The following is a 57,671-nucleotide window of genomic DNA, read 5'->3' on the forward strand; positions in this document are numbered from 1 at the left end:
ATTCCTTATCAACCCTTATCAATGGATCCGGCTGCAATGGTCTATCACTACGGCCAAACCGTGTTTGAAGGGTTAAAGGCTTACGTGTCAGAGGATGACCATGTTCTGCTTTTCAGACCGGAAAAAAATATGGAACGCCTGAATCAATCAAACGACCGCCTCTGCATCCCGCAAATTGATGAAGAACAGGTTCTTGAAGGCTTAAAGCAGCTTGTCGCAATTGATAAAGACTGGATTCCAAATGCGGAGGGCACGTCCCTTTACATCCGTCCGTTCATCATCGCAACCGAGCCTTTCCTTGGTGTTGCGGCATCTCATACGTATAAGCTCTTGATCATTCTTTCTCCGGTCGGCTCTTATTACAAAGAAGGCATTAAGCCGGTCAAAATCGCTGTTGAAAGTGAATTTGTCCGTGCGGTAAAAGGCGGAACAGGAAATGCCAAAACCGCAGGGAACTATGCTTCAAGCTTAAAAGCGCAGCAGGTCGCCGAAGAGAAAGGATTTTCCCAAGTGCTTTGGCTGGACGGCATTGAGAAGAAATACATCGAAGAAGTCGGAAGCATGAACATCTTCTTCAAAATCAACGGTGAAATCGTAACGCCGATGCTGAACGGAAGCATCCTGGAAGGCATTACGCGCAATTCAGTCATCGCCTTGCTTAAGCATTGGGGCCTTCAAGTTTCAGAACGAAAAATTGCGATCGATGAGGTCATCCAAGCCCATAAAGACGGCATCCTGGAAGAAGCCTTCGGAACTGGTACAGCAGCTGTTATTTCCCCAGTCGGCGAGCTGATTTGGCAGGATGAAACACTTTCGATCAACAACGGTGAAACAGGGGAAATCGCAAAAAAACTATATGACACGATTACAGGCATTCAAAAAGGCGCTGTCGCAGACGAATTCGGATGGACGACCGAAGTCGCAGCGCTGACTGAAAGCAAATAAGAAAAAAGCCGGCCCATTACAGGCCGGCTTTTTTTACGCTTCAATTTTGTTGAAAAACTGCGGCAGATACGCTTTGTGCGCCTCCAGCATTTCGTCTAAAATCTGTTTGGCCACAGTATCGGACGGGACAAGCGGGTTAATCGTCATGGCAAGGAGTGCAGTTTGATAGTCACCTGTAACTGCCGCTTCTGCCGCGACACGTTCAAAGGATTTGATTTGCTGGACGAGGCCGCGGACAGACACCGGCAAGTCGCCGACAGCAATTGGCTTAGGGCCGGTTTTCGTCATCACACAGTTCACTTCAACTGCGGAATCGTCTGGAATGCTCGCTATTGCACCATTATTGATCGTGTTCACCGGCTGAATGTCATGTTTATCATTATAAATGGAGCTGATTAAGTTACATGCTGCATCACTGTAGTAAGCTCCGCCCCGTTTTTCCAGCTGCGGCGGTTTGATCGCAAGGTTTGGATCTTTATAAAGCTCGAACAGCTCTTTTTCGACCTTCTGTACGACTTCAGCGCGGGTGCCCTCCGTTTGTGATGCTTCAAGTTCGTGCTCCAGCATCTCTTTTGTTTTGAAATAGTAACGGTGATAGCCGCAAGGGATGACATTGAGCGCTTTTAAGAAATCCGGTTCCCATTCGGCGCCTGAGATATTTTTCATCGTCATCGCGTTTTTCGGGTCGCCCATCGCCTCGATGACTTGCTCCTTCACACTTACGCCGTCCAAGAAAACATCCAGCCCGAATACCATATGGTTCAGTCCGGCGAATTGGACTTCTACGCGGTCTACATCTACATCAAGCGCTTTGGCTACGCCCATTTTGATGCCGATTGGAACATTACAGAGACCGACGACTTTCTTCAGGTTGGAGTAGCGAAGCAAGGCTTCTGTTACCATGCCGGCAGGGTTTGTGAAGTTAACAAGCCAAGCGTTCGGGCAAAGCTCTTCTATGTCCTTTGCGATCTCAAGGATGACCGGAATTGTGCGCAATCCTTTAAACAGGCCTCCCGGGCCGTTTGTTTCCTGGCCTATTACACCGTATTTTAGCGGAATTCGCTCATCCTTTGCTCTTGCCTGCAAAAGTCCGACGCGGAATTGAGTCGTGACAAAGTCTGCGTCTTTCAGCGCTTTTCTCCGATCGAGCGTAAGATGAATGTCAATCGGGACGCCAGCTTTTTCAACCATCCGTTTGGCGAGTGTGCCGACAATATTCAGCTTTTCTTCGCCCTCGGGGATATCGACAAGCCATAATTCACGGACAGGCAGCTCATCATACCGTTTAATGAACCCCTCCACTAGCTCGGGCGTATAGCTTGAACCTCCGCCAATCGTTACAATCTTCAATCCTTTTGTCATATGCTTGCTCCCCTTTGCTCGGTGATTTTTTCATATAACTCAATGATCTCTGCAGCCATATCCTTCACTGTCATTGCATTCATTAAATGATCCTGTGCATGAACCATCAGAAGCGTCATTTCCGTCTTTTCTCCGCCCGCTTCATTTTGGATCAGCTCTGTCTGATAATGATGGGCTTTTGACAATTCTTCAGCAGCGTCTTGAAGCTTTTTCCGCGCTTCTTCTGCGTCGCCGCTTTTCGCAGCGGCAATGGCCTCCATTGCGGAGCTTCTACCGTTTCCTCCGTGAAGGATGATTTGAAAAATGATTTGTTCCATTTCCTCATTCACGCGATTCACTTCCTTTCTCTACAGAGCCGCTTCTTTGTCATCTGATGCTGCAGGCGTTTTGACCAGCTCCAGATCGTTTTCTTCTTTCAGCTTCTGCTTATCCCACATTCTGAAGAATGGATAGTAGACAACAAAGGATACGACAATATTAATGGCTTGCATGACCGCGCCTGAGACTTTTCCTCCTGTCGCCAAGTAGCCTGAAAAGATCGGCGGCATGGTCCACGGCACTGCGATACCCGCCGGTTTTGCGACAAGGCCGGTGCTCATTCCGATGTACGTAAGTGTCACTGTGACAAGCGGTGTGATGATAAACGGAAGTAAGAGCATTGGGTTCATGACGATCGGCATTCCGAATATAATCGGTTCGTTAATATTGAAGATGGCCGGGCCGACCGCAAGCTTCCCGAGCTGCTTCATTTGTTTGCTTCGGGCGCGCAGGAACATCGTGACAACCAGTGCCAATGTGGCGCCGCTTCCGCCGATATTGACCCAGATATCGAAAAATTGCTGGGTGAAAATCTTAGGAAGCTCCTCACCGGCTTGGAATGCGATCCGGTTGGCATCCATTGCGCCGTACCAAATCGGTGCCATGACGCCGCCGACAATGTTTGCACCGTGAAGGCCGCAGGCCCATAAAAGCATTTTGACGGCTTCGGCGACAAGGCTTCCTCCAAGGCTTCCTCCCAGAATGGAAAGCGGAGTCCCCAATAAAACGCTTACAATATTATGAAGGCTTTCAAACGGTGTCGCTTCAACAATCAGCCGGGCTGCCCAAATCAGGAAGATGACGGCAAAGCCGGGGATTAACGCGACAAATGACTTGCTTACCGCCGGCGGAACACCGTCCGGCATTTTGAAGACTAAATTGCGCTGGATAATGAGGCGGTAAATCTCTGTGGACACCATTGCGATAATCATGGCGACAAACAGGCCTTTGCTTCCCATGAGCGAAAGCGGAATCCCGCCGCCAACCATGATTTCTTTCGTCGCGCCATCCGGCATAAACGGCACTTGATAAGGTGTTGCTAATAAAAATGCCGCAAGGGAAATGGCTCCGGCCGACAAGGCATCAACGCCGTATTTCTCGGCGAGCCGGTAGGCGATGCCGAACGCGGCGACAAGACCCATAATTTCAAAGGTCGCGTCGACTGGGTAGGCCAGTTTTTCAGACCAGGAGCTGCCAAACGTTTTTGCCATAAACTCAGCGTATCCCGGGATCGGGAGGTTGCCAATGATGAGGAAAAAGGAACCGATGATAATCAGGGGCATCGTGAGGATGATACCATCACGCAGCGCCTGCAAATGACGCTGTCCCGCAATTCTTCCCGCTATAGGCATGACCTTTTCTTCTAAGATCTGATTGACTTTATTCACATAGCCCGCCCCTCTCTATGACACATGTCCAAGCTGTTCAGCTGATTTCAGCACTTCCGCCCCGTTGCACGTGCCATAATGGACGGTATTAATGACGTCTACCGGAACCCCCTTTGACTCTCCTAATTTTTTGAGCTGCGGAAGCATGTAACGGACTTGCGGACCGAGAAGCAATACATCCGCTTTATCGATATGATTTTGTACAGAATCGCCTGAAACTGCCCAAATGGTATAGTCTTTTCCCTGTTCCTGCGCACTTTTTTCCATCTTGCTCACCAGTAAGCTAGTAGACATGCCTGCTGCACAAACGAGTAATATATTCATGTAAAAGACCCCCTAGAGTTTGATCAATTTTGTAATGTCCTGCTGTTGCTATCATCATATTATGAAATCGCTTTCATAAACACTCAGGGTTTTTCCGCAGGCAACGGAAAAAAGGTATATACAGGCTGTCAGCTCAGCATTTTTTGGTCAAACACATCCGAAAGCTCTTGATACGAACGGCATTTGACCAGCTGGTTCACCGCCGCCGGGTCATCCAAAATGCTGCCAAGCAGTTTATACATGCTTTGCAAATCCGCTTTGTTCTCCTTTTCGACACAAAGCAGACAGACAAATTGAACTCGCTGACTCTCCCAATCGATCGGTTTTTTGAGCGTACAAACAGCCCAAAACGTTGTTTTCGTCTGCGGAACAAGCGGGTGCGGGATGGCAACTAGATTGCCAAAACACGTTGGCGACATGTCTTCTCTTTCAAAAATGGAATCTATGATTTCTTCATCGGCAAAGCCGCATTCGACCGCTTTCTGCCCTAAAAATTGAATCACTTCTTCTTTTGAGCGCAGATCCTCCTGAAAAAAAACGAGTTCTTTTTTTAGGTAGCGATTGGCTTTTTCCTTTTCATCACTCAGAATAGATTCTATTTTTGTAAAGTCTATTCCGCCTAAGATGGTGTTAACCTTCCGTACTGGTACAGGGAGCTCTTTTTTAATCGGAATGGTGCTGATGACAAAATCAATTGATTCGTAGGACATTTGATCAAGACTATAATACTCAGCCGTTCCAAGAATATCGAGCCGCTTGCCGAAATGGGAACGCAGTTTTTCGCGCAGAAGCTGGGCGCTTCCGGCACCCGATGCGCATACAATGATACAGCGTTTTGGCGGACTTTCTGTTTTTTTTCGTTCAATCGCGGCGCCAAAGTGGAGAGCCAAATATCCAATTTCGTTTTCATGAATCTCAATACCCGTTTGTTCCTTTATCACGATTCCGGCAATGATCCCGGCTTCAAAAGCGAGTGGATAATGTTCCTTGATCGCTGCCAGCATCGGATTTCGAAGATTCATGCCGTATCGGTTGCGGCTGATCGCCGGCTTCATATGCAGGGCCAAGCCGATTTTCAGCTCTTTGTCATGCAGGATGCCAAGCTTCAGTTCACGATCAACAGCTTTGATCATGGCAAGTGTCAGCTGATCGGTTTCTTCTTCTATTGAAAATGTGTCCTCTCCGCAATGTGTCATTCGTTTTGTGCCAAGGAGATGCATGGTGATGTAGGCCGTCTCGTCTTTCGGAAACGTAACGGCAAGCGCTGATTCCAGCTCTTTTACGATGGCTTCTGCAGCCTGGTACTCCTTTTGATGCAGGATATGATCCATATCTTTCGGGAAAAGAGATACATAGTTTTCCGTTCTGATCCGTTTACAGGCGATAGCGATATGGATAATGAGGTTATTCAGTCCCATGTTGGACAGAGGGATGCGGTCGTTTTTCATTTTTTTCAAGATGGCGGAACGGATGATCTCAATTTCTTCTTTTGGCAAAATATCAGCCTTTTCATTTAAAACATCTATCTCCGTTTCTCTTTCATCAACAATGTACTCCGCCATGCAGTACCTCATCTGCACCTCGTCCCCGCGCAGCTTGAAGCCGTAATTCGGACGTGTTTCCATGACGATGCGGTAAGGCAGCAGACGTTTCTTTACTTCCTTTAAATCCGTTTGGAGTGTAGATTTTGAGATAAATAGTTCTTCAGCAAGTTCATCGAGCTTGAGATAATGGTCCGCCAGCAGCAGACGTTTCATAAGATAGGCCATTCTCTCCTCCGGCAATACCGGCAGGCCCTTTTTTTGCTGAAATACATCTTGCAGCAGTGTTCTGAATACTTGCTCGTCATCAATGCGGAGCTTGTAGCCGGAGCCTCTTACAGATTGTACAAAGGCACCGTGACCGCTTAGCACACCTTGCAGTTCCTTTATATCATTGCGGACTGTCCGCGTCGTTACGTTTAATTGCGCGGCAAAAAACGAACTTGTCACCGGGGCTTCAGCCGCCATCAGCAAGCGCAGAATATCACGAAGTCGCCCATGAAGCATGAGAAAAACCTCCTATCTAGTAGATGCAGGGATTCAGTGAATAGGCAGAAAGGATGATGAAGGGATACGAAATGTATATAAATTCTATAATGGAGAGAATGGCAAGTCAATGAGCATCCGGAGGACTAGAGGGAAAACTGGCCTATAAAAAAACAGCCGGGGTCAGCCGGCTGTTCTAGATGCGGACATATTCTTTTGTTTAGACGCCTTGCGGTCCTTCATGATTTTTCGAACAATCGGGTAAATGACCGGCGCCCATTTGATAACGGTTTTGATCATCTTTTTCAAAGCTCCGATTCTCCCTTCTTTTTTCTCAACCATTCCCCTGATTGCCTCTTCCTTAAACATTTAACGCGACACGTACCTGTTTCCCGTCACCCAGAAACGCCATGGATAATCGCGTGCCTCCCCGCTGTTGTCAATGCCGATGCGCGGGCCGGTTGAAATTGCTTCCGGTGTGTACCCGCTTTCGATGTAAAGCGGCTGTTCCGTGATCCAGCGTCCGTAGTCATTCATCGTGACGCCAAGCGCTTTCGTCAGCTTTCCGGGTCCGTTTGTCCATTCCCTCGGACTCCTGCCCGGCCTTCTCTCCTCCATTAACAGCTGGCCTTCATGCGGCTCAATCGCCCTGATTAATACCGCTTGCGGAACATCCTCTTCCGCGGCAACGACATTCAGCAATGTATGGGTGTGCATCACATATGTATATACCCGCCCAGCTTCTGCAAACATGATCTCAGTCCGCTTCGTCCGGCGGTTGTTAAAGCTGTGGGCCGCTCTGTCTCCAGCACCCATATAGGCCTCTGTTTCCACAATAAAGCCTGACGCTGTGCCTTCGTCTGTTTCTTTTACAAGAAGGCAGCCCAGAAGCGATGGGGCAAGCTCAAGAGCGGTTTTTTGATAAAACGTGATGGGCAGCGGATTTTTTTCTCTCGTCACGAATCGACCTCTCCTTTTACCGATTTTTGTACATTGTACCATTCCCGAAGCAGATCAAAAAAAACGGCTGTTTTAAAATCTTTCCATTCAGGGAATATTGTTACCGTTCAAAAAAGGAGGGCCAACCATTGAAAGATGATCATCAAAACAAGCAGCACCAATCAAATGCCCAAGGGAGCGAGGAAGCGTTTTCTCATAAGACATCCGGGAAAAACGAGTCAGAGGATACCTTAACTAATAGGCAGGGGCATCCTGTTACTGACAACCAGAATGTGAGAACCGTCGGGAATAGAGGGCCTACAACACTTGAGAACTATGATTTTCTCGAAAAGATCAGCCACTTCGACCGGGAACGCATCCCAGAGCGGGTTGTTCATGCCAGGGGAGCAGGTGCACATGGATATTTTGAAGCGTACGGAAGCTTCGGAGACGAACCGATTTCAACATACACAAGGGCCAAGCTCTTTCAGGAAAAAGGCAAGAAAACACCGGCATTTGTCCGTTTTTCAACTGTGAATCATGGAAAACACTCGCCTGAAACATTGAGGGACCCGCGCGGTTTTGCTGTAAAGCTATATACAGAAGACGGAAACTGGGATTTGGTCGGAAACAACCTGAAAATCTTTTTTATCCGCGACCCGCTGAAATTTCCGGATCTTGTACACGCATTTCAGCCTGATCCAGTGACCAACATCCAGGATGGTGAACGTATTTTCGATTTCATTTCTCAATCTCCTGAAGCGACACACATGATCACCTTCTTGTTTTCGCCTTGGGGCATTCCGGCCAACTACCGGCAAATGCAGGGCTCAGGCGTACATGCCTATAAATGGGTGAATGAGGAGGGCAAGGCCGTTCTCGTGAAATACCATTTTGAACCGAAGCAGGGCATCCGCAACCTGACACAGAAGGAAGCAGAAGAGATTCAAGGGAAAAACTTTAACCATGCCACACAGGATTTATATGACGCGATTGAAAATGGCGATTATCCAGAGTGGGAAGTGTATGCTCAAATCATGAGTGATGATGAGCATCCTGAACTGGACTTTGATCCTCTTGATCCGACAAAACTGTGGTATAAAGACGATTTCCCATGGAAACCGATCGGCAAATTGGTTCTGAACAAAAATCCGGAAAACTACCATGCGGAAGTGGAGCAAGCTTCATTTGGAACGGGAGTGCTTGTCGACGGGCTTGATTTTTCAGACGACAAATTGCTCCAGGGGCGTACGTTTGCTTATTCTGATACGCAGCGCTACCGTGTAGGCGCAAATTACCTGCAGCTTCCGATCAACTCGCCGAAAAAGCATGTCGCCACCAACCAGGAAGGCGGGCAAATGCAATATCGGGTCGATAGAGCAGAAGGACAAAACCCGCACGTCAACTATGAGCCATCCATTATGGGCGGGCTGAAGGAAGCGAAGCAGGACGGAAAAGACCATACGCCGCATGTCGAAGGCGATGTAAAGCGTGAAGCGATTGACAGAACAAACAACTTCGGACAGGCTGGAGAAACGTACCGGAGATTTACTGAATTTGAGCGGAACGAACTGATTACGAATTTGGTGAATACGCTTTCTACGTGCCGAAAAGAAATTCAGGATCAAATGATTGAGAATTTCACAAAAGCTGATCCTGACTACGGAAAACGCGTAGCAGAAGGGCTAAAAAAGGTTTCCGAAAACAACAGCAACGGGCCGATCGGCACAACTGAAACGGAACAGGCTGCAAAGCAGGCTGAACAGGAGAGCCATCCGTCAGATCCGTATTAAAAACAGCGAACAGGGCTTTTTTTGAAGCCCTGTTTTTTTATTTTTCTATTGAAACGCTTTCAACAATTGTGTTGTACTGGAAGGAAAGGGGTGGAGAGATACGATGGAATTACAGCAGGACTTGATTCCTCATAAAAAAACAATCGGCGCCTTAGATCACGCCGTTTTTTTATGCATGGTATTTTGTTTCTGGTTTTCAGGCTATATTTACGTTCCTGTATTCAGCCTGTATTTGGAGGATCTGCACTTTTCATATGGCGCAATCGGCATCATTCTCGGCAGCTACGGGGTCACGCAAATCCTTCTGCGATTCCCGCTCGGCCTTTTGTCAGACATCCTGTTTTCCTTGCGCAAGCAATTGTTAATTGCCGGGTTCGGCTTTTCTGTCCTCAGCAGCCTGCTTTTTCTGATGTTTGATTCTTTCTTCTTCGTGCTGGCCGCCCGGCTGTTCGCGGGAATCACTGCTTCTATGTGGGTGATGGCGACCATTTTATACGCACATTATTTCAACAATGGCAATGCATCAAAAGCAATGGGCATCATGCAGTTTTTTACCGTCATGCCTCAGTTTGCCAGCATTGTGTTCTGCGGGCTCGCCGCAGCCCATTTAGGGAGGCAGGTTCCTTTTTGGATGGCGCTGGCAGCTTCTGCCGCAGGTCTGGTGATCTGCTGCTTTATTAAGGATCCGTCTGCTCCTCCCGCAAACCGTGACATTCGTGTCAATCAGTACATCAAAGATACATTGCGGCTGCCAAAGCTGAAGCTTTTCACCATCCTGTCTATGACGGCCCATGCCGTATTATTTATGACAGTGTTTGGTTTTACGCCGCTTTACATGAATCAGCTCGGAATGGGCGACGCGGAGCTGCTTTGGGTGATGAGCGCCTTTTTCCTCCCACACGCAGCCGCCACATTAAGCTTTGTGTTTCTGCGCTTTACAAGCCGTATCGCTTACTCCGTGATGCTCATTAGTTTCGCTGTCACCGGGGTCTGTTTGCTATATGTTCCTTTTTCAGCTGCATTGTTCACGGTTTGCATCACACACGCCTGTATCGGACTGGCGCTCGGCTTCGTTTTTCCTCTGCTGCTAAGCCATGTCGTCGAAATCAGTTCTGCCCGTTTAAAAATGTCAGTGATGGGGTTTTATCAATCATTTTATGCGCTAGGCATCTTCCTCGGGCCCCTTCTTGCCGGAAAAATCGCACAGCTTGTCGGGCTTGCGGGAGTTTTTTATGGAGCCGGGTCTCTGGCATTTGCCGCCTTTTTTGTGATGCTCGCGCAAAAACGTAACATGATCAATTAATAGCTTTCATACCGCCGGAAGCGCCACACAGAAAACACGGCCAGAAGCATGATGCACAGAATGGAGAAAGTGAGTGACCATCCGAAAAAACCTGCCCGCTCTCCATGAAGAAGGATATGCTCCGCCTGCTTGCAAATCTCAGCCGGAAGCCACTTCGCACCATCTGGAAATAGTGAAACAGCAAAGGAAACAGCTGCTGTGAGCCCGATCCCGCAAGCCGCAGCTGCTCCGACAGACCGGAATATCGTACTTCCGGCAAGGCCGGCGGTCACAATAAATATCACCCAAAGCGCGTAAAGGCCAAGGCTTGCGGCAAAGCGGCTGAATGATGCGTCCTCAAACAGCAGCCGGACGTAATAGTAAGCAAGCCCGTATCCAGCTGCAAACGACATAATGCCGATCACGCTTTGGATGAGCCATTTACTCACGATATAATGGGCTGCCGTCACAGGCCGTGACATAATCAGCGCTGTTACCCCTTGATTTCTTTCATTGGCTACACTGCCCATCACGCTAAAGATGACCAGAGCCATGCCAAGCGTGTTGAATTGAGAAAGCGTGCTGACCATCACTTCAGACCCGGAGGGCATCGTAAAACTGATTTTCATGCCGTCAGGAAGGTTCCCTCCATGTGCGATGATTTCCGGCATATAATAAATGGTCAGCGGCTGTGTCAGCCCGACGATCATCATCGCAATCGGCAGCCAAATCAGCTTGCCGCTTTTCCATCCTTCCAGCCACTCCTTCTGCAATAGCGCCGTCATCACCTTCATGCGTGCACCACCTTTAGATAGACGTCTTCTAGAGACTCCGTTTTCTGTTCAAAGCGGGTGACGGTCAATCCCTTTCGGATACAGTCACTTAATAATGACCGGCCAGCGTGTATATCAGGCAGCTCGAAAACCGCTTGGGACGGATTCTTATAGACAATAGCTGAGACGTAAGGCTTCTCTTCAAGCCAACCTTCCAGCTTCTCTTTCACTGAAAGGGTAAAAACGTTCGTTTGCTGCTGTTGTTTCAGCTCCTGTAACTCACCTTTCCATGAAATTTCACCGTTTTTCATAATCACCACTTGATCACACACCTGCTCTGCATCGTGCAAAACATGTGTAGAAAACAGAACGGCCATATGCTTTTTCAGCTCCCGCATCATGTCCAGCACCTCGAACCGCCCTGTCGGATCAAGAGCAGACACCGGTTCATCCAATATCAAAAACTTCGGTTTATGGAGCAGTGCCTGTGCCAGACCGAGTCTTTGTTTCATGCCTCCTGAATAGCCCCCGATCTTTTTGTGCGCCGCTTCGTGCAAACCCACAAATTCTAGCATCTCGCCGATTTCCTCTTGGCATTTTCTCTTCGAAAGGCCGGACAGTCTCCCCGCAAATGTCAAAAATTCATTTGCGGTCATCCAGGAATAAAAAGCTGGATACTGCGGGAGGTACCCAATCAAACGCCGATCCGGCTTTTTTTCTCCTAACAGCTTAATGTTTCCGGAGGTTGGCGAAAGCAGTCCGGCCAGCATTTGCAGAGTCGTGGTTTTGCCAGCTCCATTGGGACCTAATAGCGCGACACACTCGTTTTCATTCACGTGAAAACTGATATTCTTTACAGCTTCATGATGCCTGTACGATTTGCATAATGATTCAATAGACAGCATATCGGCTTACCTTTGCTTTCTGCCGACGGTGAAAAATAAAATCGGCCCGATAATATTGATACATACGATGATTGCAGCCCACATCCACTTTGGCCCGTTTGTCCGCTCTTCTTTTATACAGCTGATAAGGGCAAACACCGCCAAAGCCAGCTGTAATACAATCAGCGGCAAAATCATTTCCCAAGAAATATTCATTGCTTGATCCCCCTTTTCTTCCGATCCGGCCTAATGACAAAAAAGTAATAACAAATCAGAGGCATCGGTGCTTGAATCAATCCGACAATCCCCCAAACCCATGCCATGCGATTACGTTTTTTCGCATCAATAAATAAAAAGATTCCCTGCGCCAATACGATGAGACAAGCCGCAACCGTTATGATAATTTCTGTTTGTGTCATCCGCGTTTCACCTCGCATTCGCCGAGATGCCTTTTTTTCTCAGCCGCAATCAAAATCGGCAGCACCGCAAGCACACAAACCTGAAGCACAATAAACACAGCAGGAACTTGAGTGAAAGCTAAGATTGCAGCACTCACAACCATCAGCGCGCAGAATACAAATAAAATGATCTCTTGAAGAAGTTTTTTTCTGTATTCAGCTTTCATTTGTGACAGCTGGTGAAGCAGTTCTTTTTGATTCGGTATAGAGGGATTGGCTGTTTGATCAATTTTTTTCCATTCTGACTTTAAATGATCAGAAAGCTTTTCTTTATTCATCGTCCCACTCCTTTCTGATTTGCTGGAGCCCTTTATGAACTCTGGACTTTACAGTGCCTTCTTTGATTTGAAGCATCACCCCGATTTCAGCGTAGGTATAGCCGTAGTAATGCCTTAATAAAACCGGTGTGCGCAGTTTAGGGTCCAGCTTTGAAAACAGATCGAGCGTTTCGCTCCACTCTGCCCCTTTCGCCGACACGTCCCACTTGATCTTGCGGATTGTTTCCTCCGTAACTGTCTGATTCCGTTTCCATTCTCTCTTTCTCTTTTTCTGGTGATCGAGATAGAGCCGCGATGCAATGGAGATCAGCCATGTGGAGAATTTTGAACGGCCCTGAAAGCTTCTTAAATGGATGTACCCTTTCAGAAAGGTTTCCTGAACAAGTTCCTCGCTGAGATCGGGGTGAAGGGAAAGCTTTAACAAGTATTTATATAAGAAAGAATAGTGATAGTGGAAAAGGGCTGTAAACGCCTCGTCGTTTCCCTCTTTCGCCTGCTGGATCAGCCGCTGTTCTTCATGTGTATCCAATGACCGTGATCCCCCCTTTTTTGTTTTTCTGCCTTATGAGACGACACCGGATTCAAAAGCGTTCATCTTTTTTACAATTCTTTTCAGCCATTGACAGATCAGGCTTCCCGGCCGTTTGGCTGCATATCCTTATTTGTAAACCCCCTTATAGTCTGTTAAGCTATGACTTTATGTCGATTTCAAAAAAACATCCAATATGGAGGACGATGCATTGAAAGTAGAAAGGCGAACGATTGAATATATTCCGAATGAAGAAAGACATGGTAAAGCGAAAGATTTATTTCCCGTATGGTTCGGGGCTAATATGCATATCACCACGTTAGTGACCGGCACGATTCCCGTTGCAATGGGACTTAATCTGTTTTGGAGTGTTGCCGCTATTATTTGCGGAACCTTAATCGGTGCCATATTTATGGCGTCTCATTCCGCGCAAGGCCCTCAGCTAGGCATCCCGCAAATGATTCAAAGCCGTGCCCAATTCGGCGTAATCGGAGCGATTCTTCCCCTCTTCTTAGTCATGTTTATCTACCTTGGTTTCTTCGCAAGCAGCACGATTCTGGCGGCCGGAACCTTAAGCAGCTTTGTCCCCATCCCGGGATCATGGAGCATTATAGGCTTAAGCGCCGTATGTTTTTTACTCACCATTTTCGGCCATGATTTGATTCACAAAATGCAAAAAATCCTTTCTTGGACCTCTTTTGCTGTATTTTTTGCTGCAACGATTCTCATTTTTCAATTGCCGATTCCGGCAGGCAGCTGGATTCCCGGAGCGATTGATCTGCCAATTTTCTTGGTGGCAGTCAGCGCAGTTGCGACGTGGCAGCTTGCCTACGCGCCGTATGTTGCCGATTATTCAAGATATCTGCCAGTTAAAACACCGGCTTCAAAAACATTTTGGTACAGCTATGCAGGTACATCTGTCAGCTCCATCTGGATGATGCTGCTCGGCGCATTGCTGACAACCTCACTTCCTGACTTTACGGCAAACTCAGGCAGCCAGATTGTCCAATTGTTCGGTCCCTTCTCGTTTATTATGCTGATCATTGTGTTATTTGGGCAAATGGCAATCAATGTTTTTAACCTGTATGGGGCCTTCATGTCCACGACAACAACGCTGGAGCCGTTTCTGAAATTAAAAGTCACGCCCAAAGTCAGAATCATCATGATCCTGGGTGTCACGCTTGTCGGCACAGTCTTAAGCCTACTGGGACAGAGCAATTTTATGGAGCTGTTTTTGAATTTTATCTTTTTCATCAGTTATTTCTTAATTCCGTGGACGGCAATCAATTTAGTCGATTACTACTTCGTTCGCCACGGAAAGTATCAAGTCAAAGCCATGTTCGACGTAAACGGGCCTTATGGAAAGGTCAATTGGATCACCACAATTGCGTTCGTTCTGTCTATCTTGCTGGAAATTCCGTTTATCAACACAAGCTTTTACATCGGACCGCTTGCCAAAATGTTTGGCGGCGGAGACATCGCATGGATTATCGGCTTGGCCGTGCCTTCTGTGCTTTACTATGTATTAATGAAACCGCGTCTGAAAAAACGGGCGGGGTATCAAGAAAAGCTGTCTTCTCTCTGAAGACAGCTTTTTTATCATTCAAATCGTTTCCACACGCGGGGCAGGATGTCAGATAGCTCATGAGCGAGCAACGTATGAGCGGAGTGCTCGTCCGTCCAGAGCTCGGCGCACGCACCATGCAAATAGACCGCGTTTAATATGGCGTGCTTTGGATCTTCATGGCAGCAGAGCATCCCCAATATCATGCCCGTCAGCGTGTCACCGGTTCCGCCCTTGGCGAGCGCCCCGTTTCCGGTTGGATTGAGCCAGCAGTCTCCATCAGGAAACGCGATGACGGTTTGGTTTCCTTTTAACACAATGACAGTCTGCAGCTGAGCCGCCCATTCCTTTGCATATTCCGCTCTTTTTTTCTGCAATTCGTTCACGGGCACCCCTGTCATTCGGAAAAACTCGCCCGGGTGCGGCGTGAGGATGACGGGGGCCTCCCGTTTCGGATATGTGCGCTTCGCCAGCGCTCCGGCATCCAAAATAACAGGACAATCAGCCGCAAGCACATGATCGACTGCCTGCTGTACGCTTTCCGTTTGCGGAAGGCCCGGTCCGATGGCAATGGCCCGGTACGTCTCTTCAAGCTGAGCATCCGCCGCCTTTTTCCAGCCGTCACGCCAATAGGTCGCCTCGGGCAAAACAGGAACAATTAGCGGGATTACGCTTTCTGATGTACCGATGACAAGCTTGCCGAGACCGCTCCGCATGGCCCCAAGCCCTGCAAGCAGCGCTGCCCCCGGCATGTCGTCACTTCCAGCCAGCAGCAAAGCCGTACCGTACGTGCCTTTATGGCTCTCCGCATCTCTTTCAGGAAGCGTGGCCCTTACATGCTCTTCCGTCCAATATGGAACATTCATCTCTATCCCTCCTCTGCTTTCTTTTCCTATTTTTCCTGTCCCTTTTCTTTTTCAAACAAAAAAGACAGCCTTTTAGGGCTGTCTTCTATTTTACAGGAACATCAAGGTGATACAGGCGGCTGTACCGTTCGTTTGCCGCCAGAAGCTCCTCATGGGTTCCTTCCATTTCTGTTTTGCCGTTTTCGAGAAATACGATTTTATCAGCCGCTTCCACTCCCGCGAGATGGTGGGTAATCCATAAAATCGTTTTTCCTTTCAGCACCTCAAACACCGTTTCCATCAATTCACGTTCGGTAATAGGATCGAGGCCGACTGTTGGCTCATCGAGGATGATGATCGGTGTATCCTGCAGCAAAATCCTCGCAAGTGCGATCCGTTGGCGCTCTCCACCGGAAAAACGGATGCCGGTTTCTTGTACAGAGGTATGATATCCATCAGGCAATGACTCAATGTAGTCATGCAGCTTGACCTGCTTTGCGGCGCGGCGCACATCCTCGTCGCTTGCTTCTCCGTTTCCGAGCCTGATGTTGTTCAAAATGCTTGTATCAAACAGGTGCGGTTTTTGATTTAACACGGCCACCGCATCCGCAATCTGATCCTTTAACAGCGCTGTCTCCACTCCGTTTAACGTCACAGAACCGGAGTCCGGTTTCAAGGCGCCTTCGATTAATGCAAGCGATGTTGATTTCCCAGAGCCGCTTCGGCCGAGCAGCGCCATTTTTTCTCCTTGGCGCAGCGTAAAGGAAAAGTTGTGCAGCACTTGGCTGCTGTTGTCATAAGAAAACGTCACATCACGAAAGGCCAAGGTGACATCTTGAAGATCGAGCATTTGATCCCCTGATTCAGTTTGTGACGCCTCCAGCTGAGGAGCCACCTTGTTCATGCGTCTGATAGAATCCTGATAGCCCGGCACTTCGCCTAAGGCATCCGAAAGCGGCAAAAAGGCTTCCGTCAACGGAAACACCACTAGCACAAAAGCGGCAATCATCGTTTTAGCGAGCTCGCCGTCCGCTTGCTGTCCCGCTGTCCAAAACAGCATCAGCAAAATAAGGCCAGCGACAAGGCATTGCGCAGCAAAGTCCCGCCATCTTGTAAAGCGTTGTTTTTTCCGTTCAAGCTCAAACCAATCATGTTCCTCTTTTTCATAAGCATCAATAAAAGCATGCCGGCGTCCGCTGAACATCCAGTCACTGACACCCATCACAGCATCTGTCAGACGGCTGTACAGCACATTCCGTCCGCTTTTCAGCTTCGCATTCTTCGCTCTCGTCACGAGCAAAGACACAACCGGAAACAATACAACAAGAACAAACAAATACAGCGCAAGCAATATGGCAAACGGCCAAGAGAAGAAGCCGAGCGCTATCACTGACACAGCATACAGGAGCAAGGCTGAGATCGCAGGAAAAATCGTTTTTAAGAATGCATCCTGCAAATGCTCAATATCCTCAGACAAAATGCCGAGCATATCCCCCGTGCGAAAACGGGAACGCAGCATCAAAGCACCCGGCTCAAGCATATTGTAAAGGCGGACGCGCATGTCGGATACGATTTTCAAAATGATGTGATGCCCGACGAGCCGTTCCACATATCGTGACACAGACCGCGCAATCCCAAAGGTGCGCACAGCGACAATCGGCACATAAATGAGCAGAATGTTTTCCGGCCTTGTCGCCGCTTTAGAAATCAAAAAACCTGAGGTGAACATGAGAAAAGCAGCAGAAAAAATCGTCACCGCGCCCAAAAAGATAACCAGAACAAACAGGCGGGCATTTTGCTTGATATACGGCAAAATCCATTCTTCTTTCTTCATGCTCTTTCCCCCAGTTGTGCCTTCACGAGTTTGGTATACACACCGTTTTTCTCCAGCAGTTCATTGTGAGTCCCGATTTCCGCAACCCTGCCTCTGTCCAGCACGATAATTTCGTCCATATCGAGCATCCAGTGAAGGCGGTGAGTCGCGAGAAAGACGAGCTTATCCTCAAATAAATCCAGCATCGTTTCTTTTATTTCATATTCTGTTTCGATATCAAGATGGGCGGTCGGCTCATCCAGCAGCAGGATCGGACGGTTTCCCAAAAAGGCGCGGGCCAGCGCGACACGCTGTGCCTGGCCGCCGCTGAGCGCCCGGCCGCCTTCCCCGATCCGCCCCTCTAATCCTTCAGAAAGGTTATCCACCAGCTCCGCCAGTCCCGCCGCCGCAGCAGCACGGGCTGTATCCTCTGCCGAAGCGCTTGGATGGTAGAAGCAAATGTTGTTCCCAAGCTTGTCATCAAAAATGTACGGATGCTGAGGGATGTAAAGAAGGTTCTTCTGCCAGCTGCTGTCCTGCAAATGGGACCGGCTTGTACCATTAACCTCAATCATCCCGCCATCCGGCTCTAAAAATCCGCCGAGAATATCAATTAATGTTGATTTTCCGGCACCGCTTGCACCGATAATGCCGATTTTTTTCTTGCCCTTAAATGAGAGATGAATATCAAACACCGAACGGCCGACTGACACGCCTGACAGCTTCAGCTCATCCTGATCGGACCAATCCTCGAGCTGAAGCGGTGTCTCTTCTTTAAAACCAGGCTGCGACAAAATCTCTTGAATGGTTTTTCCTGCTTCCTGGCCGTTCAGCGTTGCATGATAATCATTCCCCACTTCCCGCACCGGCAAAAAATACTCAGGCGCCAGAATAAGCGCCGTTAAAGCAGGGCCAAGCAAAATATCGCCGTCAATAAGGCGCAGGCCCAGAAATACTGCGACTGTCGCCACCGACAGCATCGTGAAAAAATCGAGGGCGAATGATGACAAAAACGCCACCCGGAGTGTGCTCATCGTTGCCTTGCGATACCGCTCACTCACATAGAAAATATTTTTGCTGTGTGACTTGCTCAAACCTAGGAAACGCAATGTCTCCAGCCCGCGAAGAGAATCAACAAAATGATTGGAAAGTCTCTGATAGGATTTCCACTGACGATCCGCTTTTCTCTGCGCGACAAGGCCGAGGAGAATCATAAAGATGATCAGAATCGGCATAGCCGCCACTAAAATGATGGCTGATGTGCGATCCTGAAAAAACACATAAATGACAACCGCCGCAGGCACAATCGCCATGCTGACCATTTTCGGCAGAAACAGCTCCAGGTAGCGGCGGAACTGGCTGATGCCTTCCATCGCCAGCGTCACCATTTGCCCCGTCCCTTCTTTCTTTGCAAAGCGGGGGCCTAATCGGAACAGCTGATCAAGAAAACTTTTTCTCAAATCTGCTCCTGTCCGGGCGGCGTATTGATAGACGATTTTCTGCCGCGCCACCGTCACCCCGTGCCGGGCGATAAAAGCGATGAGGAAAAAGCCGATCACCGGAAAAAGGGAGGTAATGCCCTTCCCGTTGAACAGTCCGGTTACGGCCTCACTCAGCCACTCTGCCTGCATAATAATGGCGGCTGTCTGAATCAGCGTTAAACAAGTAATCACGGTGAGAATCCGCTTCATTCCTTTATATCGAAACAGGTCTTTTCCCATTAATAAGTCATAGGCTCCTTATGGCTGACGCGCTTCCGGAAGACATAATAGCTCCAGATCTGGCTGCCGATGACGAACGGCAATAGCGTTAATGCTGCAATTGACATGACTTTAAGCGAATAATCTCCGGAAGAAGCGTTAGCTACTGTTAAATCGTATGCGCTATGAAGCGAGCTGACCATTACGCGAGGGAATAGGGAAATAAAGATCATTCCCACGGTCAGCGCCAGACCAGCGCCTGTCATCCCAAATGTCCAGCCGTCTTTTTTCTTACGAATAAATACAGCCGCGAGCATAAAGCAGATGACAATCAAAACAGCGAGCGGAATGGTAATCTCGCCGCGGCGTGTAAACATGTCTGTCTGATACGCAGAAAGGGCCGCGAAGGCAAGAACCGCTACAAAAACAACACCCATTATCTTTTGCGCCATTTTCCGGGCGCGGTTTTGCAAATCACCAATCGTACGCAGCGTGATAAACATTAATCCATGCTGGAAGCAAAGAAGTGTTACCGTCACACCGCCAAGTATAGAATATACATTGATATAATCAGATACATGTGCGTGAATGTTCATGTCGGCATCAATCGGCATCCCGCAGAATAATGTCGTGAACAGCACACCAAGCACAAACGGAGGAATCAGACTGCCGAAGAAAACGACCCAGTCCCAAACCTTTACCCATTTTAAATGATCCACCTTGCCGCGGAACTCAAACGCGACCCCGCGGCCCATTAACGCAAGCAGCACTATGACAAACGGAATGTAATAACCGCTCAGCATCGTTGCATACCAGTTTGGGAATGCCGCGAAAATGGCGCCTGCGCCAGTCAAAAGCCACACTTCATTCGCGTCCCAGAACGGCCCGATCGTGTTGATCAGCACTCTGCGTTCTAATTCATTATGGCCAAGAAAACGGGTCGCCATGCCGACCCCGAAATCAAAGCCCTCCAAAAAGAAGAATCCTACAAACAATACAGCAACGAGTATAAACCAAAGATCATGAAGAGATGCCATGGTATACCTCCTGACTAAATGGATCTGTTGATACAGGAACATCATGATGATCACTATGCTCCGCACCTTTTTTAATCTCACGGATAAACAAGAAGACAAGCAGTGCACCAAGAATCATGTACATCACACCGAATGCGATGATTGAGAATAACAAGGAGCCCGCTGTTACGTTAGGTGACACAGATTGAGCGGTTGTCATTAACCCCATAACCGTCCAAGGCTGACGTCCGATTTCTGTCATAATCCAGCCCGCGGAGTTCGCAAGAAACGGGAAGGAAATCAACGCGATCATGATGCGCAAATACCATTTGCTGTTTTCAAGCTTTTTACGGCGGTTTAACCAAAGGCCGCCTAACGCAGCAAGAATCATGACAACACCTGCTCCTACCATGATGCGGAAGCTCCAGAATGTCGTTTTCACTGGCGGAATGTAGTCGCCTTTTCCGTATATTTTTTCGTACTCAGCCTGAAGGGTTTTCATCCCTTTGACACTTCCGCTGAATTTCTGATAAGCCAAGTAGCTCAAGGCATAAGGAACTTTGATTTCATTTGAGCTTTTTTCATTTTTTGTATCGATCGTCGCAAAAGCGGTCCAAGCAGCAGGGTCACCGCTGTCTTCCCATAGACCTTCACTGGCAGCCATTTTCATCGGCTGTGATTCCATCAAGTGCTCAGCCTGCATGTGTCCGCTAAGGCCGACGCCAAGACCGGCACAAAGGCCGACGATCATTGCGAGTTTAAAAGATTGCTTAAAGAACGGCACTTCTTTTTTCTTCAGCAGTTTAAAAGCACTCACTCCGGCAATAAAGAAAGCTCCAGTGGCAAGCGCACCGAAAATAACGTGCGGGAATTCAACCCAAAGCTGAGGGTTTGTAATCAACGCGCCAAAATCATTCATTTCCGCGCGGCCGTTTTTGATCGTAAAACCGACCGGCTCCTGCATAAAGGAGTTTGCTGTTAAAATCCAGAAAGATGACATGATCGTTCCGAATGATACGAGCCATATGCAGAGCGCGTGAATTTTCTTCGGCAGGCGGTCCCAGCCAAAAATCCATAATCCGATAAAAATAGATTCCATGAAAAACGCCAATAATGCTTCAATCGCAAGCGGAGCGCCAAATACATCTCCGACAAAACGGGAGTAATCTGACCAGTTCAGTCCAAACTGGAATTCTTGCAAAATCCCCGTTACAACACCGACTGCGAAATTTATTAAGAATAAGTGTCCCCAAAACTTTGCCATTTTGAGATACAGCTCATTTTTCTTTACAAGATAAAGAGTCTCCATCAACGCAACCATAAACACAAGCCCGATAGACATCGGCACAAACAAGAAGTGAAACAACGTTGTTGATGCAAATTGTATGCGGGCTAATACCAATTCACTCATGCTTTCTCCTCCATTTCCGGTTAAAACTGTTAATTTGCTCACTACTTCACAAATAGAACCGAGACTTTGATCAGTAATTCACAAAATAGACGAAAAAAATATTGTTCAATATTTCACAAACGTGTCAAAAAGTCGTCCAATATGAGGCAAGATTGCCAGACTGACCAAATGACACAATCTCTGACTGGTTCATATTAAGTACTTTACAACGATTCATTTCAAAAATAAAGCCTAAAATACCTAAAAAGTCCCGCACTATGTGACGGATTTTTGTCTATTTTGTTGCTTATTTATGTCGGCTGCTAGGATAAATGACCCTTTATTATCGTACATCAACACATCGTTCCTTGCGAACAAAATGCTTGCCCTGCACCAGCACTCGTTTCTCCGCACTCCGTCATAAACAGATTTTAGGCAGGATGCCTCTTTTCATTTGAACCGGCAAGTGGAGAAAAGTTGAATAGTAAATTTTTAATATATTAATAATTTCAATTTTTTAGTATACTTAACATAGTGAACAATTTCACTGCATCAAGAATAGGGGAGGTTTTTCAATGGGAGAGCTTCAAACACACATGCAATTGCAAACGGATACAATTCACGAAGGGGTTCGAAAAGAGAATTGGTTTGCGAAAGCCATGAATATAAAAGTAGGCATCATACCGCTTCCTGTGTATGCCTTGCTGTTTATATTAATCACTGTTTTTGTTATGCATCACGATGTAAAAAGTGACATTTTGACATCCATTGCCGTCATGGCGTTTTTCGGATTTACCTTTGCCCAAATCGGCAAATCGATACCGATTGTTCGTTCTATCGGCGGCCCGGCCATCTTAGCTACTTTTATTCCGTCCGCTGTCGTGTACTATCACCTGCTGCCTAATGATATCGTCAAATCCACCACAGAATTTACAGAAAACTCAAACTTTCTATATTTGTTTATCGCCGGTATTGTCGTCGGAAGCATTCTCGGCATGAAAAGAGAAACACTCGTAAAAGCATTCATGAAAATCTTTATTCCGCTTATTGTCGGTTCTGTCACAGCCGCTATTGTCGGACTGGCTGTCGGGACATTGCTCGGACTCGGATTTCAGCATACCCTGCTGTACATTGTCATTCCGATCATGGCTGGAGGAGTCGGAGAAGGCGCTATCCCGCTGTCCATCGGATATTCTGACATCATGCCCATTTCTCAAGGGGAAGCGTTTGCACTTGTTCTGCCATCGATTATGCTGGGCAGCTTATGCGCGATTATTCTAGCGGGATTGCTGAACCGAATCGGAAAGAAAAAACCGGAATGGACAGGCAACGGCAAAGTGGACCGCTCCGAAGAAGAGTCCCCTGCGCTGGGGGAATCACAAAGCGGACAACAAATGTTCAACCTTTCTTTATTTGCGTCAGGCGGTATCCTTGCTGTTTCTTTATACTTAGTCGGCATGCTCGCTCACGATTTTTTCGGTTTTCCGGCACCCGTTGCCATGCTGTTACTGGCTGTTCTAATCAAGCTGTTCAGATTGGTGCCTGCCTCAATTGAAAATGGCGCGTTTGGAGTGTCCCGCTTCTTTTCAACAGCTGTGACCTACCCGCTTCTCTTTGCGATTGGGGTATCCATGACGCCGTGGGACAAGCTTGTCGCCGCTTTTAACCTCAGCAATATTATTACGATTCTGTCTGTCGTTGTGACCATGATGGCCGTTGGCTTCTTCACTGGAAAATGGCTGAACATGTATCCGATTGAAACCGCCATAATCAATGCGTGTCATTCTGGGCAAGGCGGCACGGGTGACGTTGCCATTTTAAGCGCGGCGGAAAGGCTTGAGCTAATGCCTTTCGCCCAAGTGTCTACCCGCATCGGGGGCGCGATTACAGTATCCTTAACCTTATTGCTGCTGCACCAATTTTATTGATACACCTCGGAGCAAGTTCTTCGGAAAACGAAAGAGCTTGCTTTTTTGCATGTCCGTGTTTTTGCAAGTTCCCATCCCATGCTATAGTAATAGTTGGAAATACTAGATAGAAAGGAATCTGGCATGCCTATGGGAACTCATCTATTTCTCTTTATGCTTCTCGGGCTTGGATTTTATTTGATATCAGCCCTGGCTGCAAAACTCATTCCGGCCATAGACTTCTGGATTGATATTGTTCTATGGGTCGGCGCTGCAGTTTACATCTTCTCTCATCTCTCATTCATGGACGGCATTGTCTCAATCGCGACAATGTTCTACTGCTATTGGACCGCAATGGATCTCATTGTTTCAGAGCGTGCGGAAAAACCTTCGGGAGACTGGCAGGAGATCGAGCTGGCCAGAAACAAAACACGCCTCCTGTCAGACATTGCACTGACCGCCGTTGTGTTTGCGGGCGCTGTCATTTTTTTCATCTATGGACCTGACCCAAGCCCCCTCAAATATGTAATCCTTTTCGGCATGATCTCCGGCGGAGGGGCACTGGTAAAGCGTATACTGAATGTTTTCAGCGTAAAGGTTTTTTATTCAGCTGCCTTAGAAAAATTGCATATCAGCTCACACTATGAAACCCGTACATACCCGCTTTCCGATTTGAAGGATATTCAGCTTGAATCAACGGCAGATCTCTTAAAGCTTCATCCGCTTCTGACGATGTATTCATCCCGTTTAGATTTGACAACAAGCTTTCAGCAAGTCATTAAACTGTCTCTTCCCGGCGAAACACTGTTTCTGACGGTGAAGGAACCGCAAAAATGGAAAACAATTCTCCAGGAATACACAGATGCAGAAAACAATGTGGACAATGTGATTTCTGTTTTGCCGTTTTATCATAGAAAAAATGTGAAGCGGCTGCTCGGGAAGCTTTATTTTGCCGCCAGCGTAAAAGGGGTATCCGCTTACGCCTTATTGGTGCTCGCGTTATACGCATTACACGCCTCTCCATGGGTCATGGCTGTTGCCGTAATCCTATATTGGGTATTCAACATGTATATGTCAGACCGTGTGTTACGGGCGGCAATGGACGCCAAGCCTTGTCATCATCCGCATGTACAGGCAGCGGCCGATAAGATTTTCCGATCGGCCGGCATTTCCCATGTCCGCATATACGAAACGGAGAGTGATGATTACAACGGAATGGCAGTAGGCATGAATGTCGGGAGGTCAATGGTCATCCTAACAAGCGCCACACTAACACTTCCACAGCGTGTCATTGAAGGCATTCTGGCCCATGAGGCGATTCATATCAAAAAACGTGACGTTCTGTCATCACAGCTTTTGCGTTTTCTATATCTTGGAGCTGTCGTTGGAATTTTCCTCTTATTTGAGCAGCATATCACCCATCCCGAGGCCCACAAAATTGCGCTTTGGGCTTTCATTATGGCAATCATTATCCTGTTCCAGCTCTATCAATCCTTTTGTTCACAATGGATGGAGGTGCGTGCTGACAACCTTGGCGCATCATTGCTGGGGGGCGGTTACAAACAAATGGCTGAAGCCTTGAGAATCTTGGCGGTTCGGCAGGATGAGGACATACAGAAACAAAGTGCCTACAGCTCTGAAGCAGGTGAAGACGAGCTTCAAATTGATTCTCTCACCCGTGATAAAAGCTGGTTTTTCAGATTGATTGATTTTCAGTTCGCTCCTCATCCCCCTATGTATTGGCGTGTCGGCACTTTATTGTCAAACAAAGGACATGGGGTGCTGAAGCGCTGGCTCAGAGACCGCCTGAAAGAATCGATCACTTTGAAATGAAACCGGTCAGCGTTTCATCCGTATAACAGATTTGGTGAAAAAAGGGAGTGACGCGAAGTGATTGTGATCATCTTATTGTTTATATCTATTATTGTTTTTCTTTCAGTCATTCAGCCGCAGCCATCGGAAAATAAAAGCCGCCAGCAGGCGGACAGCGGGTATTTCGGTTATTCAGACAACGGCTCACACCATGATGGATGCAGCAGTGACGGAGGTTTCAGCGATTCCGGCTGTGGCGGCGGAGGGGGCGGCGATTAAACGCCGCCTTTTTTTATTTCATTGATTCGATGTACGCACCAAAAGCCGAGCCTGACATGCCTGGGGACACGCGCACACGATGGAGGGCATACATTCCCTGGTCTCTTGAAGCCACGCCCGGTTCTGTCGTCACGCCCATTTGATAGCCTGTTTTTTCAGCGGTCTTCAGCGTCTCCTCATTGTAGCGCCCTACCGGATAGCTAATGAGGGAGGTTTGCTGATGAAACATGTTGTCGAACAGCTTTTTCGAATCAGCCATCTCGCTTTGCTGCTGTTGAGGCGTTAATCCGTTCAGCTCAAGGTGGTCAATCGTATGGCTTTCAATCGATATGCCGTGCTGTGCCATTTCCTTCATTTGTTCCTCTGTCAGATGGTGCTTATGTCCGATCGATTTGCCGATCATAAAAATCGTTGCCTTCATCCCGTACTTTTTCAGCACCGGATACGCATCTTGATAATTGTCGGTGTACCCGTCATCAAATGTGATCAATACGCATTTCTCACTCGGTTTTTTATCCTGCGTCAGCATGAGATATGCCTCTTTCGGTGTTAATGTCTGATAGCCGTTATCATGAAGCCACTTCATATGCGCCTCGAATTCTTTCTTTGGCACACGGAGGCTGTTTCCTGAAGAAATGCTGTGGTACATCAAAATCGGCAGCTTTGCCGGTTTCTCTGTTTTGATCCATGCGGATGTATCGTCTTCTTTTTTCTGAACTTGTACTGCCTTTTTTTCCGGTTTCTTTTGTTCCGCTTTTGGCATCGGCTGCTCTGCATTCGCCTCTTGATCAGCGCAAGCCGCAAGAGCCAAACAGCTGCCCAAAAGAAAGATGCTTAAAAACAATCGTTTCATCGTTCTCCTGCTTTCTGTCTATTTCTTCCTCCTTTTTCATCGGTTTGATTCTGAGATTTTCAATAGCAAAAAACCGGACATGTCTCCATGTCCGGTTTTTTTGATCTTATCGGATTCTCACTTCTGTCTCACTGTCAAAGAAATGGCCTTTATTCATATCAAATGCAACCGTCAGTTCATCGCCCGATTGAATATCGAGGCGGGCGTCGATCCGCGCAATAAAGTCTTGGTTGTCGATCTGCGAATAAATCATGATTTCAGAACCGAGCAGCTCTGCAACATTGATCTTCGCCTTAATCGAAGAGTTCTTATATGATTCGACGACAATCAATTCATCATGTATATCCTCAGGACGGATGCCAAAGATGACCTCTTTGCCGATGTAGCCTTTTTCACGCAGCACTTTCATTTTTCCTTCCGGGACGGTTAATGCCGCAGAACCGATTTTGATTAAGCCATCCGTGAGCTTCCCTTTGAAAAAGTTCATCGCCGGTGATCCGATAAACCCGCCGACAAAGACGTTTTCAGGGAATTCATAAACATCCTTCGGCGTCCCGATTTGCTGAATTTTCCCATCTTTCATGACTACAATCCGTGTCGCCATCGTCAGCGCTTCTGTCTGGTCATGTGTCACATAAATCGTTGTAGTTTGCAGTCTCTGGTGGAGCTTAATGATTTCCGCCCGCATTTGCACCCTCAGCTTCGCGTCTAGGTTTGACAAAGGCTCATCCATCAGGAACACCTTTGCATCCCGCACGATTGCCCGGCCCAGCGCAACACGCTGTCTCTGACCGCCTGACAGCGCTTTCGGTTTACGGTGCAAATATTCCTCAAGCCCGAGAATTTTAGCGGCTTCTTCTACTCTTTTTTTGATTTCAGGCTTCGGCATTTTCCGAAGCTTGAGCCCGAACGCGATATTATCGTAGACCGTCATATGCGGATAGAGCGCGTAGTTCTGAAATACCATCGCGATATCCCTGTCCTTTGGCGCTACATCATTGACCCGTTTTCCTTCAATATAAAAATCGCCTTTCGAAATTTCTTCAAGTCCTGCGACCATTCGCAGCGTCGTTGATTTCCCGCAGCCGGACGGGCCGACGAATACGATAAATTCCTTATCGGCAATATGAAGGTTAAAGTCATCAACCGCCGGTTCCTTTTGATCATAAAATTTATAAATATGCTCCATCCGCAATTCAGCCATCTAACATCCCCCTTTGTTATTGTAAACGCTTTCTTATATTGAGTGTAACAGCAATTCCCTCTCGCTAAAATGGGCAGCGTTCATAAAATCACCCAGCCATTTTTCGTGCATATTTCCAATTTATTCTGAACTTTCATTTTGCAGGCAGATAAAATAGGCAAGAAGCGCGCCTTTGTACGATTTGATATCTATCCCTGACCGCTCAATAAATTTATCAATCCGATATTGCAGGCTGTTGCGATGCAGATGCAGCTTTTTCGCTGTTAATGTGACGTTTGAGTTGTTTTCAATAAACAGCTTAATGGTCTTCCTTAGCTCAGCTTCACTTCCAAATAAAAGCTCAGCTTCTTCAGAGAGCAGCGTTTCCAGTTTTTCTTTTTCTGTTTCTAATAATAGAAAAGGAAAGATCATCTCAAAGGTCACACTCTGCATCTGAGGCAGCCGTTTTTCAGCAAACAGGAAATACGCCTGTTCACGAGCATAATGTTTTCGCAGACACTCATCCGGCTCGTAAAATCTTCCGGCGTAAAAACGGACACTGAAGTAGAAATCACTTTCAAGAACCTTTGCGAGCGATTCCAGTTCGCCCTTCTCCGCCGCCGCTTCACTTTCCTGCTCGACAATCACGCCTCTGTCCTCATGGATCCACACAATCACAAAAGACACCGGCCAAAAATGGCGAACCGCTTCCGTAAAGGACGTCCTTTCTATTTTGCCGAACAAATGAAAGTGAACAAATCTCGTCCGTTTCTTTATGTACGCCGGCAATTCCCCTCTGGAAAAAAGGAACGAAAACCACTTGTTTTCCTCAGGTGATTTCATAGACATTTGATTGCCCTCATCCGCAGGCGTCAAAAATGCCTGCAGCACCAATACTTCTTTTTCACTGATCTCTGTTTTCGGAATGGAGATATATCTCTGATTGCTCTCATCAAAAAAACATAGACAGCCTTCCCTTATGCAAAGCTCCTCAGACACAATCGAACCGGGATAAATAGCCAGCAGCGATTTCATAGAGTCTCCTCTCTTATGTAAGGATCTGTATATTCAGTATAAGGCGAAACACACATGTTCTCCACTAAAAAAGAGTATATCCGGTATAGATAGACGAGAAACTGAAAGGGAAACCTCATTCGTTTACATATTGGCTTCAGCGGAAATAGAAGAAGACATGCAGGACCAAAGGAGGGTCATCTTATGAGTTTCGAAACGTTAAACAAAAGTTTTATCAACGGAAAATGGACTGGGGGAGAAAGCGGACGTACGGAGGACATTTTGAATCCGTATGACCAGTCTGTGATCACAACAGCATCTTTGGCAACGGGCAAACAGCTTGAGGATGCGTTTGACATTGCACAGAAAGCCCAAAAAGATTGGGCCAAGAGCACGACGGAAGACCGAAAAGCCGTGCTGCAAAAAGCGCGCGGCTATTTACACGAAAACCGTGATGACATCATTATGATGATCGCCCGCGAAACTGGCGGAACGATCATTAAATCAACAATCGAGCTGGAACAAACGATTGCGATTTTAGATGAAGCCATGACGTATACTGGTGAATTAGGCGGCGTCAAAGAGGTGCCATCCGACATTGAAGGGAAAACCAATAAGATTTACCGCCTTCCGCTTGGTGTCATTTCATCGATTTCTCCATTTAATTTCCCAATGAATCTATCCATGAGATCCATTGCGCCCGCAATTGCGCTGGGTAACAGCGTTGTTCACAAGCCTGATATCCAAACTGCTATTTCCGGCGGGACCATCATTGCGAAAGCGTTTGAACACGCCGGTCTTCCTGCCGGTGTCCTTAACGTCATGCTGACGGATGTAAAGGAAATCGGGGACGGCATGCTCACCAATCCAATCCCGAGATTAATCAGCTTTACAGGATCAACAGCAGTCGGGCGCCACATCGGTGAAATCGCCGGGCGTGCCTTCAAACGAATGGCACTTGAGCTCGGCGGCAACAATCCATTTGCCGTTCTTTCAGATGCGGATGTCGATCGTGCTGTGGATGCCGCGATTTTCGGAAAATTTATTCACCAGGGACAAATCTGTATGATTATCAACAGGATCATCGTTCATCAAGATGTATACGATGAGTTTGTAGAAAAGTTCACCGCCCGTGTCAAACAGCTTCCGTACGGCGATCAAACCGATCCGAAAACCGTTGTCGGCCCGCTGATTAACGAGCGCCAAATCGAGAAAGCGCTGGAGATCATTGAGCAGGCAAAGACAGACGGCATTGAGCTTGCGGTTGAAGGAAAACGCGTCGGAAACGTGCTGACGCCGTACGTCTTTGTCGGTGCGGACAACAACAGCAAAATTGCCCAAACGGAGCTGTTTGCCCCAATCGCAACCATTATTAAAGCTGGCAGCGACCAGGAAGCGATTGACATGGCAAATGATACTGAATACGGCCTCAGCTCTGCGGTTTTCACTTCTGATTTAGAAAAAGGCGAAAAGTTCGCCCTGCAAATTGACAGCGGCATGACCCATGTCAACGACCAGTCCGTCAATGATTCGCCGAATATTGCCTTTGGCGGCAACAAAGCAAGCGGTGTCGGCCGTTTCGGCAATCCGTGGGTCGTCGAGGAATTTACCGTGACGAAATGGATTTCGATACAGAAGCAATACCGCAAATATCCGTTCTAAATGAAAAAATCCCTCTGTTTCAAGTACAGAGGGATTTTTCTTTATTTAGATATATCCACAAACCCTTCGCCAAACACATCGCGTACGTCATGTACGATCACAAACGCTTTTTTGTCGCAGCTTCTAATGATTTTTTTCAGCATAGACAGCTCCTGTTTGTTAATGACGATATACAAAATCTCTTTTGACTGTCCCGTATAATTTCCCTTCCCTGATAAAATCGTCACGCCCCGATCCATCAAGGTATTTACCTGCTCTGCAATCTCACTCTTATTTTCTGAAATGACCGTAATGGCTTTTTTCGTATTCAAACCTTCAATAATGAAGTCCATCACTTTGGTACCGATATACAGCATCACGATCGTAAACATCATTTTTTCTGCACCAATAATAAAATAAGAGCTAAATACTACGATTAAATCAAAAAACAAGAGCGCATAGCTGATATTCCAATCTAAATATTTATTAGCAATTCTGGCCAAAATTGCGGAACCGGCTGTCGTCCCGCCGACCCGGATAATCATGCCGATCCCGACTCCCGCAAATACACCTGCGAAAATCGTATTAATGATCAATTCATCAGACGGAATGCTCCACCCATGTGTCAGATGAAGAAAAAGCGAATTTGCCGCAACCGCAATGATCGTATAAACCGTTGTTTTTCCATCCAGAAACTTGTAGCCGATTAAAAGCAAAAACGCATTTAAGATAAAGTTCGTGACACCAGGAGACCATTGAAACAGATAATACAATATCAGCGTAATCCCAGTGACTCCGCCTTCCCCAAGATCATTGGGAATCGCAAATAAATTAACCGCAAGCGCGAAGAAAAAAGCGCCAATCACAAGCATAAGTACATCCAACATTCTCTTTTTCATCACGAAAACACTCCTTCTCATTGTTCTGTTCTAGCAAATAAAAAAACCCAGGAGAACGCTCTCGAAAAAGAGCAGAAACTCCTGGGCTTTTATCCCACCGTGTCATAACAGCCAAGCTGCTATGTGTTTTCTCTCGGTCACAGTCCAATTTGCATTGCGGAACCCTAGAAAACCACTGTTTTTATCATATCCTTTTCACTTTCCAATATTAGCATTATAAGGGACGGTTCGAATTGGTTCAAGGGGTATTTACGGAGTTTTAATCGGTAAATTAATAGGAATAAAAAAGATGACTGCTGTTAATAAATGAAAAATTTGACCGATATGATACAAAGTACCTTTTTTAAGAAAAAACTAAAATAATATTTCTGATTTATCATTGACTACACAGAAATATATAGGCAAAATAGAATATATATTAAGCATTTAATTACATAGGAGGAAATATTATGTCAGGTAAACTAACACACTGTAAAGCTTGCGGTCAAGAGATTGCAAAGGGTGTTAAAAAATGTCCGAACTGCGGTAAAGACCAACGTAATTTTTTTATGAGACATAAAATCATTACGATCATTCTAGCGATAGTACTCATTATCATTATTGCAAACATTGGAAACAGCGGAGATTCTCAAGCTTCTACTACAACAACCAGCTCCGATTCTAAAAAGTCGACAAAAACAGTACAAAAGACCGATATAGAAAAACTATATACCAATGCCGATCAATTTAAAAATTATAAAGTTGATCTGTATGTAAAGGTTTTTGACGTTGAACAAGACGATGATGGTACATATCTCCAAGGCTACAATAATCCAGAAAAGTTAAGCAAAAATACGCTTATAATGAGCGACGACTCTGATTTAGACATTAAAGATGACGACATTATTCATGTAGTCGGTACGGTGAAAGACAAATATGATGGGGAAAACGCATTGGGCGGTTCCGTTTCAGCACCGAGAATCATTGCCGATTCCATCGAAAAAAGCGACTATGCAACAGCTTTTGCTCCTGCTAAAAAAACAATTAACGTGAATAAAACACAAAACCAGCACGGATTTGCACTCACGCTTCAAAAAGTTGAACTTGCTGAAAAAGAAACTCGCCTTTATGTAAAGATAGAAAACAAATCACAAGATGAAATCAGCTTTTATGACTTCAATGCCAAAATTACAGCTGATAATAAACAGATTGAGCCTAAATCTGACCTTTCTGAGTATCCTGAAATTCAAAGCGAAATCTTACCTGGGGTTAAAACTGAAGGGGTTATTGTTTTCCCTAAAATCGATAGCAAAACAGCTAACGTCATTTTAGAAGGATCTTCCGAAAACTATGATATTACAATCAATCCATTTACATTTGAAATAAACTTAGATCAATAAAAAGAAGGGCTAGGGAAAACCCTGCCCTTCTTTTTATGATTTTACACTCTTATACCCATTCACATTAGAAGACTGCCATCTCCAGGAATCAGCACACATTTCCTCAAGGCCGCGTTTCGCTTCCCAGCCCAGTTCCCGCTTGGCTTTCGCAGGATCTGCAAAGCATGTGGCGATGTCTCCCGGACGGCGGTCCGCAAAACGGTACGGAACCTCTTTCCCTGACACTTTTTCAAAGGCTTTGACCATTTCAAGCACGCTGTAGCCTGTGCCTGTTCCAAGGTTGTATGCATCGGCTCCTGTAGAGTTCAATACTTTTTCCAGCGCCTTGACGTGGCCTTCTGCGAGATCAACGACGTGAATATAATCGCGTACGCCTGTCCCGTCTTTTGTCGGATAGTCATTTCCGAATACGTTTAATTGCTCGAGCTTCCCGACTGCTACCTGTGCCACATACGGCATAAGGTTATTTGGGATTCCGTTCGGGTCTTCACCGATCCGTCCGCTTGGATGCGCGCCGAACGGGTTAAAGTAACGAAGCAGCGCAACGCTCCACTCATTGTCGGCTGTATGCAAATCACGCAATATTTGTTCAAGCATGAGCTTCGTCTGCCCATAAGGATTTGTCGCGCCTAATGGAAAGTCCTCCGTAATCGGCGATGTTTCCGGAACGCCGTACACTGTCGCAGATGAACTGAATACGATTTTCTTGACGCCGAATTTCTCCATGGCCTCGCATAAAATAAACGTTCCTGTCAGATTGTTATGATAATATTTGAGCGGAATCGCCACAGATTCACCGACTGCTTTTAACCCAGCAAAATGAATCACAGCTTCGATTTCATTTTCAGCAAAAACCTCATCTACCGCTTCCCGGTCCAATAAATCCGCTTCGTAGAACGTTAAATCTTTTCCCGTAATCTCCTTGACACGGTTCAGCGCTTCAGCCGAACTGTTAGACAGATTATCAAGAACAACAATCTCGTAGCCGCTGTTCAATAGTTCAACACATGTGTGGCTGCCAATGTACCCGGCACCGCCAGTAACAAGTATTGCCATGATGTAAACCCTCCTAAAAAATGACCTGTTATCATTATATAGTGTTTAGAACCGGTCCACATCCATTTTTAAGAAGTTTAATCGTTTATTAATAGTTTCTTCATATATTATCAGCATTTTCATACCTTTATGCAGCGAGCAAGTATAGCAGCTGAAAAATCAATCTGCCGGTTGACGTTTTTCTTTCCTATTTTCGCTATGCTTAATGCAGAAAGGATTTGATGACATGGCGATGAGCCCTTATATTTTTATTGTATTGATTCTTATTATTTTATCGATGTATCGAGAGAGAGCTGTCAGACCCGGGAAGTTGCTGATCATTCCGCTGCTGCTCTTATGGGGCGTATCTGCATCGTTTCAGCCGGCGTATTTTCATTCCGTATTACATGTGGCGATCAGCGGCATTTTATTACTGATCGGGCTGGTCTGCGGGTTTGGCATTGGAAAGATGGTAAACGTGCGGATTCACCCGGAAACCGGAAAGGTCACTTCACGCGGCTCCCTTGGAAGTGTTATTCTCATTCTAGTGATACTTTCTTTGCGTATGGCCGCGAGAACATGGCTGCCTGAGAGCAACGAGATGTTTATTGCCATTATTCATTCTATGTTCTTCATTCCTCTCGGCACCATCACAGCCCGTAACATCATGCTTTATAAAGCTTACAGACGGCTGACCGCTGGCAAAGTATCCATTCAATAACTGAAAGAAGGACCAGCATGAACGGACAATCTCCGGCTCGGCACTACAAGAAGCTTGTGCCGAGCCTTATTCTCATTTTGAATTGCATACAATTTTTATCTCACCCAGCCAAAGCTGATCCCATTTTGTTAGCATTTGTATTTGCGGTTTACTTAGCATTCATTTGGATCATTCCCTATGTGGTATCCACTGCTGTTAGTTTGAGCATATTCATCGGACTCTGGCTCCTGACCGATTTCTTTTGGGCTGTTTCCGGCCAAGAGCAGGGTGCCGCCTATTTTTTGATTGTATTTTTAATGATATATGCCGCCTTTAGACTCCCTTCACGGCTATCCTTGATCTTCACAGCATGTTTAATTGGAGGCAACATATTACTCCTATCCTCACAAGGGGGAAGCTTGAATACCATCATCAGCAACATCTCGATCATGCTCGGGCTGTACGTCCTCTTCTCCTCCATGCGTTTCAGACGAGAAGCGAGAAGGGAGGCTGAACGGAATCATGCTGAATTGGCAAAAATGCATGTGCAGCTGGAGCATGCTCATAAAGAACTCCAGAAAGCGCATGCAGAGCTGCAGGAGGCTTCTGTTCTTTCATTAAGGTACGCGGTCCTTGAGGAACGTACAAGAATCGCCCGCGACATTCATGACAGCATCGGTCACGAGCTGACTTCTGTGATTGTTCAGCTTCAATCTCTTCCCTATATACTCAAAAGCAGCAAGGAAGATTCAGAAAAAGTCATTCAAAATGTACTGAGTGTCGCCAGGGAATGTCTTCAAGAGGTACGGTCTGTCGTTCACCAAATGGGCCGTAGTGAATCGATGGTGGGGCTTACCGCTTTGCGGGGGCTCATTCATCAAGTGGAGGAACGGAGCGGCTTGCACGTTTCTTTAGATACTGCCGGACTATCAGAAGAGTCTTGGCCTCCAAACGTGAGCGAAACGATCTACCGCATCTTGCAGGAAGCGCTGACCAATATCATTCGTCACGCTGACGCTTCCCATGCGGCGGCCGTCATTTCTAACGACAAGTCCCATCTCTATGTCACAATCACCGACGACGGACTATTCACCGGCATCCTTACTTATGGATTTGGCCTGACAGGAATGAAAGAGCGCGCAGAAAAAGCAGGCGGTTCCCTTACTTTCAGTGCCGTACAGCCGAGCGGCCTGAAAATTGAGCTGTCATTGCCGCTCATGACAACGAATAAGGAGCAAAAAGATGAACAAAGATAAAATACGCGTCGCGCTTGCCGATGATCAGCCGCTTGTGCGTGAAGGCTTCCGCTACGTCATCAACGCACAGACGGATATGACGGTTTCTGGCGAGGCCGGCGACGGTCACGATATTATAGCACTCGCAAAACAAACAAAACCCGATGTCATCCTCATGGATGTCCAGATGCCGCGTTGCTCAGGCATCGAAGCGGCGAAAGACATTATGTCCGCACTTCCAAATACAAAGATAGTCATTTTAACCACCTTTGACACGGAAGAATACGTATTTGAAGGCATCCGTGCGGGCGCAGTCGGCTATCTGCTGAAGGATACACTTCCTGAGGAGTTGATAGATGCGATTCGCGCTGCGGCGAGAGGCGAGGCGATTTTCCGTACAGTCACAGCTGCTAAAATTATCAGTGAGACATTTCGAGCGAAGCAACAGCCCCATGCCGAAGAACTGGCAGAGCCGTTCACCAAAAGAGAGCTTGAGGTTCTTCAGCAAATGGCCTACGGACTGAGAAATGAGGATATTGCTGAAAAGCTTTTCGTCAGTGAAAGCACTGTGAAAACCCACGTGCACCGCATCCTGCAAAAATGCAATGCCCAAGACCGGACACAGGCAGTCGTATTTGCCATTCGAAACGGTATTGTGCAATAGAAATCTCTCATCCCGCCATGCTAAAATAAGACAAAGGAGATGATTGGAAATGAAAGAAGAAATCATTGAACGGTTTACTACATATGTAAAAGTCGACACACAGTCCGATGAATCCGTTGACACTTGTCCTTCCACACCCGGCCAATTGACATTAGGAAACATGCTCGTTGATGAATTGAAGTCCATCGGCATGCAGGATGCAGCCATTGATGAAAACGGCTATGTCATGGCAACTCTTCCCTCCAATACTGAAAAAGACGTGCCGACAATCGGCTTTCTCGCTCACGTCGACACCGCTACAGACTTTACCGGCAAAAACGTGAATCCGCAAATCATCGAAAGCTATGATGGAAAAGACATCGTTCTCAACAAACAGCTGCAGGTCACCCTGTCACCTGATCAATTCCCTGAGCTGTCCGGCTATAAGGGCCATACACTCATCACCACAGACGGCACCACCCTTCTCGGCGCAGACAATAAGGCCGGTATCGCTGAAATCATGACAGCCATGGATTACCTCATCAAACACCCTGAAATCAAGCACGGTACAATCAGAGTCGCCTTTACGCCTGATGAAGAAATCGGAAGAGGGCCGCACAAATTTGATGTGAAACGGTTCAATGCATCCTTTGCCTACACGGTTGACGGCGGGCCGCTCGGCGAGCTTGAATATGAAAGCTTCAATGCCGCTGCCGCAAAAATTACGATTAAAGGCAACAACGTACATCCCGGAACAGCTAAAGGAAAAATGATCAACTCTGCGAAAATCGCGATGAAGCTGAACAGCCTGCTGCCGGCAGACGAAGCGCCTGAATATACGGAAGGCTATGAAGGCTTCTACCACCTGCTGTCGATTCAAGGAGACGTAGAGGAAACAAAGCTCCACTACATTATTAGAGACTTTGACAAAGAGAATTTCCAAAACAGAAAAGAAACAATGAAGCGTGCCGTTGAAGAACTTCAAAACGAATACGGGCAAGACCGGATTCTGCTGGATATGAACGACCAATACTACAACATGAGAGAGAAAATTGAACCTGTCATCGAAATCGTCAACATTGCCAAGCAAGCGATGGAAAACCTCGGCATTGAACCGAAGATTTCCCCCATCCGCGGCGGCACCGACGGATCGCAGCTGTCCTACATGGGGCTTCCGACGCCAAACATCTTTACAGGCGGGGAAAACTTCCACGGCAAATTTGAATACATCTCAGTTGATAATATGGTCAAAGCCGTAAATGTCATCGTTGAGATTGCAAAGCAGTTTGAAGCGCAAGCCTAATGCCAAAAGCCAGTCCAAAAAAGGACTGGCTTTTTTGTGTGAAAATGAAACATTTTAAACACGTCCTCCGTAAAACAAGTATCAACAAATGAGGAGGAAAAACAATGACAAAACATGCAATCGCTGCAAAGAGTCTCTTGAAAAAATGGATCATTTCCAGGCCGCTTAACATGCAAAAGAAATCCAGCCCATTTCAAAAAATCAGAAAAATGTTCAAACGCTTCTTCAAATAAAACATTCAAATCCCCAAGATACAATCCGTATTCACCCGTACCGCCCAAATGCTCCGAAATTTGGGTTTTTTGTGTTCAATTCCGCAAAATAGGGTATAAACCAAACAAGCAAGAAAACAGCACCCAAAAACAGGTAATTCGAATTACGGAAACTTAGGTTAAAAGTTATATAAAGGAATTTATTTTATCGTCGATAGTAACTATAGAACCAATCATCAACAAGAGCAAACAGCGTAATTCAAGACTATTTTCAGGTCATCAGGTTATACTGTTTTAGAGGGACAGTTCCTTGTTATTTATTGATTTAGAATTTTTCGAATACTTTTTGGCATTTTATCCGTACAATAGAGAGTACCAAAACTTTTTTTGGGAGGTATGTAATATGATCCTATTTATTATCATCGCATTATGCGGCTATCTTCTTTTTTCTTTCAGCAAGGACAATCGCCGCAAACCGCAAAAGACAAGCCCTCTGCCAGCAGCCGCACCTCATCACAACAACCTAATCGACCTTGACGCCATCCGCCAAAAACGCCGGATGCATCTTTCCTAATTCTATATTTCAAACGAAAAGGCTGCTGAATCACGCAGCCTTTTAAAATTGTTTTGATTTAGAGCCTGAAACCTTTTCGCCACCTATCCGTAATTTCATACAAGGCAAACCCAAAGGAGACTTCAGCAATGATCGAGTTATTTATGAAACAAAAAATGTTCTCATTTAAAGATGCATTTCACATTTATGACCGGGATGAACAAGAAACATTCAAGGTGGAGGGGCGTTTTTTCTCGTTAGGAGACTCATTACAAATGACAGACTCATCTGGGAAAACGCTCGTTTCCATAGAACAAAAACTAATGTCTTTATTGCCGCGCTATGAGATTTCAATTGGCGGGAAAACAGTTTGTGAGGTAACGAAGAAAGTAACGTTTTTCAAACCGAAATTTGTGATTTCCGGGCTTAACTGGGAAATCGATGGTGATTTATGGAGGGATGAATTCCAGCTGACGGACGGGGAAAATGTCCGGATGTCAGTGAGCAAAAAGTGGCTAAGCTGGGGTGATTCCTATCACTTGGAGATTGCAAACGAGGAAGATGTTCTGATTTGCACTGCCATCGCTATCGTGCTTGATATGGTTTTATATAACGATGAAAATGAAAGTATTCTCTAAAAAACATTGACAATTGATCCAAAAGTAATAATATTAAGATAATTGAAATCTGAATATGAAGTTGTACCTTATCAAGAGAGGTGGAGGGACTGGCCCTATGATACCCGGCAACCGCTGTTTCAAACAGAATGGTGCTAAATCCTTAAGAACATTGCGTTCTTGCAGATGAGGCGGAGATTTGATCGTTCAAGCTCTTCCTTACACAAAGGAAGAGCTTTTTACATGCTCAATATTTCAGAAAAGAGGCGAATAACATGGCTCAACAAACGAATGTTGCAGGACAAAAAACAGAAAAACAACGCAAAGCACCTTTCCGCGCCGATCATGTCGGCAGTTTGCTTCGTTCCGTTCCGGTAAAGCAAGCCCGGCAAAAAAAAGCGGCTGGTGAGATGACAGCAGAACAGCTTCGTGATATCGAAAATCAAGAGATCATCCGCATCGTGGAAAAACAAAAAGAAATCGGTCTCGATGTGGTAACAGACGGGGAATTCCGGCGTTCCTGGTGGCATTATGACTTCCTGGAAGGGCTTGACGGTGTGGAACCGTTCATCCCGGCTGAGGGGATTCAGTTCCATAACACAAAAACGAAAGCGCGCAGCATCAAAGTGACGGGAAAACTCGATTTTACGAGCCACCCAGCGCTTGCTGATTATCAATTTTTACATGAGATTGCCGGTAACGCGACGCCAAAATTGACCATTCCCAGTCCAAATATGCTGTTTTTTGGCGAAAAGGCGGATAAAGGGATTTATGACGACCAAGAGGAATACTTTCATGATCTGGCCCAAGCGTACAAAAAAGCAATTAAAGCCTTTTATGACGCTGGATGCCGCTATCTTCAGCTTGATGATACGTCATGGTCTCTTTTCTTTGAGGAAAAAGGCAGAGAGGTTGTCCGGGCGCTCGGCGGCGATCCAGAAACATTGCCTGCCTTGTTTGCCAAAACAATTAACGATGCCGTCGCAGACCGGCCTGGCGATTTAACGATCACAATGCACATTTGCCGCGGCAACTTCCGCTCAACCTGGGCGGCATCAGGAGGGTACGACGCTGTAGCGGAAACGATTTTGGACGGCTTAAACCTTGACGGCCTGTTCTTGGAATACGATGATGACCGCTCCGGAAACTTTGATCCGCTCCGTTTTGTGAAGCGCAAGGATCTGCAAATTGTGCTCGGCTTGATCACATCAAAATACGGCGAGCTTGAAAATCCTGAGGATGTGAAACGCCGTATCAATGAAGCCGCGCGTTTTGTCAGCTTGGACCAGCTATGCCTGAGCCCGCAGTGCGGTTTCGCCTCTACAGAAGAAGGCAACCTTCTGACAGAGGAGCAGCAATGGGCAAAGCTTCGCCATGTCATCGACATTGCCAACGATGTGTGGAGATAATCTATCATTGACAGAAATAGAAAATGTGTGAATAATAGATACTATCAGAAAATTTCATAAAAAGGTTTTCCTTATCAAGAGAGGTGGAGGGACTGGCCCTGCGATACCCGGCAACCGCTGTTTAACAGAATGGTGCTAAATCCTTTAGAGCAATGATTGCTCTTGAAGATAAGGTTGAGATTGTCACGCAAGCTCTTCCTTATCCAAAGGAAGAGCTTTTTTATATTTGAATGGAAAGAAGGAATGGACAACATGTCACAACAAACAACACCCGCAGAACAAAAATCACTTCAAAGAAAAAAACCGCCGTTTCGCGCGGATCAAGTCGGAAGCCTGTTGAGATCTGAGCCCGTTAAAAAAGCGCGGCTGCAAAAAGCGGCCGGCGAAATTACGGCTGAGCAGCTTCGCCAAATTGAAAACGATGAAATCATCCGCATTGTGGAAAAACAGAAGGAAACCGGCCTGAACGTCGTGACAGACGGTGAATTCCGCAGAGCGTGGTGGCACTTTGATTTCCTGGAAAACTTAGATGGCGTTGAGCCGTTTACTCCTGAGCACGGAATCCAATTCCATAACGTACAGACAAAAGCACGCGGCATTAAAGTCACAGGCGATATCGACTTTTCAACTCACCCAATGCTTGAAGATTACTCATTTCTCCATAGCATTGCCGGTGACGCAACGCCAAAGATGACGATTCCAAGCCCGAATATGCTGTTTTTCCGCGGAAAACTGGAAAAGGATGCGTATAAAAAAGATTATCACCTTTTCCAGCACGATGTATCCAAAGCATATAAAAAAGCGATTCAAGCGTTTTATGACAGAGGCTGCCGCTACCTCCAGCTCGATGATACAGCGTGGGCCGTTTTCTTATCAGAAAAAGGCTTAAAACAAATCGAAGCGTTCGGAACAACGCCTGATGAGCTTCGCCAGCTGTTTGCGAAATCCATTAACGACGCGATTGCAGACCGCCCGGATGACTTGACGGTAACCATGCATATTTGCCGCGGCAACTTCCAGTCCACTTGGACAGCGGAAGGCGGCTATGACGCAGCAGCCGAAACCATTTTTGACGGCTTGAATCTTGACGGACTTTTCTTAGAGTATGATGATTCACGCTCAGGCGGATTTGAGCCGCTCCGTTACGTAAAACGGTCTGATCTTCAGCTTGTTCTTGGCTTAGTGACATCTAAATTCGGTGAGCTTGAAAATCCGGATGACGTGAAACGCCGTATCGAAGAAGCATCCCGTTATGTAAGCTTAGACCAGCTTTGCCTCAGCCCTCAATGCGGATTCGCTTCAACTGAGGAAGGCAATAAGCTGACTGAAGAACAGCAATGGGCGAAGCTCCGCCATGTGGTTGAGATCGCTAATGATGTTTGGAAATAAGCAAAGAAAAAACACACTTGATTCCCTAGCGGAGCAAGTGTGTTTTTTATGTCATTGTGCGGTGTAGCCCCCATCAAGGACGACAGCCTGCCCAGTGACGCCCTTCGCCTTCTCACTTGCCAAAAACACGGCATAATCCGCAATTTCCTTGACGGAAAGCAGTCGCTTTTGCGGCACAAGCGGAAAAATGACTTGTTCAAGTACAGAGTCGTAAGGGACATTTCTAGTTTTCGATAGATCGCTAAGCTGATTGCGTACAAGCTGGGTATCGACATAACCCGGACAGAGCGCATTGACTGTTATGCCGTGGGGCGCGCCTTCCAGCGCCCCTACTTTTGTGAGTCCAATGACGCCGTGCTTGGCGCTATTATAAGCGGATTTCCCTGCAAAGCCGACTAATCCATTAACAGACGCGATATTAATGATTCTGCCAAACTGCTGTTTTTTCATGATCGGAAAAACATGCTTCATTGCAATAAAGGGGGCCGTCAGCATGACCTTGATCAGCTGTTCAAAGGTGTCTGTCGGAAACTCTTCAATCGGAGCGACGTGCTGAATACCGGCATTGTTCACCAGAATATCCAAGCGGCCGTATTGTTTTTGGATGACGTTCACCGTATCAGCAACTTGCGCTTCCTTTGTCACATCATACGGAATGGCCGCCGCGTCAAAGCCTTCTTCTGCAAGCTTGGAGGCTGCTTGTTCACATGCTTCCGGACGGAGGTCTGAAACGATGACGCTGGCACCTTCACGGGCGAATTCTCTTGCGATTTCGAATCCGATTCCGCCGGCAGCCCCTGTCACCAAAGCGACTTGTTTTCTCATGTCAAACACCTTCCCATTAAGAATTGAGTACAGACTGGCTTACAGCGAAATCAGCTTCTGTTTTTTCATAAACCTCTTCAATTGTGACACCATCCTGAAGCTCCGTCAGTGTCATGCGGCCGTTCACAAAATCAAATACAGCCAAATCCGTAATCAGCCTGTGCACGACTTTCTGGCCTGTCAGCGGAAGGGAGCATGTTTTTTTCACCTTTGATTCGCCATGCTTATTGACGTGCTCCATGATGACAACGATCCGTTTCGCCCCGTTGACGAGATCCATGGCGCCGCCCATCCCTTTTACCATTTTGCCGGGGATCATCCAATTGGCCAAATCCCCCTGCTCCGAAACCTCCATTCCGCCGAGAATAGCCAAATCGATATGCCCGCCTCTTATCATCGCGAATGACTCAGCGCTGTCAAAATAAGAGGCGCCCGTCACTTCAGTGATCGTTTCCTTTCCCGCATTGATCAAATCCGCGTCTTCCGTTCCTTCCAGAGGATAGGGGCCGATTCCGAGCAAGCCGTTTTCCGACTGAAGCATGACGTGAACGTCATCGGGTATCTCATTTGCGACAAGCGTCGGCATTCCAATCCCGAGATTCACATTCATGCCGTCCTTGATTTCTTGTACAGCCCGTTTGACCATTCGTTTTCTCGCTTCCTTCACTTGGCCTCACCCTTTCCCGATGCTTGCTGAACTGTTCGTTTTTCTATCCGTTTTTCTTGGCTCGAGCCAAGCACGACATGCTGTACGTAAATTCCCGGTGTATGGATGTGATCTGGATCGAGCTCTCCTGCTTCCACGATTTCTTCCGCCTCGGCAATCGTGATCTTGCCTGCCATGGCGGCAATGGGATTGAAATTTCTCGCCGTTTTCCTAAAAACCAAATTGCCCATGGTGTCCGCTTTCCACGCTTTGACGATCGCCACATTGCCGGTAATGCCTCGCTCCAGCACATAAGTCCGGCCGCCGAATGTTTTATGTTCCTTTCCCTCGGCTATGGAGGTGCCGACGCCTGTCGCCGTATAAAATCCCGGTATGCCTGCACCGCCTGCACGAATTCTCTCAGCGAGCGTTCCTTGGGGAACAAGCTCGACCTCAAGCTCTCCGCTTAAAAACTGCCGCTCAAAAATTTTATTTTCACCGACATAGGAAGCGATCATTTTCTTGATTTGCTTGTTAGCCAGAAGCAAACCAAGCCCCCAGTCATCGACTCCGCAGTTATTGCTGACAACGGTTAAATCCTTTACCCCCTGGCCTCTTATAGACAAAATGAGCTGTTCAGGGATGCCGCACAGCCCAAACCCTCCCGCGATCAGCGTATCCCCATCATGAATCAATTTCGCAGCTTCCTTGCTTGATGACAGCACTTTTCCCATATTGATGCCCCTTTCGTTTTCTTCTACACTAGACCAGTCAGGCTGTAAATCGCGATCACAGCAAATACGGCAGCCGTTTTAATGAGCGTGATCGCAAAAATATCGCGATAGGATTGCCGGTGTGTCAAACCCGTCACGGCCAGAAGCGTGATAACGGCGCCATTATGCGGCAGTGTATCCATCCCGCCTGATGCCATTGAAATGACCCGATGCATCACCTCTGGCGGAATATTGTAAGCCTGAATCGCCTGTAAGTATTGTTCTGACATCGCGCTTAACGCAATGCCCATTCCTCCTGAAGCCGAGCCGGTGATTCCCGCCAGCGCAGTTGTCGTAACGGCGCCATTTACAAGCGGATCGGTAAAAGTATGTGAAATTCCGCTGCTCAGCTTATGAAACCCCGGCAGCGCGGCGATAATGCCGCCGAACCCGTACTCGGCACCCGTATTCATAGATGCCAGCAAGGCGCCGCCAATTCCTTCATTCAGCCCTTCCTTCAATTGGGCAAACACACTTCTCCAATCAAATAAAATTGTTGTGATGATGCCAATCACTAAAGCAATCTCCACCGACCAAATAGCAGCTGCTGAAGAAATATCAAGCCTGCCGAACTCCTTTAATCCTATGGAAGAAAAATCAAATCCATTCGGATACCACTTTGGCAGGTAAATGGTAAAATATTTATTCACTGCACCGACGAGAATAAGCGGGACAAAGGCAAGCGCGTGCCGAATCGGGCTTTTGTCCGGTTCAGCCGCGGACTCAATCGATTCAGGAGCAGCAGCATTCTGCGAATCAAAACCGCCATAGCCTTCGCCAGATGCCTGTGCTTTCTTCCGCCTTGATTCCAAATAGAGCATCCCAGCTGCCAGCACAATCACTGCGCCCATCAAGCCCAGCCAAGGGGCGGCATAAATGTCTGTTTTGAAAAACGACGTCGGGATGACATTTTGGATTTGCGGCGTCCCCGGAAGTGCGTCCATCGTAAACGTAAAAGCACCTAAAGCAATCGTTCCCGGGATGAGGCGTTTTGGTATGTTTGCTTCTTGGAACATGTTTTTCGCAAAAGGATATACGGCAAATACGACAACAAACAGGCTGACACCGCTGTACGTCAAGACAGCACCCATCAACACAATGGCAAGTATCGCTCTTTTTGCCCCGACAAGCCGGACAATTGTTTTCGCGATTGATGCCGCAAGCCCGGCCATTTCAACGACCTTTCCAAAAATGGCACCGAGCAAAAACACTGGGAAATACAGTTTAATAAAACCCGCCATCTTCTCCATAAAAATTGATGAAAAAAAAGGAAGCACATGGCTTGGATCTGTCAGGAGCACCGCGAATAACGCGCAAATCGGCGCAAACAATATGACAGAAAATCCCCGATACGCCGTAAACATCAGCAAACCTAACGCCAATAGAATGATGATCAGTTCCACACACACATCCCCCGTTTCCGCGAACTAGAAAGCGTTTACAAAAACCTGTCCGCATCGGCTGTTTCCGTCCCCTTTCCATATATGTACGAGAAGCGTGGGCCAACTATTCCGATTAAAAAAGGAAAGCTCCTTTTTTCGGAGCTTTCCTCTGCCATTCATTTCATTCCTATTAGGATATCAACATCAACCGTAATATCGGCTGTTTTCATCTCTTTCAGCAGGCTTATTCGATCTTTCGGCGCCGACCAGGCAAGCGGCGTCATCTTGAGAAGCCAGTGGATCGCCTGCTGGTCAAGCGTTTTAACATAGCGCAGCCTGACAGGACGGCTGTGTGCAGCATTTGCTGCAAAACGCTCAACAGCTGCCATATTGGAATATGTGCGCCTTGGTGAATCAGTATATAAAAATTGCCTTAATTCTATTAAATAGTCGCTTCGCGGCACTACTTTTACGAGCATGCCATCATTCTTCAGCAGTCTATGAAACTCTGCATAATTGGACGGCGAAAAAATAGACAGAACAACATCAAATTGGCGATCATGAAAAGGAGCACGCGCCACATCGGCAACCGCCCACATCTGATCTTTGAATGCCTTAGAAGCTTTTAAGATCCCATCCTTCGAAAGATCTATGCCGGTTCCTATCACTGCTTTCCCTGCATAATCAAACCCGCAAAGCGCATTCAAATGAGAACCCTCACCGGAACCGCTGTCCAGGATGGTGAATGCCTCATGACCAGATTTGGGATGACTGATGAGTTCTGCAATCGCATCATGGAGCGGGTCAAAAAAACCACATTCTCCAATCAGCCTGCTCCTCGCTTCAAAAAGCTCAGCACCGTAACTGGTTTTGACCGGCTTCGTCAGAAAGTTCACGTAGCCGTGCCGAGATAGATCAAATGTATGTCCTCGTTCTGTACAAATCAAGCTTTTCCCTGATGCCGCATCCATAGAAGAAACGCAGAGCGGGCATCGAAACATGCTGAAATCAACTGTTCGCTTCATGATAAAAACACCTCATTCATTCATTTTTAGATAAATGAAAAAGGCATAGACAAATAAACCTAGTCCTATCTCAAAAATTGGCCAGGTCTGGCAGTTTGTCTACACCTGTCATTATCTATAACGAATGAATTGGATAATCATGAAAAAAACTCCCTTTCTGCTGTATGGGTTTCCCCGTTTCCATCATACAACAAATATCCAGGAGCTGGAACCTTATAGTGAAGAAAAATCAGTACTGACATGCTGGTATCCCGCCAACATCATATCAGCATAGCAATCCAGCATGTTTTTCCTTTATTTTCTCATTTTAGAATATAAATTTTATTATTGTGAAAATAGTTAAAAAGGTTGATTTTCAAAAAGTGAAAGGATAAAATACTGCTATCATCTTAGAAAAAGACATTCTTGTATATGATCAGTAATATGGTCTGATTGTTTCTACCTAGTAACCGTAAAAAACTAGACTACAAGAAAGTTTGAATAAATTTGAACGAGTTGAAAAGGACAAGTTCTTTTCTGTTTGCTCTTATTTTTCACACTTTCTGCACTTCCAGAATTTGTGAAGGATAAGAGCTTTTTTTGTTTCCATAATAACCCTCATAGGAGTTGCTATCATGTACTTTTTACTAAACCTTGTCGGTCTCATTGTGATTATGGCAGTTGTATTCCTATGTTCTCCGCAGAAAAAGAAAATCAAGTGGCGCCCGATCATTACGTTAATTGTTCTGGAATTGCTGATTACTTGGTTTATGCTGGGAACAAAAGTCGGAAGCTGGGCTATCGGTAAAATCGGTGATTTCTTCACTTGGCTGATTGCTTGCGCCAGTGACGGTATCGCGTTTGCCTTTCCGTCAGTGATGGCGAATGAAACAGTAGACTTTTTCTTTAGTGCGCTTCTTCCAATTATCTTTATCGTCACATTCTTTGATATTTTAACGTATTTCGGCATTTTGCCTTGGCTGATTGATAAAATCGGATGGGTGATTTCAAAGGCTTCCCGCTTGCCGAAATTAGAAAGCTTTTTCTCTATTCAAATGATGTTTCTTGGAAATACCGAAGCACTTGCGGTTATCCGCCAGCAGCTAACGGTTTTAAGCAACAACCGCCTGCTCACATTCGGCTTAATGAGCATGAGCAGCATCAGCGGCTCCATTATCGGATCTTATCTTTCAATGGTGCCTGCGACATACGTGTTTACAGCCATTCCTTTGAACTGCTTAAACGCGCTGATTATCGCAAACCTGCTGAATCCTGTTCACGTGCCGGAGGATGAAGATATCATCTATACACCGCCTAAAGAAGAGAAGAAAGACTTTTTCTCTACGATTTCTAACAGTATGCTTGTCGGCATGAACATGGTGATCGTTATTTTGGCAATGGTGATCGGATATGTCGCATTAACGTCAGCAGTTAATGGCATTCTTGGCGTTTTCGTACACGGCCTGACCATCCAGACGATTTTTGCTTATCTGTTCAGTCCGTTCGCATTCCTGCTTGGACTGCCAGTGCACGATGCGATGTATGTTGCTCAGCTGATGGGCATGAAATTAGCAACAAACGAGTTTGTTGCGATGCTTGACTTGAAAAACAATCTTAAATCCCTTCCGCCTCACACCGTTGCGGTGGCGACGACATTCCTGACGTCCTTTGCAAACTTCAGTACTGTCGGCATGATTTACGGCACGTACAATTCGATCCTTGACGGAGAAAAGTCAACGGTCATCGGGAGAAACGTGTGGAAACTGCTCGTCAGCGGAATTGCGGTATCTTTATTAAGTGCTGCGATTGTCGGCCTGTTTGTGTGGTAGAAACATTGAGCCATATCCCTTTTCGGATATGGCTCTTTTCATTATTGATAAATAGAGGCTGGCACCTGCACATCCCGGATTCCCACTGCATAAGGCCCCAAGTCATACTGGCCAAAGACGATGGCGATCCCGTTTGCCGTAAAGTAAAACATTGTGTCTTTGTTTAGGGTTATATCCTCTTTCTTAACATCAGGGAAAAACAGCTCATCGTGTTTTTTGATATAGCTATATAGGTAATCTCTCGTTTTGCTGACTTTTGTTTTGGTGTTCAGAATCTGATCCAGCGTCACCCGCTTTTGTGTTTTCAAGTCATAGTTGAAGGACTGGACAGACGTTAAACCGTGGGCGCCGCCTGAATAGATATAATTGAGTGTTTGAATGCTGAGCTTGTCTGCCGCATTGTATTTGACGCTGAAGGATGTTTGATATTCCGTTTTAAAGCCCTGCTGTTCGCCTGCTTTTTTGTTTTTCAGATATTCCTGATACGATTGTTCAATGTAGGCTTTCAGCTCTTGATTGATTTTCTTTTCAAACGCGGCATTCCCGACGTGATGCACTTGTGGATACGTTAACTCCTTGATCTTTTTGTACGTATGGGTGCTGACAGTCGGTGTTTTCGCTTGAACTGCTTTTAAAGATGGGGCCGCATATGCAAATACGGAAAAAAGCAAGACTGCAATCCCCGCGGCTTTCAGCATTTTATTCCATTTCATACAATCTCCTCCTTTGATGTCGTTGTTTATCATTCCCTTATTTAAGCAATACACACTTTTATAGACTGATTAAATCGAAAGAAGTTTCTAGGTCTAACAGCATGATTTTTCCAATAAAAAAAGAGACACAGGATGTCTCTTTTTTTACTGTTTGCGCCCAGAAATCGCTTCATGAACGGCCTGTGCCAAATCTGTATTTCCGAACATCTCTAATACCGCAATGACAGTCTGGTCCGGAATGTGCTCTGCTTCGTGTTTTGGCACGACCAGATCGTCCATGGTTTTTTTCAAGCTTTCATTCAGCTTTTGCTGCGGATACGCTTTGGCGTACAGCTCCATCGGATCAAGATCATGGTTCACGCACCACTGGGCAAACACCAAAATCATCATATTTTCATCGCGTTCGTAAGCTTCAGCGAGCTGTTTTTCGTTCATTTGTCATGCTCCTTATGAAAAGTATCTTCCTTAAAGATACAGGAGCCGATCAAATTCGTCTATCCCAATGGCGATGAGCAGCAACCGCATCGATAAATGCCTTGCTGAAAGCGGTGTAGTCAGGTTCATCTTTAGCCGTTACGATGCCTGGCCCCTCTGTTGTCCCGACAGAGGATTGAAGAAGGTCAATTCCTTCATTTGCCGCACCGATCGCCTTGTAGTGATTGTAAGCTTCTCTGATAAACGCCATCGCTTGTTTGTTGTCTTTTAACTCCGGCCCTCCTGCGGCATAGACGGCATCATACAGAACAGAATCAACCGTCAGGAACGTGCCGTTGGCCTCAAGCTGCTGTCCGCTGCCGCTTGTCATATACCCCAGATTTTGACTGATGATATCTACTGTGATTCCTTCTTGCTTTAAGGCTTCCAGCACTGTTTGCAGCTCTTTTTCATGAAATCCGTTTCCGGCGAGTACAGCGACTTTTCTTGTTGACGCGGTTTTCACTGTACGGGCTTGGCTTAACGCAGGCGAAGTAAGAATTTCTTTAGATGCTTTACGCTTCGCGGGCGCCGCCACGCCTACTCCTTTGGCGATTTCTTCTGCTAAATCTGCATCGACATTGCTGAAGACATCAACGACCTGCCGCTGTACGTCTTTGCTTTTGACCTTCCCGACCTCGAAGCAGAAAGCAGAAATGATATGCTTTTTCTCCACAGGAGACATGCTGTTCCAGAAAAGCTTCGCCTGTGAGTAATAATCGTTGAAGCTGTCGCTTCGCTGGCGGATTTTTTTGCCCTCGACTTTTTCCTGATAGTGGACGTAGCCGCCTTCTTCAGCTGTCGCAGGCGACGGATCATTGTTTTGCAGTGAGTTTTTATGATAAGCGACAGGTCCCTTATTGATCGTCATCCGGTGATAGCCGTCGTATTGATTGTTATGGAATGGACATACCGGCCGGTTAATCGGAAGTTCATGGAAGTTCGGACCGCCAAGACGGATGAGCTGTGTGTCTGTATAAGAGAAAAGCCGTCCCTGCAGGAGCGGGTCATTTGTAAAGTCGATGCCCGGCACGACATTTCCCGGGTGGAATGCGACTTGTTCTGTTTCCGCAAACACATTATCCTGGTTGCGGTTCAGCGTCATTTTCCCAATGATCTTCACCGGCACAAGCTCTTCCGGCCACAGCTTAGTCGGATCAAGAATATCAAAATCAAACTTGAATTCATCTTCCTCATCAATCATCTGCACGCCGAGCTCGTATTCAACCTTGCCGCCGTTTTCAATTGTTTCCCACAGGTCACGGCGATGGAAATCCGGATCTTTCCCGGCAATTTTCTGCGCTTCATCCCATACGAGAGAATGCACGCCGAGCACCGGCTTCCAGTGAAATTTCACGAAACGTGCCTTTCCTTGTTCATTGACAAAACGGAACGTGTGAACGCCGAAGCCTTCCATCATTCTGTAGCTGCGCGGGATGCCTCTGTCTGACATCGTCCACATCACCATGTGAGCCGACTCAGGGTTATTGGCGACAAAATCCCAAAACGTATCGTGAGCAGTCGCGGCCTGAGGCATTTCATTGTGTGGCTCAGGCTTAAACGCATGAACCAAATCCGGAAATTTGATCGCATCCTGAATGAAAAACACCGGAATGTTATTTCCCACAAGGTCATAGTTTCCTTCTTCAGTATAAAATTTTGTCGCAAAGCCTCTGGCATCCCGCACCGTGTCTGCGGAGCCTTTAGAACCCGCGACCGTAGAAAAACGGACAAATACCGGTGTCTTCACCGAAGGGTCCTGAAGAAATTTGGCCCGTGTATATTCCGTCATTGGTTCGTAAACCTGAAAAAAGCCATGCACGCCATACCCGCGCGCATGCACAACGCGCTCCGGAATCCTCTCATGGTCAAAGTGCGTCATTTTCTCCCGAAAGTGAAAATCCTCCATCAGCGTCGGACCGCGAACCCCGGCTTTTAACGAATGCTCATCCTCTGACACTCGCAAGCCTTGGTTTGTCGTCATTTTCTTCCCGCTGTTATCGGTCCTGTACTGCTCAAGCTGCTCGTCCTTTGAGTGTTCATTTACACGTTTGTTTTGGTCATCACTCATGTCTGCTCCCCCTTTTTAAAACGAAACATTCTACAGCACATTTACCCGTGGCGTTCTTCATATAAACTGCTAATCCGCTCATTAGGATTTTTGGTCTACATATAAATATGCGGTCATACACATTTGAAATAAGCCTTCTTCACAGAAAGAAAGGATGGAAGCGCTTACTAAAAAAAGCTGTTGAATAGGGGAGGTCATATCATGCTTGCCATACTCGGTTTTGTGATGATGATTGTCTTTATGTACCTTATTATGTCTAACCGGCTTTCCGCTCTTATTGCTTTGATTGTCGTTCCTATTGTGTTTGCCCTGATCAGCGGATTTGGCAAAGATCTCGGCGAGATGATGATTCAGGGCGTTACAGACCTCGCCCCTACCGGTATCATGCTGTTATTCGCCATCCTGTATTTCGGCATTATGATTGACTCAGGTCTGTTTGATCCTCTCATTGCCAAAATCTTATCGTTTGTCAAAGGAGATCCGTTAAAAATCGCCGTAGGCACAGCGGTTCTGACCATGACCATTTCGCTGGACGGAGATGGGACAACAACCTATATGATTACCATTGCAGCGATGCTGCCTCTTTACAAACGGCTCGGCATGAACCGTTTGGTGTTAGCGGGAATAGCGATGCTCGGTTCGGGGGTTATGAATATTATCCCGTGGGGCGGGCCGACTGCGAGGGTTTTGGCCTCCTTAAAATTGGACACGTCAGAGGTCTTTACGCCGCTGATTCCCGCTATGATCGCCGGCATTCTCTGGGTGATCGCCGTTGCTTATATCCTCGGAAAGAAAGAGCGGAAGCGGCTCGGCGTCATTTCGATTGATCACGCACCGTCTTCCGATCCGGAGGCCGCACCGCTCAAGCGTCCCGCTCTTCAATGGTTTAACCTGCTGCTGACTGTCGCTCTGATGGCCGCACTGATCACCAGCCTGCTGCCGCTTCCTGTTCTTTTTATGACTGCGTTCGCCGTTGCCTTGATGGTTAACTATCCAAATGTCAAAGAGCAGCAGAAACGAATCTCGGCGCATGCGGGTAATGCGTTAAACGTTGTCTCAATGGTGTTTGCTGCGGGCATATTCACAGGCATTCTCTCCGGCACAAAAATGGTGGATGCCATGGCGCATTCTCTCGTTTCACTCATCCCTGATGCCATGGGCCCGCACCTGCCGTTAATCACTGCGATCGTCAGCATGCCCTTCACCTTTTTCATGTCGAATGACGCCTTTTACTTCGGTGTCCTTCCCATCATCGCCGAAGCCGCTTCCGCTTACGGAATAGACGCCGCTGAAATCGGAAGGGCCTCCTTGCTGGGGCAGCCTGTGCATCTGCTCAGCCCGCTTGTGCCTTCCACCTATCTATTGGTAGGAATGGCAGGCGTCAGCTTTGGCGACCATCAAAAATTCACTATTAAATGGGCCGTGGGAACAACGATTGTGATGACCATTGCGGCGCTTTTGACTGGGATTATTTCTTTCTAAATGTATGAGCTTGATCGTAGCATTGAGTACAGAGGGGAGAAGATCAAATAGGATATTATGAGTGAATAGAAGATTCATGCCAACAACTCCTCATTACAATCATAAGAGCCTGCTATATTGCAGCAGGCTCTTTCACATTTGGCATTATTTTTTTGTATAGCGCACCCAGTCATAATGAGCGTATAGCGGATTTACACCATTGTAGGAGCCAAGCCATTCATCGACACCCGTGCCATTCCATAAGTTCATCATGATCTTTCCAGGTGTTGTCGGAATTTGGTTTGTTGCAGTATGTTTTAATTGCCCGTCGACATACCATTTAATAGAGTTTGGCTGCCAATCGAATGCATACGTATGATAGGCATTGGCTGCATCAAACCCGAGATCAACAATCTTCTCATGGTTTCCTGCACCATTTGTATAATAGTTAAATTGAACCTTCGTTGTGTCTTTTCCTAAAAATTCGATATCAATCTCATCCCAAGGAGTTCCATCTGTTGGACCTGTGTAAGTGAAGAACGATGAAACGATCCCTGTGTTTTTAGCTGGTTTCATTCTGACTTCATAAAGTCCATAGCCATATGTTTGAACAGAACGGTTTTCCCCGCAGTCAAACTTGTTATAAGCTGGGCTTGTTAGCGCTAAACGCATTTCACCCAATGACGTCATTGATACGTTATTAGCCCGCCACGTGCAGTTGAACATATTTCCATTCGAATAACCATCTGCTTTTTGCCAAAAACCGGAGTTATAGCCGTTAAAAGGGTCAAAAAACGATCCACCTGTTTGAGCCGAGGCAGTAGAAGTGACTGCAAACAAACTCATAAACAATCCAGTGACAAGAAGCAGCAACACTCGTTTCAGATAAGGCATATTGGCATTCCCCTTTCATTGAAAGCGTTTTCTATGTTGATCTTACATGATTCTTTTAAAAGGGAACATCGGTCAAAATAATGATAATACCGAATCTTACTTACTTGAATCCTGTAACTATCATCATCTTCCCTCTGAAAAAAATAAAAACCTAAATTACCATCAGCACAGACAGAGATGATCCGCACTCATTGTAATTTAGGTTTTGCCTGCTTTATCAGTAACAATCCTAACATTATCATATGGAAATGTAAGAAAAAAACGAACACACGAAAATAAAAATATCAGCGCTCTCATTATGCTTGTTTAACTACCCTTTCTATGTGAATGGTTAAATACAGCAGCTCGTCACTTGTGAGCTTGTGCTCATACTCCCGCTCAATGTAGGTTTGGATTTTCTTCGTGCATTCATACGCGCGATGATACTTTTCTTTCACTGTATCCAGCAAAAAATCGTCCTGGCTTTCCATGTGAGTGCCGTTAAAAAGACGCTGCGCGAAAAATTTTAAGTGGGTGACGAACCGATAATAGTGAAGCGATTCTTCGTTGAATTCAATCTTAAAATGGTATTTTACAATACTCAAAATCTCTTGCATGACTTTTGTAATGTTGATGATATTGGGCATCTCTTCATTCAGCTCGGCATTTACAATATGCAGAGCAATAAAGCCTGCTTCATCCTCTGGCAGAGAAACACCTGTCTTGTTTTTTACCATGACCAACGCTTCTTTGCCGATCGCAAATTCGTCTTTGTACAGCCGTTTTGTTTCCCACAGCAAGGCGTTTTTGATATCAAGCCCTTTCTGGTTGCGCTGGATGGCAAAGTTAATATGGTCGGTCAGCGACACATAGATGCTGTCGTTGAGCTTTTTGCCGAGCTGTAATTTTGCGTAGCTGATAATCTCTTCGGATACTTCCATACACTCGATCGGTATATCATACAAAAGGGTTTTGAACTTTTCTGATACATCCTTGTTATCGAGCGTGAACACTTTCTCAATGCGGGCTTCATCGACATCATCGCCGGACTTTTTCTGAAACGCGAGCCCCCTGCCCATGACGACCAATTCTTTCCCTTGTTCATTGACCACGCTGATCACATTATTGTTGATCACCTTCGCAATTTTCATGACATGTCCCTCCAATCAACTAAGAACAGACTATATCTTGATTGTACATTCTTTTTGTACTAGGTCAATATCATCAGGGAAAGACGGAAGCTGGTCAGTACAATTCACTCCGTACCTGCTGCCCGGGCTGTTTTTGAAGCAGCGCCTCCAGATGGCGTTCAAATGATGCCTTGTCAGCTTTCTGCTTTTTGACAATGCTGTTCATGATTTTGACGCTTTCGGCGCTGTATTGTGTATATTGTTTTTTCAGCTGATCCAGCTGCTGTCTTGTCTTCTTCGCGTTTTTCGGTGTGACATGGCCGATGAGTTTGATCATATTGTCTGCGGTCTCAAAAAAAGCGGCTCTATTTTCTGTCAGCTGCTGAATTTCGATGCGGCTCATGTCTTGATTACGCGTTTTTTGAAGCAAGGCGACCGCCTCGCTGTTTTGTTTTTTGAGCGATTTGTTCTCAAGCTTAATCGATTCGAGATTCTCCTTCGCAATGTCTGCTTCTTCTTCAGTCATGCTGCTTCGCACGAAGTATTCTGGATTGCCGATTCCATAATCAAATGCTTCGCTCACTTGTATCATGGAACTGAACACAATGGCCAGCTGCCTGTCGCTTGCGAGGGCTTGGAAATCCTGCTTTTTCTTGCTGCTCATCGGTTTGGCTGCGGTTTGTTTTACTGTCTTTTGATCACAGTCTGCGAACATCTGAGCCTCACCTTCACTTTCGCATGCGCTCATCACAAGAACTGTGACCAGCAGGCTTATACACAAGCCTATTCGCCTCATGCTCTGTCTCCTCTCTGCTGAATCCCTTCTGGAAAATACCACGAAATATAGTTAAATGGTACCAGATACACCTAACCCCAGCAATAAATCAAAAGTATGATTTGAAGCGAAAAAACATAAATATTTTGTAAAAATTGACGTGCATTCCATTCTTTTCAGGCCTATTTCTCGTACAATAGAAGTATCGTTACCGGAGAGGGGCTCTGATGATGAAACGTTTTACGAAACAAGAAAACAGCTGGGTGTTATATGACTGGGCAAATTCTGCTTACTCAATTGTCGTGACCACCGCGGTATTTCCGTTATTTTATAAATCAGCAGCTGCGGAAAGCGGTGTCAGCGCCGCTCAATCGACTGCCTATCTGGGCTATACTATTGCGATTTCAACGTTTATTCTTGCGATGCTCGGCCCTATTTTAGGCACAATCGCCGACTATGAAGGGTGCAAGAAAAAGTTCTTCGGTTTCTTTGTGTCAGCCGGTGTCGCCAGCACCGCGATGCTCGCCTTTATCCCTAGTGAACATTGGCTGCTATTGTTGCTGTTTTATACGATATCGGCTATCGGTTTTTCCGGCGCCAATGTGTTTTATGATGCCTTTCTCGTGGACGTCACGCCTGAGAAGCGGATGAATCTCGTCTCGGCACGGGGTTTTGGCTTAGGATACATTGGAAGCACGATTCCATTTATCATCAGCATTGCTGTCATCCTGCTCGCACAAGCAGAGACTATTCCAGTGTCTGTATCGGCCGCAAGCCAGCTGTCCTTCTTCATAACGGCTGCCTGGTGGGGGCTGTTCACCATCCCAATGATTAAACATGTCCATCAACGCTATTACATCAAAAAAGAACCTCATATTGTCATCAACAGCTTTAAGCGGCTCGGCCAAACGATGAAACGGATCAGACAATACCGGGCACTTTTCCTCTTCTTGCTCGCTTATTTCTTTTATATCGACGGAGTCGGCACGATTATTACGATGTCGACATCCTATGGATCAGATTTAGGGATCGGCTCCTCAAGCCTTCTGATCATCCTATTTGTCACCCAGGTAGTCGCCGCGCCGTTTTCGATTGTATACGGAAAACTGGCAGAACGCTTCACGGGGAAGACCATGCTGTACGTCGGGATCGTCATTTATATGATCGTCTGCGTGTATGCCTATTTTATGGAGACAACGCTTGATTTCTGGATACTGGCTATGCTTGTCGCCACCTCGCAAGGCGGTATTCAAGCCCTAAGCCGTTCCTATTTCGCCAAGCTTGTGCCAAAGCGCCACGCTAATGAATTCTTCGGTTTTTACAACATTTTCGGGAAATTCGCCTCAATTATGGGGCCGCTGCTCATTGCCGTGACCGCCCAGCTGACCGGGAAATCCTCGACTGCGGTGTTCAGTCTGATCATTTTGTTTGTAATTGGTATTGTGATTCTTGCCTTTGTTCCGGAGGAGACCAGCGCCGATGTCAGCCAGCAGCAAAATGACCTGCCCCTTTAACTGGGAGCAGGTCATTCATCATTTATTCGCTTTATTCACCTTCAGCTTTTTCCCTTTGACGGTTGTGTTCTTCATCACTTTGAGAACATGAGGGCCTTTACCATTTAAAATCTCAACGTATGAGGCGTTATCCATGATCGTGATGATGCCGATGTCGTCAGCTGACACACCGTCAATTTTGGCAATCGTTCCTACAAAATCAACGGCTCTGATTTTCTTTTTCTTTCCGCCGTTAAAATACAGCTTCATAATGTCTTTATTCAGCTCTTCGCTTTTGTCCTTTTTGCTTTCCGGACGGTCATTCAGTTTAGCTAGAAATTCTGGTTTCTTCCTTGCCACTTCCTCTTGAGAAGGGGCATCTATTTTTTGAATTTCAAATCCGATATATTCTTCAATGTCGGCTAAAAACCGTTTTTCGAAGGCCGTGACAAACGAAATGGCCTTTCCTTTGTTCCCTGCGCGTCCCGTTCGGCCCGTGCGGTGGACATAGCTTTCCTTTTCAAGCGGCAG

The 57,671-nt window shown here is 46.4% G+C and carries 56 protein-coding genes and 4 riboswitches (2 of these 60 cut by a window edge); of the genes, 21 read left to right on the forward strand and 35 right to left on the reverse strand.

Going from position 1 to position 57,671, the window contains the following annotated elements; translation table 11 throughout:
* Positions 1–945 carry the 3' portion of a branched-chain amino acid aminotransferase gene (locus tag CW370_RS12470; RefSeq protein ID WP_003244231.1) on the forward strand. It extends 147 nt beyond the left edge of the window, so the window shows 945 of its 1,092 coding nt (coding positions 148–1,092); the start codon falls outside the window, past its left edge; its stop codon occupies positions 943–945.
* A gap of 33 nt (positions 946–978) precedes the next feature.
* Here the strand turns inward: CW370_RS12470 and licH are convergent, their stop codons facing one another.
* The 7 genes from licH to CW370_RS12505 all read right to left on the reverse strand — a co-directional run bounded on the left by licH (position 979) and on the right by CW370_RS12505 (position 7,324).
* Positions 979–2,307 (reverse strand): 6-phospho-beta-glucosidase LicH, encoded by a 1,329-nt coding sequence (gene licH, locus CW370_RS12475; protein ID WP_003244285.1) that lies wholly within the window; start codon positions 2,305–2,307, stop codon positions 979–981.
* Positions 2,304–2,636: a PTS lichenan transporter subunit IIA gene (gene licA / locus CW370_RS12480; protein WP_003227313.1), complete on the reverse strand. Its 333-nt coding sequence runs from the start codon at positions 2,634–2,636 to the stop codon at positions 2,304–2,306. The genes licH and licA overlap by 4 nt, the downstream gene beginning before the upstream one ends.
* Positions 2,637–2,654: 18 nt before the next feature.
* Positions 2,655–4,013, reverse strand: a complete 1,359-nt coding sequence (gene licC, locus CW370_RS12485; RefSeq protein ID WP_029946214.1) for a PTS lichenan transporter subunit IIC — start codon at positions 4,011–4,013, stop codon at positions 2,655–2,657.
* Positions 4,014–4,028: 15 nt separating this feature from the next.
* A complete protein-coding gene (licB, locus tag CW370_RS12490; RefSeq protein WP_003218755.1) occupies positions 4,029–4,337 on the reverse strand; it encodes a PTS lichenan transporter subunit IIB in 309 nt (102 codons plus the stop codon).
* Positions 4,338–4,465: 128 nt separating this feature from the next.
* A complete protein-coding gene (gene licR, locus CW370_RS12495; RefSeq protein WP_024572800.1) occupies positions 4,466–6,385 on the reverse strand; it encodes a transcriptional regulator LicR in 1,920 nt (639 codons plus the stop codon).
* Between the two features lie 162 nt (positions 6,386–6,547).
* A complete protein-coding gene (locus CW370_RS12500) occupies positions 6,548–6,706 on the reverse strand; it encodes a hypothetical protein (protein ID WP_009968374.1) in 159 nt (52 codons plus the stop codon).
* A gap of 27 nt (positions 6,707–6,733) precedes the next feature.
* Positions 6,734–7,324 carry a DNA-3-methyladenine glycosylase gene (locus tag CW370_RS12505; protein WP_014478382.1) on the reverse strand — a complete coding sequence of 197 codons (591 nt, stop codon included), beginning with the start codon at positions 7,322–7,324 and terminating at the stop codon, positions 6,734–6,736.
* A 128-nt stretch (positions 7,325–7,452) separates the two neighbouring features.
* Between CW370_RS12505 and katX the strand changes: the two genes are divergently transcribed.
* Together katX and CW370_RS12515 are read left to right on the forward strand one after the other, a co-directional pair.
* Positions 7,453–9,096 carry a catalase KatX gene (gene katX / locus CW370_RS12510; protein WP_003243042.1) on the forward strand — a complete coding sequence of 548 codons (1,644 nt, stop codon included), beginning with the start codon at positions 7,453–7,455 and terminating at the stop codon, positions 9,094–9,096.
* Between the two features lie 103 nt (positions 9,097–9,199).
* A complete protein-coding gene (locus CW370_RS12515) occupies positions 9,200–10,399 on the forward strand; it encodes an MFS transporter (RefSeq protein ID WP_029946213.1) in 1,200 nt (399 codons plus the stop codon).
* Here the strand turns inward: CW370_RS12515 and CW370_RS12520 are convergent.
* The 6 genes from CW370_RS12520 to sigY are packed head-to-tail and all read right to left on the reverse strand — an operon-like array spanning position 10,396 to position 13,300.
* Positions 10,396–11,172: an ABC transporter permease gene (locus tag CW370_RS12520; RefSeq protein ID WP_024573402.1), complete on the reverse strand. Its 777-nt coding sequence runs from the start codon at positions 11,170–11,172 to the stop codon at positions 10,396–10,398. The two genes, CW370_RS12515 and CW370_RS12520, sit on opposite strands and share 4 nt — an antisense overlap.
* A complete protein-coding gene (locus CW370_RS12525) occupies positions 11,169–12,056 on the reverse strand; it encodes an ABC transporter ATP-binding protein (protein WP_024573403.1) in 888 nt (295 codons plus the stop codon). Before CW370_RS12525 ends, CW370_RS12520 begins: the two co-directional genes overlap by 4 nt.
* Before the next feature lie 6 nt (positions 12,057–12,062).
* Positions 12,063–12,251 carry a sigma Y negative regulator YxlE gene (gene yxlE / locus CW370_RS12530; RefSeq protein WP_003227293.1) on the reverse strand — a complete coding sequence of 63 codons (189 nt, stop codon included), beginning with the start codon at positions 12,249–12,251 and terminating at the stop codon, positions 12,063–12,065.
* Positions 12,248–12,454: a sigma Y negative regulator YxlD gene (gene yxlD / locus CW370_RS12535; RefSeq protein ID WP_003227291.1), complete on the reverse strand. Its 207-nt coding sequence runs from the start codon at positions 12,452–12,454 to the stop codon at positions 12,248–12,250. Before yxlD ends, yxlE begins: the two co-directional genes overlap by 4 nt.
* Positions 12,451–12,771 (reverse strand): YxlC family protein, encoded by a 321-nt coding sequence (locus CW370_RS12540; RefSeq protein ID WP_015714946.1) that lies wholly within the window; start codon positions 12,769–12,771, stop codon positions 12,451–12,453. Before CW370_RS12540 ends, yxlD begins: the two co-directional genes overlap by 4 nt.
* Complete coding sequence (gene sigY / locus CW370_RS12545; RefSeq protein WP_015250905.1) at positions 12,764–13,300, reverse strand: RNA polymerase sigma factor SigY; 537 nt, start codon at positions 13,298–13,300, stop codon at positions 12,764–12,766. The genes CW370_RS12540 and sigY overlap by 8 nt, the downstream gene beginning before the upstream one ends.
* Before the next feature lie 211 nt (positions 13,301–13,511).
* On the opposite strand from sigY, the gene CW370_RS12550 reads away from it, so the two are divergent.
* Positions 13,512–14,885, forward strand: coding sequence for a cytosine permease (locus tag CW370_RS12550; RefSeq protein ID WP_003244111.1), 1,374 nt, complete (start codon positions 13,512–13,514; stop codon positions 14,883–14,885).
* Positions 14,886–14,899: 14 nt separating this feature from the next.
* On the opposite strand, the gene CW370_RS12555 is transcribed toward CW370_RS12550, so the two are convergent.
* The 5 genes from CW370_RS12555 to cydA form a co-directional block, all read right to left on the reverse strand.
* The gene (locus CW370_RS12555) at positions 14,900–15,730 is read right to left on the reverse strand and encodes an NAD(P)H-hydrate dehydratase (protein ID WP_024573404.1); all 831 of its coding nucleotides are present in this window, start codon (positions 15,728–15,730) and stop codon (positions 14,900–14,902) included.
* Positions 15,731–15,815: 85 nt separating this feature from the next.
* The gene (cydC, locus tag CW370_RS12560) at positions 15,816–17,543 is read right to left on the reverse strand and encodes a thiol reductant ABC exporter subunit CydC (RefSeq protein ID WP_015714948.1); all 1,728 of its coding nucleotides are present in this window, start codon (positions 17,541–17,543) and stop codon (positions 15,816–15,818) included.
* Positions 17,540–19,243: a thiol reductant ABC exporter subunit CydD gene (cydD, locus tag CW370_RS12565; RefSeq protein WP_101169664.1), complete on the reverse strand. Its 1,704-nt coding sequence runs from the start codon at positions 19,241–19,243 to the stop codon at positions 17,540–17,542. The genes cydC and cydD overlap by 4 nt, the downstream gene beginning before the upstream one ends.
* Positions 19,243–20,259, reverse strand: a complete 1,017-nt coding sequence (cydB, locus tag CW370_RS12570) for a cytochrome d ubiquinol oxidase subunit II (protein WP_101169665.1) — start codon at positions 20,257–20,259, stop codon at positions 19,243–19,245. Before cydB ends, cydD begins: the two co-directional genes overlap by 1 nt.
* The gene (gene cydA, locus CW370_RS12575) at positions 20,243–21,649 is read right to left on the reverse strand and encodes a cytochrome ubiquinol oxidase subunit I (RefSeq protein ID WP_014481318.1); all 1,407 of its coding nucleotides are present in this window, start codon (positions 21,647–21,649) and stop codon (positions 20,243–20,245) included. Before cydA ends, cydB begins: the two co-directional genes overlap by 17 nt.
* 554 nt (positions 21,650–22,203) lie before the next feature.
* Here cydA and cimH point away from each other — a divergent pair.
* The 3 genes from cimH to CW370_RS12590 all read left to right on the forward strand — a co-directional run bounded on the left by cimH (position 22,204) and on the right by CW370_RS12590 (position 25,626).
* Positions 22,204–23,556 (forward strand): citrate/malate transporter CimH, encoded by a 1,353-nt coding sequence (gene cimH, locus CW370_RS12580; RefSeq protein WP_024571469.1) that lies wholly within the window; start codon positions 22,204–22,206, stop codon positions 23,554–23,556.
* Between the two features lie 123 nt (positions 23,557–23,679).
* Positions 23,680–25,368 carry a M56 family metallopeptidase gene (locus CW370_RS12585; RefSeq protein WP_080262575.1) on the forward strand — a complete coding sequence of 563 codons (1,689 nt, stop codon included), beginning with the start codon at positions 23,680–23,682 and terminating at the stop codon, positions 25,366–25,368.
* A gap of 57 nt (positions 25,369–25,425) precedes the next feature.
* Entirely contained in the window at positions 25,426–25,626 is a 201-nt protein-coding gene (locus CW370_RS12590; RefSeq protein WP_024571471.1) for a hypothetical protein, read from the forward strand.
* A gap of 13 nt (positions 25,627–25,639) precedes the next feature.
* Here CW370_RS12590 and CW370_RS12595 read toward each other — a convergent pair whose 3' ends face one another.
* The 3 genes from CW370_RS12595 to CW370_RS12605 form a co-directional block, all read right to left on the reverse strand.
* Complete coding sequence (locus CW370_RS12595) at positions 25,640–26,479, reverse strand: polysaccharide deacetylase family protein (protein WP_015714953.1); 840 nt, start codon at positions 26,477–26,479, stop codon at positions 25,640–25,642.
* A 106-nt stretch (positions 26,480–26,585) separates the two neighbouring features.
* Positions 26,586–27,683 (reverse strand): maltodextrin ABC transporter ATP-binding protein MsmX, encoded by a 1,098-nt coding sequence (gene msmX / locus CW370_RS12600; RefSeq protein ID WP_003242648.1) that lies wholly within the window; start codon positions 27,681–27,683, stop codon positions 26,586–26,588.
* A 120-nt stretch (positions 27,684–27,803) separates the two neighbouring features.
* Entirely contained in the window at positions 27,804–28,697 is an 894-nt protein-coding gene (locus tag CW370_RS12605) for a PucR family transcriptional regulator (protein ID WP_024571472.1), read from the reverse strand.
* 183 nt (positions 28,698–28,880) lie between these two features.
* Here CW370_RS12605 and CW370_RS12610 point away from each other — a divergent pair, with 183 nt between their 5' ends.
* Positions 28,881–30,338, forward strand: coding sequence for an aldehyde dehydrogenase family protein (locus CW370_RS12610; RefSeq protein WP_024571473.1), 1,458 nt, complete (start codon positions 28,881–28,883; stop codon positions 30,336–30,338).
* A gap of 41 nt (positions 30,339–30,379) precedes the next feature.
* On the opposite strand, the gene CW370_RS12615 is transcribed toward CW370_RS12610, so the two are convergent.
* Positions 30,380–31,216, reverse strand: coding sequence for a YitT family protein (locus tag CW370_RS12615; protein ID WP_003242615.1), 837 nt, complete (start codon positions 31,214–31,216; stop codon positions 30,380–30,382).
* Positions 31,217–31,292: 76 nt separating this feature from the next.
* A riboswitch (guanidine-I (ykkC/yxkD leader) is annotated at positions 31,293–31,395 on the reverse strand.
* A 270-nt stretch (positions 31,396–31,665) separates the two neighbouring features.
* Here CW370_RS12615 and CW370_RS21820 point away from each other — a divergent pair.
* Entirely contained in the window at positions 31,666–32,595 is a 930-nt protein-coding gene (locus CW370_RS21820; RefSeq protein ID WP_024571474.1) for a DUF4352 domain-containing protein, read from the forward strand.
* Between the two features lie 33 nt (positions 32,596–32,628).
* Here the strand turns inward: CW370_RS21820 and galE are convergent, their stop codons facing one another.
* Positions 32,629–33,651 carry a UDP-glucose 4-epimerase GalE gene (gene galE / locus CW370_RS12630; RefSeq protein ID WP_101169667.1) on the reverse strand — a complete coding sequence of 341 codons (1,023 nt, stop codon included), beginning with the start codon at positions 33,649–33,651 and terminating at the stop codon, positions 32,629–32,631.
* A gap of 226 nt (positions 33,652–33,877) precedes the next feature.
* Here galE and CW370_RS12635 point away from each other — a divergent pair, with 226 nt between their 5' ends.
* From CW370_RS12635 to CW370_RS12670, 9 genes are all read left to right on the forward strand, one after another.
* Positions 33,878–34,351 carry a CcdC protein domain-containing protein gene (locus tag CW370_RS12635; RefSeq protein ID WP_101169668.1) on the forward strand — a complete coding sequence of 158 codons (474 nt, stop codon included), beginning with the start codon at positions 33,878–33,880 and terminating at the stop codon, positions 34,349–34,351.
* Between the two features lie 17 nt (positions 34,352–34,368).
* Entirely contained in the window at positions 34,369–35,586 is a 1,218-nt protein-coding gene (yxjM, locus tag CW370_RS12640; protein ID WP_101169669.1) for a two-component system sensor histidine kinase YxjM, read from the forward strand.
* On the forward strand, positions 35,573–36,229 hold the full coding sequence (gene yxjL, locus CW370_RS12645) for a two-component system response regulator YxJL (protein ID WP_024571477.1): 657 nt from the start codon (positions 35,573–35,575) through the stop codon (positions 36,227–36,229). Before yxjM ends, yxjL begins: the two co-directional genes overlap by 14 nt.
* Before the next feature lie 49 nt (positions 36,230–36,278).
* A complete protein-coding gene (gene pepT / locus CW370_RS12650) occupies positions 36,279–37,511 on the forward strand; it encodes a peptidase T (RefSeq protein WP_024571478.1) in 1,233 nt (410 codons plus the stop codon).
* Between the two features lie 104 nt (positions 37,512–37,615).
* A complete protein-coding gene (locus CW370_RS21720) occupies positions 37,616–37,744 on the forward strand; it encodes a hypothetical protein (RefSeq protein WP_003227241.1) in 129 nt (42 codons plus the stop codon).
* 289 nt (positions 37,745–38,033) lie between these two features.
* A complete protein-coding gene (locus tag CW370_RS12655) occupies positions 38,034–38,297 on the forward strand; it encodes a hypothetical protein (RefSeq protein ID WP_010886640.1) in 264 nt (87 codons plus the stop codon).
* Positions 38,298–38,425: 128 nt separating this feature from the next.
* On the forward strand, positions 38,426–38,914 hold the full coding sequence (locus tag CW370_RS12660; RefSeq protein ID WP_042976786.1) for an LURP-one-related/scramblase family protein: 489 nt from the start codon (positions 38,426–38,428) through the stop codon (positions 38,912–38,914).
* 65 nt (positions 38,915–38,979) lie between these two features.
* A riboswitch (SAM riboswitch) is annotated at positions 38,980–39,086 on the forward strand.
* Between the two features lie 82 nt (positions 39,087–39,168).
* Entirely contained in the window at positions 39,169–40,302 is a 1,134-nt protein-coding gene (locus CW370_RS12665; RefSeq protein WP_101169670.1) for a 5-methyltetrahydropteroyltriglutamate--homocysteine S-methyltransferase, read from the forward strand.
* A gap of 68 nt (positions 40,303–40,370) precedes the next feature.
* Positions 40,371–40,477, forward strand: a riboswitch (SAM riboswitch).
* A gap of 77 nt (positions 40,478–40,554) precedes the next feature.
* On the forward strand, positions 40,555–41,691 hold the full coding sequence (locus tag CW370_RS12670; RefSeq protein ID WP_024573175.1) for a 5-methyltetrahydropteroyltriglutamate--homocysteine S-methyltransferase: 1,137 nt from the start codon (positions 40,555–40,557) through the stop codon (positions 41,689–41,691).
* Between the two features lie 51 nt (positions 41,692–41,742).
* On the opposite strand, the gene CW370_RS12675 is transcribed toward CW370_RS12670, so the two are convergent.
* The 5 genes from CW370_RS12675 to CW370_RS12695 all read right to left on the reverse strand — a co-directional run bounded on the left by CW370_RS12675 (position 41,743) and on the right by CW370_RS12695 (position 46,342).
* Positions 41,743–42,516, reverse strand: coding sequence for a 3-hydroxybutyrate dehydrogenase (locus CW370_RS12675; protein ID WP_101169671.1), 774 nt, complete (start codon positions 42,514–42,516; stop codon positions 41,743–41,745).
* Between the two features lie 16 nt (positions 42,517–42,532).
* Positions 42,533–43,183 carry a CoA transferase subunit B gene (locus CW370_RS12680; RefSeq protein ID WP_101169672.1) on the reverse strand — a complete coding sequence of 217 codons (651 nt, stop codon included), beginning with the start codon at positions 43,181–43,183 and terminating at the stop codon, positions 42,533–42,535.
* Positions 43,180–43,896: a CoA transferase subunit A gene (locus CW370_RS12685; RefSeq protein ID WP_101169673.1), complete on the reverse strand. Its 717-nt coding sequence runs from the start codon at positions 43,894–43,896 to the stop codon at positions 43,180–43,182. The genes CW370_RS12680 and CW370_RS12685 overlap by 4 nt, the downstream gene beginning before the upstream one ends.
* A 23-nt stretch (positions 43,897–43,919) precedes the next feature.
* Positions 43,920–45,338, reverse strand: a complete 1,419-nt coding sequence (locus CW370_RS12690; protein ID WP_033882845.1) for a GntP family permease — start codon at positions 45,336–45,338, stop codon at positions 43,920–43,922.
* Between the two features lie 155 nt (positions 45,339–45,493).
* Positions 45,494–46,342 (reverse strand): putative RNA methyltransferase, encoded by an 849-nt coding sequence (locus tag CW370_RS12695; protein ID WP_101169674.1) that lies wholly within the window; start codon positions 46,340–46,342, stop codon positions 45,494–45,496.
* A 385-nt stretch (positions 46,343–46,727) separates the two neighbouring features.
* Positions 46,728–46,829, forward strand: a riboswitch (purine riboswitch).
* A gap of 127 nt (positions 46,830–46,956) precedes the next feature.
* On the opposite strand from CW370_RS12695, the gene CW370_RS12700 reads away from it, so the two are divergent.
* Positions 46,957–48,150, forward strand: a complete 1,194-nt coding sequence (locus CW370_RS12700) for a NupC/NupG family nucleoside CNT transporter (RefSeq protein WP_003227216.1) — start codon at positions 46,957–46,959, stop codon at positions 48,148–48,150.
* Positions 48,151–48,191: 41 nt separating this feature from the next.
* On the opposite strand, the gene CW370_RS12705 is transcribed toward CW370_RS12700, so the two are convergent.
* From CW370_RS12705 to CW370_RS12715, 3 genes are all read right to left on the reverse strand, one after another.
* A complete protein-coding gene (locus CW370_RS12705; RefSeq protein ID WP_101169675.1) occupies positions 48,192–48,863 on the reverse strand; it encodes a DUF3298 and DUF4163 domain-containing protein in 672 nt (223 codons plus the stop codon).
* Between the two features lie 144 nt (positions 48,864–49,007).
* Positions 49,008–49,298: a hypothetical protein gene (locus CW370_RS12710; protein WP_014478421.1), complete on the reverse strand. Its 291-nt coding sequence runs from the start codon at positions 49,296–49,298 to the stop codon at positions 49,008–49,010.
* A gap of 49 nt (positions 49,299–49,347) precedes the next feature.
* Entirely contained in the window at positions 49,348–51,408 is a 2,061-nt protein-coding gene (locus CW370_RS12715; RefSeq protein ID WP_101169676.1) for a catalase, read from the reverse strand.
* A gap of 201 nt (positions 51,409–51,609) precedes the next feature.
* Between CW370_RS12715 and citH the strand changes: the two genes are divergently transcribed.
* Positions 51,610–52,890, forward strand: a complete 1,281-nt coding sequence (gene citH, locus CW370_RS12720; protein WP_101169677.1) for a citrate transporter CitH — start codon at positions 51,610–51,612, stop codon at positions 52,888–52,890.
* A 144-nt stretch (positions 52,891–53,034) separates the two neighbouring features.
* On the opposite strand, the gene bglS is transcribed toward citH, so the two are convergent.
* The 3 genes from bglS to CW370_RS12735 all read right to left on the reverse strand — a co-directional run bounded on the left by bglS (position 53,035) and on the right by CW370_RS12735 (position 55,668).
* Complete coding sequence (bglS, locus tag CW370_RS12725) at positions 53,035–53,763, reverse strand: beta-glucanase (RefSeq protein WP_024571825.1); 729 nt, start codon at positions 53,761–53,763, stop codon at positions 53,035–53,037.
* Positions 53,764–54,059: 296 nt separating this feature from the next.
* Positions 54,060–54,893, reverse strand: a complete 834-nt coding sequence (licT, locus tag CW370_RS12730; protein WP_003242598.1) for a transcriptional antiterminator LicT — start codon at positions 54,891–54,893, stop codon at positions 54,060–54,062.
* Between the two features lie 94 nt (positions 54,894–54,987).
* Complete coding sequence (locus tag CW370_RS12735; RefSeq protein WP_101169678.1) at positions 54,988–55,668, reverse strand: hypothetical protein; 681 nt, start codon at positions 55,666–55,668, stop codon at positions 54,988–54,990.
* A 206-nt stretch (positions 55,669–55,874) separates the two neighbouring features.
* Here CW370_RS12735 and CW370_RS12740 point away from each other — a divergent pair, with 206 nt between their 5' ends.
* On the forward strand, positions 55,875–57,161 hold the full coding sequence (locus CW370_RS12740) for an MFS transporter (protein ID WP_080467404.1): 1,287 nt from the start codon (positions 55,875–55,877) through the stop codon (positions 57,159–57,161).
* An 18-nt stretch (positions 57,162–57,179) separates the two neighbouring features.
* On the opposite strand, the gene dbpA is transcribed toward CW370_RS12740, so the two are convergent.
* On the reverse strand, positions 57,180–57,671 hold the 3' end of the coding sequence (gene dbpA, locus CW370_RS12745) for an ATP-dependent RNA helicase DbpA (RefSeq protein WP_101169679.1). 948 nt of this gene lie beyond the right edge of the window; 492 of the gene's 1,440 nt are visible here — the last part of the coding sequence; its start codon lies beyond the right edge, outside the window — the gene reads right to left on this strand; its stop codon occupies positions 57,180–57,182.

This window comes from Bacillus sp. SN32 (assembly GCF_002837495.1).
GTDB classification, from domain to species: Bacteria; Bacillota; Bacilli; order Bacillales; family Bacillaceae; genus Bacillus; species Bacillus subtilis.

Excerpts from the sequence above, each read along its gene's own strand:
- CW370_RS12700 (WP_003227216.1), top strand. The coding sequence starts at position 46,957 with ATGTACTTTTTACTAAACCTTGTCGGTCTCATTGTGATTATGGCAGTT.
- CW370_RS12525 (WP_024573403.1), bottom strand. The coding sequence starts at position 12,056 with ATGCTGTCTATTGAATCATTATGCAAATCGTACAGGCATCATGAAGCT.
- CW370_RS12585 (WP_080262575.1), top strand. The coding sequence starts at position 23,680 with ATGCCTATGGGAACTCATCTATTTCTCTTTATGCTTCTCGGGCTTGGA.
- licR (WP_024572800.1), bottom strand. The coding sequence starts at position 6,385 with ATGCTTCATGGGCGACTTCGTGATATTCTGCGCTTGCTGATGGCGGCT.
- citH (WP_101169677.1), top strand. The coding sequence starts at position 51,610 with ATGCTTGCCATACTCGGTTTTGTGATGATGATTGTCTTTATGTACCTT.
- yxlD (WP_003227291.1), bottom strand. The coding sequence starts at position 12,454 with ATGACACAAACAGAAATTATCATAACGGTTGCGGCTTGTCTCATCGTA.
- cimH (WP_024571469.1), top strand. The coding sequence starts at position 22,204 with ATGGGAGAGCTTCAAACACACATGCAATTGCAAACGGATACAATTCAC.
- CW370_RS12675 (WP_101169671.1), bottom strand. The coding sequence starts at position 42,516 with ATGAGAAAACAAGTCGCTTTGGTGACAGGGGCTGCCGGCGGAATCGGA.
- cydC (WP_015714948.1), bottom strand. The coding sequence starts at position 17,543 with ATGAAGAAAGAAGAATGGATTTTGCCGTATATCAAGCAAAATGCCCGC.
- yxjM (WP_101169669.1), top strand. The coding sequence starts at position 34,369 with ATGAACGGACAATCTCCGGCTCGGCACTACAAGAAGCTTGTGCCGAGC.
- bglS (WP_024571825.1), bottom strand. The coding sequence starts at position 53,763 with ATGCCTTATCTGAAACGAGTGTTGCTGCTTCTTGTCACTGGATTGTTT.
- licH (WP_003244285.1), bottom strand. The coding sequence starts at position 2,307 with ATGACAAAAGGATTGAAGATTGTAACGATTGGCGGAGGTTCAAGCTAT.
- CW370_RS12615 (WP_003242615.1), bottom strand. The coding sequence starts at position 31,216 with ATGAAAAAGAGAATGTTGGATGTACTTATGCTTGTGATTGGCGCTTTT.
- cydA (WP_014481318.1), bottom strand. The coding sequence starts at position 21,649 with ATGAGTGAATTGGTATTAGCCCGCATACAATTTGCATCAACAACGTTG.
- CW370_RS21820 (WP_024571474.1), top strand. The coding sequence starts at position 31,666 with ATGTCAGGTAAACTAACACACTGTAAAGCTTGCGGTCAAGAGATTGCA.
- CW370_RS12515 (WP_029946213.1), top strand. The coding sequence starts at position 9,200 with ATGGAATTACAGCAGGACTTGATTCCTCATAAAAAAACAATCGGCGCC.
- CW370_RS12635 (WP_101169668.1), top strand. The coding sequence starts at position 33,878 with ATGGCGATGAGCCCTTATATTTTTATTGTATTGATTCTTATTATTTTA.
- CW370_RS12555 (WP_024573404.1), bottom strand. The coding sequence starts at position 15,730 with ATGAATGTTCCATATTGGACGGAAGAGCATGTAAGGGCCACGCTTCCT.
- CW370_RS12735 (WP_101169678.1), bottom strand. The coding sequence starts at position 55,668 with ATGAGGCGAATAGGCTTGTGTATAAGCCTGCTGGTCACAGTTCTTGTG.
- CW370_RS12500 (WP_009968374.1), bottom strand. The coding sequence starts at position 6,706 with ATGGTTGAGAAAAAAGAAGGGAGAATCGGAGCTTTGAAAAAGATGATC.
- yxlE (WP_003227293.1), bottom strand. The coding sequence starts at position 12,251 with ATGAATATTTCTTGGGAAATGATTTTGCCGCTGATTGTATTACAGCTG.
- licB (WP_003218755.1), bottom strand. The coding sequence starts at position 4,337 with ATGAATATATTACTCGTTTGTGCAGCAGGCATGTCTACTAGCTTACTG.
- msmX (WP_003242648.1), bottom strand. The coding sequence starts at position 27,683 with ATGGCTGAATTGCGGATGGAGCATATTTATAAATTTTATGATCAAAAG.
- CW370_RS12595 (WP_015714953.1), bottom strand. The coding sequence starts at position 26,479 with ATGAAACGATTGTTTTTAAGCATCTTTCTTTTGGGCAGCTGTTTGGCT.
- CW370_RS12670 (WP_024573175.1), top strand. The coding sequence starts at position 40,555 with ATGTCACAACAAACAACACCCGCAGAACAAAAATCACTTCAAAGAAAA.
- CW370_RS21720 (WP_003227241.1), top strand. The coding sequence starts at position 37,616 with ATGACAAAACATGCAATCGCTGCAAAGAGTCTCTTGAAAAAATGGATC.
- CW370_RS12740 (WP_080467404.1), top strand. The coding sequence starts at position 55,875 with ATGATGAAACGTTTTACGAAACAAGAAAACAGCTGGGTGTTATATGAC.
- CW370_RS12605 (WP_024571472.1), bottom strand. The coding sequence starts at position 28,697 with ATGAAATCGCTGCTGGCTATTTATCCCGGTTCGATTGTGTCTGAGGAG.
- CW370_RS12610 (WP_024571473.1), top strand. The coding sequence starts at position 28,881 with ATGAGTTTCGAAACGTTAAACAAAAGTTTTATCAACGGAAAATGGACT.
- CW370_RS12685 (WP_101169673.1), bottom strand. The coding sequence starts at position 43,896 with ATGGGAAAAGTGCTGTCATCAAGCAAGGAAGCTGCGAAATTGATTCAT.
- CW370_RS12660 (WP_042976786.1), top strand. The coding sequence starts at position 38,426 with ATGATCGAGTTATTTATGAAACAAAAAATGTTCTCATTTAAAGATGCA.
- licT (WP_003242598.1), bottom strand. The coding sequence starts at position 54,893 with ATGAAAATTGCGAAGGTGATCAACAATAATGTGATCAGCGTGGTCAAT.
- CW370_RS12665 (WP_101169670.1), top strand. The coding sequence starts at position 39,169 with ATGGCTCAACAAACGAATGTTGCAGGACAAAAAACAGAAAAACAACGC.
- cydD (WP_101169664.1), bottom strand. The coding sequence starts at position 19,243 with ATGGGAAAAGACCTGTTTCGATATAAAGGAATGAAGCGGATTCTCACC.
- CW370_RS12520 (WP_024573402.1), bottom strand. The coding sequence starts at position 11,172 with ATGAAGGTGATGACGGCGCTATTGCAGAAGGAGTGGCTGGAAGGATGG.
- CW370_RS12715 (WP_101169676.1), bottom strand. The coding sequence starts at position 51,408 with ATGAGTGATGACCAAAACAAACGTGTAAATGAACACTCAAAGGACGAG.
- yxjL (WP_024571477.1), top strand. The coding sequence starts at position 35,573 with ATGAACAAAGATAAAATACGCGTCGCGCTTGCCGATGATCAGCCGCTT.
- CW370_RS12540 (WP_015714946.1), bottom strand. The coding sequence starts at position 12,771 with ATGAATAAAGAAAAGCTTTCTGATCATTTAAAGTCAGAATGGAAAAAA.
- galE (WP_101169667.1), bottom strand. The coding sequence starts at position 33,651 with ATGGCAATACTTGTTACTGGCGGTGCCGGGTACATTGGCAGCCACACA.
- cydB (WP_101169665.1), bottom strand. The coding sequence starts at position 20,259 with ATGGCATCTCTTCATGATCTTTGGTTTATACTCGTTGCTGTATTGTTT.
- CW370_RS12710 (WP_014478421.1), bottom strand. The coding sequence starts at position 49,298 with ATGAACGAAAAACAGCTCGCTGAAGCTTACGAACGCGATGAAAATATG.
- CW370_RS12695 (WP_101169674.1), bottom strand. The coding sequence starts at position 46,342 with ATGAAGCGAACAGTTGATTTCAGCATGTTTCGATGCCCGCTCTGCGTT.
- pepT (WP_024571478.1), top strand. The coding sequence starts at position 36,279 with ATGAAAGAAGAAATCATTGAACGGTTTACTACATATGTAAAAGTCGAC.
- CW370_RS12705 (WP_101169675.1), bottom strand. The coding sequence starts at position 48,863 with ATGAAATGGAATAAAATGCTGAAAGCCGCGGGGATTGCAGTCTTGCTT.